This is a genomic window from Natrialba aegyptia DSM 13077 (assembly GCF_000337535.1).
Classification (GTDB): domain Archaea; phylum Halobacteriota; class Halobacteria; order Halobacteriales; family Natrialbaceae; genus Natrialba; species Natrialba aegyptia.
The window spans coordinates 57,672-115,342 of record NZ_AOIP01000040.1; the positions used below are offsets into that span (position 1 = coordinate 57,672).

Consider the following 57,671-nt stretch of genomic DNA (forward strand, 5'->3'; position numbering starts at 1 on the left):
CCCGATCCTTGCTCATGCCTGCTACAACGCGATCTTGTTCCTCACAGCGTACGTTACTGGGTTTTGAGACAATCTACTCCGGAGGCCGACATAGTGTTCACACGACCGACAGCACGCGCGTAAATTGATTCTCTCCGACGGTCACGAAGAGAAATGACGGAGTACCAGTGGACTTCGTGGGAAGTGTCCCCTCAATCTCTGGATAATCGCTCAGGCAGGCCGTATCTCGTACTGGAGTTTGACGGTTCCGTTCCCGTATCTGATGTGAGATGTTCGAACGAAGGTAAAGTCACTACGAGACTGAGGGTACCGAGATTGGACTCGCACTCTGGAACGGATTATCGAACGCCACAAAAACGAGACGACGATCCTATCTGCCCGGTCCTTGACAGTCGACGGATCGATCGTGTTTACGTCCCGTTCAATTGTTCCCATCAGTCGTTGGCCTCCGCTACGCTCAAGTCAGGATTTCTGCCGACACAGGGACGCCGGACTTGAGCCAATCTTCTACGTCCAGCGCGGCCATGCTGCCCATACCGGCAGCAGTAACAGCTTGCTGGTAGTCGGGGCTCCACTGTTCGAATCCCACGTTCAGCGCATATGCATCGTCGTCGGTCTGGTAGACGATCTCTCGATGCTGGAGTGGATCGAGGGCGCGATGCACGGTACTCCTGTGGTCGGCGCGGCGTGCGAGATCCGTTGCGGCACGTGAGATCTCGAGATAGTAGAGGACGCGAAGCGTCGCGCCCGATAAAACGTCCGAGAGTTCATTCATGACCTCGCTGAAGACACTCGCCAGATCCAGATAGCGGACCTACATAAACAATCATTCTTTTGAGGTGTTGCATAAAATTGTGTAAACATGGGCACTGGTGAATCACGAGACGGCGACAACCCGGGGTGAGAAACTACGTCGACCAGATGTCTCTCTGGAGAGTGCACTAAAACTCGCCTTCCGGTAGCACAGAATGATTCAAGAAGATTCGTCACCTACCCTTCCTATCACCAGCTAATGGCGTCCAAAAATTCTTCTGAAATTCCTGAGGACACGTACGTAGAGCTCATCGAAGCGACGATTTCAGCAGTATACGAGACCGGGTATGCCGACCTCGGTGTGCGGGACATCGACGCTAAATTCAGCAAGAGCCGCCAACTCATCCACCATTATTTCGACGGGAAAGACGAACTGATCACCGAATTGCTAGTATACCTTCTTAGCGATGAACACGAGGAGATCGCGAGTTCGATGGACGCCGATCCATTGACGAAGCTCAACGCTGAACTCGACAATATTTTGCTGAGTACGTACATGGACGACGACGAGTTCTGGAAGGTCTTCACGGTCGTCTACGAAATCCAGTCCCAGGCCCACCACGACGCAGAGCACCAGCGGCTTCTCAACGAACTCACCGATGAGTACGTCGCCCACCTGAGCGAAATTCTTCAAGACGGAATCGATGAGGGAATCTTCGATGACGTAGACCCGCAACAGATAGCGATGCTGATTAACGATCTCATCGCCGGTGCTCACATTCGAAAGATCCACCTCGGGCAAGACGAGGCACCTGGCAATGCGCGCGAGACGATCGACCAACTCATCGTTTCTCGCTTGTTGGTCAATTCGCCGACGGACACCATGTCGGGAACGTGATCCGCTGTCCGTGTGGGTTTGCTACTCGTTTGACGGTATAACTCACGGCAACAACCGAGTAGCTGTTGTGATCGTACCGGTTCCGGCTAGCCGACATCGTGGGTGTCATAGACGTCTTCCTGCAGTGTTGATCTCACTCTCTTTTATGGTGTACCGGCCGCTGAGTAGGCCTGCGAGTACAACGACTGTTCAAGTTCGCGCGTGATAGTTCACTACGTTAGGCCCCACACCACACCGAGAAAGATACCGAGAACCATACCAAATGGAATCCCTATCGTGATATCACCCAGTGCGAGTCCAAGAGCGGCTCCTAGTAGCGGTCCGAACGCAATCCCCAGAGCCATCTTATTCGAATCTATTTGGTCGTCTTCTTCGTCAAACACGTGCTGTCTTTGGACTTTCGGTGAGATAAACCCAGAGATCTAGTGGCATGTGAGTTCCCTAGCAGTACCGCAGTCTCTCAAGATAATCCGCGGCGAGAAGCGGTCATTCGTTACCCGCGTGTGGGAATCGGATGGTGGAGATCGTACTGAAAACCGGTGTGAGAGTTCAAATCGAAGGGACACTCGGGACGCTTGGACAGCTAACAAGTCGCATTAACTATCAGACAGATCTCTAATTGCGACTGTTTCAAACGGTTGCATAGCAAAGAAGTCACGTTAATCACTCGATAGTGTTATGACTGGTATTTGTGCGTACTCGTGTAGTTATGTGGAAAAGACGTTCGGTGCTGGCGACTGGTGCAGCGCTATCGGCCGGGACCGGACTCGCTTCGGTGGGGGCTGGTGCCGCCGAGACTGATACCGACGAGCTTCCGGATCCCGATCGCGATCCGGGACCGAACGAGGACTGGTCGTCACACCGAGGCGACCCCGGTCACGCCAGATACATCGCGGACGGCCACGAGTTCAGCGGCGGTGAACTCGAGGCCGCGTGGTCCGTCNCGACCCCGGTCACGCCAGATACATCGCGGACGGCCACGAGTTCAGCGGCGGTGAACTCGAGGCCGCGTGGTCCGTCGAGGGTGCGGGCGCGGGTTCCGTTGCCGTCGACGACGAGACGGTCTACACGCCGACCGACGATGGCGTCGTCGCTCTCGATGCGACGGACGGCACCGTCGTCTGGGAGAATACGGATATCGACGCGGGAACGCCGTCGGTCGCCGGCGAGAGCGTCTATCTCAGCGGTACCGAGGTCGTCGCGCTCGACCGGACCGACGGGAGCGTTCGCTGGGAGAGCGAGTTCGATCCCGAAGAGGAGATCGTCTGGCAGACGGTCGCCTACGGCGGCGTGTACGCCGTCGCCGACGGGACGCTGTACGCACTCGAGGCCGACGACGGCTCGGTTCGGTGGGAGAAGGAGTCGATCACCGCTGCGCCGTTCGGTAACGAGGAGGACGAGTACGAGTTCGTGACGCCGCCTGCCGCGGCAAACGGCGTGATCTACAGCGTCACGGGTGCCGGTCCGATCGCTCTCGAGCCCGAGACAGGTACCGAAGTCTGGCAGGAAGGAACCTACATTGGCCCCCGTGTCAATACCATCTACGCAACGTCGGCAGCGGTCGGTTACGACGCCGGTGCCGAGGTGGGGTGGCCGTTGTACGATGCCCAAACTGGCGAGTCTATAGCCATAGGCGACGGGATGAGCGAAATGGCGTTCGGCGAGGAGATCCATGTCGGCAGCGCCACCAACAAGGGGTACTCCGGCGGTTCGATCCGCGGCGACGAATACAGTTGGGATCTCGACGTTACGTACACCTACGGGCAACCCGTCATCAGCGGAAAAACTGTGTACGCGTATCTCACTCAGGACACGCCCAATTCCGAGGAGCGGAACTACGATGAGGTCATCGTCGCCCTGAACAAGTACGACGGGTCCGAGAAGTGGGTGCTCTCGAAGGATGATATGCCGGTCGGATCGATTCGCGCGATCAGCGGCGAGACGATCTACGTCGACCACGACGGCGAACTCGTGGCGCTTCGCGACGAAAGCGGCGGGGACGACCAGCCCGACGANGCGATCAGCGGCGAGACGATCTACGTCGACCACGACGGCGAACTCGTGGCGCTTCGCGACGAAAGCGGCGGGGACGACCAGCCCGACGAGGGTGACGAGAACGACGAGAACGACGAGACGGACGGCGAAAACGACGAAGGAGACGGATCCGATGACAGTGGCGAGAACGACGACGCGGACGGCGGAAACGGCGAGCAGGATGGATCCGACGAGAGTGGCGGAAACAACGACACGGACGGCGGAAACGGCGAGGGAGACGGATCCGACGGAGGAGACGATCACCAAGACGGCGATGACGACAGCGACACGGTGGGAGATGACGGCGACGGCGACGACGGAGCGTCTGCCGACGGCAATGATAGCGATGCCGGAACCGGAAACGGCGGCATGGAGGACACTGGAAACGAGTCGAACGCTGAAAACGAGACGGACACCGGGAACGACACTGACGACACCGTGCCCGGCTTCACGACCGGTACCGGCCTTCTCGGCGGAGCGTTCGGCCTCGAGTGGCTGCGCCGGAAGGCCGGCGCTGACGAGTCGACCAGCGTGAACGAACCGTCTGAGTAAGGGGTTTTCGGGTCGGGCAAAGTAGGGTGAGAGCGCCGAACACGTATCTGAATCCTCGCCTTTCCGATTACGATTTCACCGTGTTCGAGGACTCAGATAGTCTGTCTGTGTTCGTGAAACGTTCTCAGTCGATCACGAGCCATTTCGTCACATCGGGCCCTGTACTGACCGTTTGTCGAGTCGTCACGGGGTGATATCGGAACTGTTCTATGAACTCTGGACACTAGCAATGTATTTACCGATCGGAAAACATGGGTGTGGTATGGATGCCATTACAACGAATTCGCTTAGTCGGCGGTTTGGCGATGTGAACGCCGTTGAGTCACTGGACCTCACGGTCCAGACAGGAGAGATCTACGGATTTCTCGGACCGAATGGGGCCGGAAAGTCGACGACAATCAATATGCTCCTCGGGTTTACCCCACCGTCGACGGGATCGGGAACAGTGCTCGGCTCCGATCTCGAGCACGAATCGGTGGCCGTTCGCCAATCAATTGGTGTCCTCCCGGAGGATTTCGGGGTATACGGTCGTCTGACCGCGCGAAAGCACGTTCGCTTTGCTATCGAGACGAAGGGCGCGAACGACGATCCGGACGACCTTCTAGCGCGTGTCGAACTCGCGGACGTAGCTGACCGGACCGCCGGCGGCTTTTCAACCGGGATGAAGCAACGTCTCGCGCTGGCGATGGCGCTGGCCGGAAGTCCGGACCTCCTTATTCTGGACGAACCCTCGTCCGGTCTCGATCCGAACGGAGCCAGGGAGATGCGCGCGATCATCCGTGAGGAGAACGAACGCGGGACGACCGTCTTCTTCTCGAGTCACGTCATGGAGCAAGTAGAGGCGATCTGCGACCGTGTCGGCATTATGCGTGACGGGCGCCTAATCGCCGAGGACGCCATCGACTCGCTCAAAGACAGATTCGACGCTGATTCTCGACTCGTAGTCACGCTCGATACCGTTGCAGACGATATTGTTCCCACCTTAGAAACGATGAACGGCGTCACCGACGTCAACGTCGATGGAAACGACGTGTCGGTCGTCGTGGCCGACGCCAGCCGGAAGGCACCTGTTATCGAGGCGGTCGGAGCAAGCGGCGTGACCATCGAGGACATCCGGATTGATGATTCCTCGCTCGAGGATCTCTTCGCGACGCTCACTACCGGCGAGCGTCCGACTTCACGGCATGCAGAAGAGAACGCCGCCAATACCACTCAACTGATCAGAGAGGCGGACCAATGAGCTGGATACACGTCGCCCGGAAGGACTTTGCGGACGCGCTTCGGTCGAAGTTACTCTGGGTTCTGTCGGCCCTCATGATTTTAGTCGTCGCAGGCATTTCTGCGATTCCTCAACTGTTGTATATTCCCGGCGAGGGGCCTGCTCCGGGCTTCGACGATGGGATGAGCTTCATGTTTACATGGATGACCATGATGATCTCGCTCATCGGATTGGTCGTCGGGTATCGAGCGATCGTTGGAGAGCGCGAATCCGGCAGTATTCGATTTCTCCTCGGACTGCCGAACTCTCGACGCGACGTCGTCGTCGGTAAGGTGCTCGGCCGTGCCACTGTCGTCGCGGTGCCAACAGTGATCGGCTTTCTCGTGGGTGCGGTCGTGATCCTCGCCCTCTACGACGGCTTTGCCGTGACCGACTACATCGGCTTGCTGGTGTTCGCGCTCATCATCGGACTGGTATACGTCTCGGTTGCCGTCGCCGTCTCCGCTAGCGTCAACACACGAGCGAAAGCCGTCGGCGGCGTACTCGGAATCTACCTCATCTTTGATTTACTCTGGTGGGCGGTCCCGATGGCAATTTACTGGCTCCTTGAGCGCGAGTTACCCGGTTCGACGGATTTACCGGCGTGGTACGTCCTGGTCGAACGCCTCGGGATCTGGGAACCACTCGGGATACTTTCGGGGACGCTCGTCGACATCGCCGGCGTGGAAACCGTCTCCACGGCCGACCGACTCGCGGGCGATGTCCCGTTCTTCCTCGAGACGTGGTTCGCCTGGGTGATCGTTGTCGCATGGATCGTGATTCCACTCGGTATTGGCTACTATCGGTTCAATCGAGCGGTGATGAGCTAACTTCTCGAAAACCGTTGGAAGCCGCGCAAACTGAACGGAGAACGATCGAGAACTGGACGGAACCGACCACGTTGCTCGCCACCGCCTGTGTCACGCAGTGTCCGTCATCGGGGTACTCTGGTAGCCATCACGAGATGTGCGGCACCGTCGAGAAGGTGAGCTTCGAGACCACCAACATACCGGCTTTACAACCGTGCGCACAGAAGCAGCAGTTCAACATTCTGGTCTGTTGACGCTCCTCCAACTCTCCGCTGACCGTTACGTTTTCGGAAACGTCCGAGTGAACTGCGCTCGTTCAATCATCATCGAGTGTCTGCCGGAGCGAACTCCGTGCACAAAACTGTTGTGCGTAGGATGTGAGATCGGCCATATGGGCACTACTACTGCAACGAAGCGCCTTCCGTCACGGGTAGCATGGGTGTTGGGAAGTATTTCCCTCGTACTGGGAGTCACCGCTGCCGAGTATCTCGAAACGGGTCATGTCGGGGCAGTTGTCGGAACTGGTGTTCTGATGTTACTACTAGCGCTCGTGTATGAATCTGTGTCCTCCTGAGATACCGTCTATTTCTGGTAGAAGAGTCGTAGGAGGAGAAGTGGGCCAGTTGTTCACTCCGCGAGGCAATAGCTATTCTCGCTGAATCAGGCGTTGAACGCTCTCACGGACCCGTTTGTAAGACTCTGTTGAAATCAGCAGCGGCTAACAAATTTTGAGCGGAAGTACAGAGCACTCACCTACCGTCGCGCAGTGATAGCTACGTTGCCGTCACCAAAGTTCATTTCATGATACGTAACCAAGGGAGCGTATGGATACTCTCGAGCTTGTCTGTTCTTCGTGTGGGCGGACCTATACCGATCAGTGGCGGTGTGAGTGTGGCGGCGTCCTTGACTTCACTCACCAACCACTTCCGGCGTCCGACCGGCCAGATCCCGGTCAGTTCGATACGCGAGACGGACTCTGGTCGTTCGATATGTTCCTCCCCGTCGAGAAAGGCCCCTCTTTAGGTGAAGGGATGACGCCGCTTGTCTCGTCAACAACGTGGGATGCCGAGTACAAACTCGAATACATCTCCCCGACGGGCAGCTTCAAAGATCGAGGTGCAACCACGACGATCAGCCATGCAATCCAGTGTGGCGCAGATCGAGCCGTCGAAGATTCATCGGGGAATGCTGGGGCTGCCATCGCGACCTATGCGGCTCACGCTGGACTCGACGCGGAGATCTACGTTCCAGCATCGGTGAAAGACGCGAAACTCCAAGCAATCGAACGGGCCGGTGCAACGCCTGTTCGAATCGAAGGTGGACGCCAAGCCGTGACTAATGCATGCATCGAGGCTGTCGAATCGGGCGATGCATGGTACGCGAGTCACTCGTGGAGTCCAGCGTTCTTTGCTGGGACGGCGACGTTCGCATACGAAGTCGCACTCCAGCGTGACTGGAACGTCCCTGACGCGATCGTGATGCCACTCGGCCATGGAACGCTGTTCCTGGGCGTGTACCGTGGATTCAAGGCGTTGTCCGAAGCAGGGTGGATCGATACGGTACCACGTCTGCTCGGCGCGCAAGCCGCAGGATATGCCCCGATTGCGAGCGAACTCAACGTAGTCCCCGAGAGCGAGAACGATGTCGCAGATGGCATTCAGATCCGGGAGCCAACGCGAAAACAACAACTTCTGGATGCGATTGCTGAGACCGACGGTGATGCGATTGCGATTACGGAAGATGCGGTGCAAACGGAGTTAGATCGACTCCACGAGCACGGATTCTACACAGAACCGACATCAGCGATTGCGCCTGCGGCACTTGCGGCGTATCGAGAGCGTGGAACGCTTGAGCCAGATGCAGACGTGGTTATGCCACTCACGGAGCATGGATTAAAGACGTAACCGGACGGAACGCTCATCGATACGTTCGCATCTGTAGTGTGCGTGTGTTTCACGCTAAAATATGTCTGAGAGATATTATTTAAACAGAGACGTTTGTAATTAGGTATGGCGGCTGGCTGATAGCGACTCTGGCCTGCCGGTGCCTAGGAGAGCAGTGCTCTCGTGCGGTTCATCGGAACGCTCCGCGTTCTGAGGACGTTTCACCGTCGCGGGTCACTATTGGTGAAATCGCTGTCAAGATTAACGGTGAGTGGTCTTCCAAAGTTGAAGACGACAGTGAGTTGGACTCAGGTGTTTGTGAGAGGCGCCAGCGAAGAGTTAACACGGGACTTTTAAACACAGCACCGAGTTTCTGTGCGAAATCATGCCGATTCGGATCGAAGTCCGTATTGATGGCGACTCTTACAACCAACGATGGTGTCGAACTGTACTACGAAACACAGGGTGAGGGACCACCGCTCGTATTCGTCACTGCCTGGTCCAGCACGTTACGATTCTTCGAGAAAAACATCCCCGACCTCGCTGAAGACTACCAAGTAGTCGCATTCGATCATCGGGGCCACGGCGAATCGGAGAGACCCGGACACGGTTATCGCATCTCACGACTTGCGATGGATCTCAAAGAATTAGTAGATCACCTGGATCTCACTGATGTTACCGCAGTCGGATGGTCAATGGGAGCAGTCGTACTGTGGTCGCATCTGGAACTATTCGGCAGTGATCGCATTTCGAAACTGGTCTGTATCGATCAATCCCCAAAAGAAAATCTCGTCCCACAAGACTGGGACCAACAGCGGTGCTTCGATGTCGAAGCGTTCACGAAACTTGCGAAGGACATCGAATACGCCGAAGAAGACGTCTTCAGTCGGATGGCCGGTCGGTACGATTCCCTAACGCTCGGAGAATCAGGGTTTGTGGACGAGATGGTGAACTGCTCGAAGACGGCGAAAATCGAACTCATGCGGGATATTCTCAATCTTGATTGGCGAACATTCCTTTCCGAGATCGAAATCCCGACGCTGGTGTTCGTCGGCAGAGATAGCCGAGCAACGCCTCCGGAAGAGAGCGCGTACGTCGGCGACCAAATACCCAATGCTGAAACTGTGTTCTTCGACGACGCTGGCCATATGCTGTTCTGGGAGAACCCGGAGCAATTCAACGAAATAGTCCGAAACTTCACTAACTGAAGAGCAGGTACTTAGTCGTTATTTGTCTCCTATTGTGCTGCTTCTGCGACGAAATTCTTGATAACCCGACTCTCGGCTCGGTGGCGCAACCGACTTACCGCGGATTTGTGGATGTCAAGAACGTCCCCCAACTCGGCGAGCGTACAGTTCCGAGGAGTCTCGTAGAACCCCCGCTCGACTGCCTCGGTAATGAACTCCCATTGGCGGTCCGTGAGTATCTCACTTACAGTGTGTGATTGGACGAGCGACACAATCTCGTACGGAATGCCAGCCGCTGCTAACTCGTCGGTATACTTCGATAGCCGTTCGTGGGAGGCCGCTAGTTCGACGGAAAACCATCCATTGCGTAGGATCGTTGGGTAAATCGAGATATTCTTCGACTTGCGAAGCGGATCATACGACTTCGTTGCTGAGGTCTGAAACTGGAGCAACACCATCCGCTCATCGGTATGGTAAACATCAACTGCGTCTACTTCGGGTGTATTCTCGAATCGGCGAACGAGTTCATCTCCCTTGGGCGTCAGTACTTCGAGAATAACGAACGCACCGTCGTCCCGTAGCTGGGTCGCCAGCAATCTGAACTCGGCATCGGGGAACTCGCTCGAAATCGTTGCCAGCCAACCGTCCACCGCTGTCCCATCGAGTTTCACCTGAATTTGGGGCATGTCAGTAAAGAGTCTGCACTCGGTCTACTTAAAGGCGTAACCATGTTCCTCCACAAACTCACGCTTGTTTCCCACCAACTACCAGATGTGGTTGCAATGAATTCACAGACGGAGATCCGTGCTGCTACCGACGAAGAACGGTATCCATGACAGACTTACCATCAACTTCTCAAGTAGAAGCGAATAAGCGGCTTGTCCGCCGCATTCCCGAAGAGATTTTTGCGAAGGGCGACCTCGATCTGCTTGACGAACTGTACTCCGAAGACGCTGTCGAACGCAATGCGATGGGAACTCACCAGGGTCGACCGGAGATTCGAGAGTCCTATAACAGTTTTCTTACTGCGTTCCCCGATGTCTCGCAGACCGTCGAGAATATTGTTGCGGAAGGAGATCTGGTCGCGGTGCGTATCACGAGTCGTGGGACACACACGGGTGAGCTTGGAGGGATTGAACCAACCGGAAAGGAAATCGAGGTTCAACAGATGTTTTTTGCCCGCATAGAGGACGGGGTAATCGCTGAACGATGGTTCTTGCCGGATAACCTCAGTCTCTTGCAACAGCTTGGTGTCATCGACTTTCCACCGACGTGATACCCGAAGACGCACCGCGTTACTGAGCAGGAGTCGAAGTATCAGTACCTCACAAAGCATCGCCAGTTAGCCTAACCTAAGCCACCTGTTCTGTTGTGATGAGTCGTCAGTAACGGTCGAGCAACGCTGATCGAAGATGGAGCTGTCGGCGGCGGTCAGCCGCCGACGCGACAGCATTGTCACTTGCGAAGACGCTTGCTCGGTCAATGACTACCGGTAGAACCGGTCATCAGGTGGTCGGTTCGCGGGGACGGCCCTCGTGGTGCGTCGGGCCATCCACACGGCCCGTCGAACCATATTTACGAACTCTTTGTATGGCCACTACGTGGATTTCACTGTCTGCTTGTTGGGTCTTGAACACACCTTCAGCAAGCAGACGTTCTAACTAACCGGCTTTGTGAAGTACTGAGATTGTCACAACTTGCCTTATATGGGAGCGGATTTTAGCAGAACCGTCAATTCTGTTCCTGTCACGGCAGAACGGACGAGTGAACCTGGTCTACTATCTCGCCTGCTCTCGCCGCTCTACTGGCAGTATTGTGCTCTTTATGCGAATACTTTTGAGCGCCGCGACCCTAGTACGGATAACAGATGGCTGACTCAATGAGCGAAATGCTCCGTCAGGACATGCAGTGTGAGGGGCTGCTGGAGTGTTTCCACGACCTCAAGGAGATCGACAAAGAGGTATTCCAATTGCTCAGCGACGAAGCGGAGCCGCTGACGGTCGACGAAATCGGTGACCACATCGATCGCGAACGCTCGACGGCCTATCGCTCCGTCAACCGCCTGCTGCAGGCTGGCTTCCTCCAGAAGAAACAGATCAACTACGACCAGGGCGGATACTATCACGTCTATCACCCGCGAGATGCCGAGGATATCTCCCAGGAGATGCAACGGCTGCTCAACGACTGGTACGCGAAAATGGGCCAGTTGATCGCCGAGTTCAGCGAGACGTACGCCGTTGAACCGGAACCGGAATCAGAATCGGAATCGGAATCGGAGTCAGGGTCGGACTCGGACTCGGAATCTAAGCCGGTTGCGTCTCCCGACCAGTAGTTGTCGTGCTCGCTGTCGTCACTACTATCTCCCGGTACTCTCTATCTCCGCGATATCCGTACAGCGGTCACCGAATGCTGTCCTCTCCGCGGATGATCGCTTGTGAAATCGAGACGGTCACGGTCACAGTCACGGTCATCGGTAGCCGCCACGAGTAACACTACTCACGGTCGACGCTACTCGCCCTGATCGGATCGGTCGGACGGCTCGGACCGGCCGAGTCCGCCGCCAGTCCCCGGTAACGTCGTCTGCGTGCCCCGCTGGAAGCGTCCCGTCTCCTCAATCTCGTAATTCATCACCAGTCGCTCCGTCGCCGCCGTCGACCGACTCGCGTCGTCGTGTTGCTTGTTCATAAACTGCGAGCGGTCCTGTTCGACGACCGTATACTCATCCAGATGCTCCGGTAACCGCTGATACGACACTGCCCACCGCCCTTCGAGTTCACGGAGCGTCTCGACGAATCGTTCGTGATCGAACTCGCCGTGGCGATACAGGATATCGCCCTCGTCGACGTACGGCGGATCGGCGTAGAAGAACGTCTGTTCCCCGTCGTACTGGGCCATGAGATCGGCGTAATCGAGGTTCTCGATCTGCACGTTCTGAAAGCGCCCGGCGAACTCGTGGAGGTGCTCGGTCGCGTTGCGGAACTTGCGGGCCTTGTTTCGCTGGTTGGCGGCGGCGAAGCCGGACGCGGTTCGGTACTTGGCGGCGTATTGGGAGTATCGGAGATAGAAGAAGCGCCCGGCGCGTTCGATGGGGTCGTCAGGTCGCTCGCCGTCGTAAAACGCCCGTTTCCAGGCTTCGTGTTGTTCGCGGGCGTAGGGCGTTTGCTGGAGCCACTCGACGAGTTCGTCCTCGCGCTCGCGGAGGGTGGTAAAGAACTGGACCAGATCGCCGTCACGGTCGTTGTAGACTTCGATGTGGCTCTCGTCTTTGGTGACGAGAACGGCTGCGCTGCCGCCGAAGACCTCGACGTAGCACCTGTGGGACGGAATGTGGTCGATAATCCACGGGGCGAGGTAGGATTTGCCGCCGGGATACGGGAATACCGACGTAGTCACAGCGGTTTGTTTCGGCCCTGCCGTTATAATCCCTCTCTTCGACTTTTCGTCCGTCTTCGGTAACGTCTCCCGATGCGCCTCGTGTTCGATGTCGTGTTCGGGACTCTCGTTCGATGTCGTATTCGAGGGACTCTCGTTCGGATCCGGGACGATGATCGGAAGACGCGGGTTGACGCTTGCAAGGAATACCACTATTCCGAGAGGGAGAATACGGTTCCGTACGTGTCCGTCTTCTGGACGGACCCATCTTCGACGCCGCTTGATGTGAGATTTGCTCGCATGCAAGACCTCAACATCGCGCTCGTCACGATCGGTGGACTCACGTTGCTACTGAGCCTCGTCGCCGGGCTGATGCGAAACAAGATTTACGTTCTCTCGGAACCCATGGCGGCGGTGATTCTGGGGGTCGTGATCGGTCCCTTCGGAGCGGATCTACTCGCGCTTGCGGAGTGGGGTGACCCGTTTCTGATCGTAGAACAGTTTGCCCGCCTCACGGTCGGGTTGGCCGTTATGGCCGCGGCGCTTCGGCTTCCCCGGCGATACTTCAGCGAGCGCGTCCGTTCGATGGCGATCGTCCTCCTCCCCGGAATGATCGTGATGTGGCTCGTGAGCGGACTCCTCGTCTTTTTCTTTCTGGGGGTTTCACTCTGGACTGCACTGCTTATCGGGGCGATCATTACGCCGACGGATCCGGTCCTCGCCGGAACGATCGTGATTGGATCCCTCGCGGAGCGGGATATCCCGGCGTCGGTCCGAAATCTCCTCAGCGGCGAAGCGGGCGCGAACGACGGGCTCGCGTATCCGATCGTCTTTCTTCCGATTCTCGTCCTTCAGCATTCCTCCGAGCGGGCGGTCACCGAGTGGCTGCTCTCGACGGTACTCTGGGAAATCGGGACGGCAGTGGTGATCGGGGCTGCCGTCGGGGCGGCCGCCGGCTGGGTCGAACGCAAATCCCACGAACACGATTTTCTCGAGGAGACCTCGTTGCTCAGCGTAACCGTCGCCTTCACGTTCGCCGTGTTGGGCGGAGTCAAACTGCTCGGTAGCGACGGCATCCTCGCGGCGTTCGTGGCCGGATTGCTGTTCAATCGGTTCGCAGACGCCAGCGACGAGGCTGACGAGCAGAAAGTCCAGGAGACGGTGCTTCGACTGTTCACGTTCCCGGTTTTCGTCTTCTTCGGCATGGTGATCCCGATATCCGAGTGGTTCGCGCTGGGGTGGGCTGGGATCGCCCTCACGGCGAGCGTCTTGCTCCTGCGCCGACTGCCGATGATGCTCCTGTTCCACCGGTTCATCCGGCCGATCAACGACGGTCGAGATGCGCTCTTTGCGGGCTGGTTCGGCCCGATCGGCATCGCGGCGCTCTTTTACGCGACGGTGACCCACCGAATCCTGGGCACTGAACTCGTCTGGAGCGTGTCGACTCTCATTATCGCGAGTTCGGTGCTGGTTCACGGCGTTACGGCGACGCCGTTTACGAAATTGTACGGGAAGGTGATCGACCGCGATCATCCGCAGGCGGCCGACCACGACCAATCGTCGGCGTTCGTGGAGGGATAATGCACTTGGGAGAACGGATATGGATATCAACGATTCTCAGAGACGGTGGTACGATCCGATCGTGTGAACTCTCGGTGTGGTTCTACCCAGGTTCGCCGTCGTCGTTTTGAGTCTCGTTGTGGTCTCAGTCATCAGGGACGAGTACTACGCGATTCTGGCCGAGTTGCTCTCAGCGACGGTCGTCTTCGGCGTCGGCAGGGTACTCCGCTACGGTACGTCAGGCACTGAGGAGACGTCCCCCGCGCAAGCGTTTGCGTCCACGGCACTCGTCTGGTGCCGTGGGGTTGCTCAGTTCACTCCCGTTCGCGCTTATCGCCCTCACCATCGCTCTCGACCCGGGTGGCGTCACACCGCCCCCGATGAATCCGACGATGCGCGCGTTTCTCTCTCCGACTAACGCGTTGTTCGAGGGTTTCAACGGGATCACGGGACCGGGACTGTCGGTGACGCGGAGTGCGATCGACTGCCGGCAACGCTGCAGTGGTGGCGGTCGCTCACTGAATGGCTCGGCGGAATTGGCATCACCGTCCTGATCCTCACGGTCGTTCGACGGTCCGACGGCGGGGTGCTCGACCAGTACTACGAGGAGCGCTCACCCTGGGCCGATCCGGGGACGAAATCCCCGATCTGACGGCGATGGTGGAGCGCTTACCGTCTTCACGCTACTCGCAATTATTCTTCTCCGGGTAGCAGGAATGCCGCCGTGGGACGCCATCAACCACGGAATGATCGGCCTATCGACCGGCGGGTTCGCCGTCACCGATAACAGTATCGCAACGTACGGGAGCCGCAGAATTCAGGTCGCTCTTTTACCGATCTACTACCTCTTGCTTCGGGGTCGCCTCGAAGGATTCGCGAGGGACCGGCAGACGCAGTGGCTGCTGCTCGTTATCGCGTGCGGGACGACGCTGGCCCCTCTCATTATGTTTACGACGGATTCTCTTCGCTCGACGGCTCACGACGCGATTACGGTGACGTTCCAATTCGTTTCCGCGATCACCTGCACCGGCTTCTCGACGACGAATCTGGATTCGATGTGGTCCCCGGGGACGGTGCTGTTGCTAACTGTCGCGATGATCGTGGGCGGTTCGGAGGGATCGACCGTCAGCGGCGTCAAGATCGTCCGCGTCGTGATTTTCGAAGCGGGAGTAGTCGAACGCATCGGAGAACCGTTTCCGGGGATCGATTCGTCCAGAGATATCGAGATCAGTGGCGAACACGTCTCGGCGAATTTCCACAACGCGTCGGTCGTTCTGGTGCTCTGGTTGCTATTCCTGCTCGGTGGGATGGTTGCTCTGTTCGTGTTGCTTCCGCCCGAAAACGAATCATTTCAGCACGTCGTCTTCGAGGTTGCAAGCGCACAGAGGAACGTCGGTCTCTCGAGCGATCTTACTTCCCCGGGTCGATCTCGGGCCGTGAAATCAGTTCTCATCGGGAATATGTGGGTCGGACGGCTGACGGTCCTTCCCGTTCTCGTATTGCTCCGGGGTTCGGTATGATTTGAAACCCTCGTGTTCGGATACGGACCGAAACAGAATGACAGATGGCTAACCTGAGGTGTTCTTTCGGACGGTTGAGTGAGAATGAGTGAACGAACCTCTCTCCGGGTACAGCCAGTACTCTGTTGACTTCGCCGTTTCCCGCCGAGATGATCGACGTCCTTACCCGCAAGTGCGAAGTCGTCAAGCGTGATCGGAGAATCGATCTTCGAATGCTAATCTAGACGCGTGGGCTATGCCAAAGAGCAAGGCGACGACCACACGCTCTCGAAAGAACGCTGGAAGAGACGCCCTTCCGGTCGTACGCCCAGTTGGTTCTCACGAAACTGGCTGAACTCTACGAGTATTCTCCGTCAAATACCCTTGAATTTCTGGATGAAGACGCTATGCAACCTCCCCGGCGGGAATGGCACTCTTAGAGGTGGTGTCTCGACCTCTATTGCTGTTCTGAAGCTTAACCGGTGGTATATCGCCATTATTTGATGGACATAATTTACATCGATTTGTAATGGTGATGTTTACTAACTATATCGCCACGGTTGACTTTCGCGGAATGGCAGATATGATCAGTACTGAACTCGACCGACGAAGATTCCTTCGTGGGACGGCTGTGGCGGGTCTCACGGGTGCAGTAGGGGTGAGTGGTATCACAAGCGGAGCCGAGGATGGAACTTCGATAACTGCGACCACGGACTTCGATTCAGGCGGTGGCGTCGAGATCGATCAAGAAAACGGTCGCATAGAATTAACCAATATCGACGACGCGGGGTATAGTTTCCTCGGGTATATGCATTTCAGACTCGAAGGAGCAGCGAATACGGATGTTTCGTTTAACATCACAAACCTCGACGAGTCGAGAATGCCTGCGAACTACAGGCTTCTGTATACATCGAGCCTCGAATCCGGAGACTGGACCCGGATGGACGATGAAGTCGAGGACGGCTTTTCCCAGACGTTCGACTCCGATGAGGTGTATATCTCGGGCTACAGAGCCTATCCGTATCAACAGACGGTGCAGCGAGTGACTGAACTCGAGCGTAGCTATCCGAGATTTGTCGAAACGGATGTGATCGGCCAGAGTGCAAATGGACGGGATATGCACGCGATTCGTATCACTAATCCGGCCGTCCCCGACGAAGAGAAGGAGGATATCATTTCTATCACGAGACAACACCCCGGAGAAGTGGAGGGCTCGTGGCATATGGATGCCGCGATCGACTACGTGCTCGAAACCCTCTGTGATTCGACGGTTGCATTCGAAGACGAGTTCTGTTTCCACTTCATTCCGAATGCGAATCCGGACGGGATGTACGAGGGACATCACAGACACACTCCACAAGGATACGATTTGAACCGTGAGTGGAATACGGAGTCACCGGTTGAAATCGAGAACATGATGTCTTACATGCGGGAGAATCTGGACGATGTCCATTGGGGATTCGACTTCCATTCGACAACGAACTCCAACTGGGACGCCGTAGTCTACGGCGAGGATGCTGTCGATGACGACGATCTCGATACGATCGACGCGATTGCGTCTCATTCACTCTCGTATCCAGACACGACACGGTCGAGCAACACAGATGGTACCGCGTACGCGTTCATCAACGACGAGTTCGATGCTGTGATGGTCGTGACCGAAGCGTGGACGTACCGCGAGTACGCGGCCGCAGAATTAGCGGCGGAAGGACGAAACTTCTTCAGCGAGGTCGCTCCACGGGAGGACTCCCCATCGGGTGGTCGTCGATCGCCGAAAAACACCTGTCCATCAGGTTCCTGTGGTGAGCATCCGTATCCGGTTGAACTGCCCAGTAGTCTTCCTTGGGGAAAGAATTTCGACCCGGTGGAGTATCTCCTCTGATATAAGAACTCGTGAAAACGCTACGCACTACGGATCAGGTGGGTAACAGAGTACTGTGTCTTGATTGGTCGTTCAATGCGGACCATTCGACCCAATCTCTCGGCTGAACGTGCGGGGATGACCGGTTCGCTCCCGAACTCTGTTGGATGATGTCTCACTATATCTATCTATGTGGAATAAGAGTCAACTATATGTGGGATGCGTGAGATCGTTTTGATATGCCTATCGGTCCAGCAATCGACGACCTACACTTCAGTGACGAACCCGCTGTCGACGACGTTCCCGGTCCTCGATCAACCGACCTGTTGGAGCGCCAGCGCGAGGTTGATAGCAATGCCGTTGCGTATCCGCGCCGGATTCCCATCGCGCTGGATGAAGCACGCGGTGCGACGGTTCGTGACGCCGACGGGAATACGTTTCTCGACTTCTTCGCCGGCATCGGCGTATTGAACGTCGGCCACTCCAACCCCTACGTTCTCGATGGCGTCAAAGACCAGTTGGACGCCGTTACGCACACGATCGACTTTCCAACGGAGCCACGGGTTGACCTCATCGATAAACTGCGCGAGATCGCCCCCGGTGGCCTTCAGGGGTCGAGCAATGTTGTCTTCGGCGGCCCGAGCGGGAGCGACGCCATCGAGGGTTCGATCAAACTCGCAAAACAGCACACCGGTCGCCACGGCCTGCTGGCGTTCGAAGGGGCCTACCACGGGACGACTGCCGGCGCGCTCAGCCTCACCGCCGCCAGGAAGTACAAGACCGACTACAGCCCGTTGCTCGCCGATGCCGTTCACGTGCCCTACCCGGACACGACTACCGGGACGGACGGCGATAGCGAAGCCGTCTCCTGTTCTCGGGCACTCGACGCCGTCAAACGGAAATTCGAGGACCCGTACGGCGGTCACGAATCCCCCGCCGGCATCTGGGTCGAACCGATCCAGGGCGAGGGCGGTATCAACGTCCCTCCGGCCGAGTTCTTGGGCGGCCTTCGGGATATCGCCGACGACAACGATGCGCTGTTGATCGTCGACGAAATCCAGACCGGACTCGGGCGCACCGGCGAGTGGTTCGCGTCCGACCACTTCGACGTCACCCCCGACGCGATCACGATGGCCAAGGCCCTCGGCGGCTCCGGACTCCCGATCGGTGCGATGCTCTATCACGAGGACTTCGACACGTGGGGGCCAGGCGGTCACGTCGGCACCTTCCGCGGAAACGCGCCCGCGATGGTCGGCGGTATTCGCGCCATCGAATACATTCAGGAACACGATCTCCTCTCGCACGCGACCGATCTCGGCGAGTTCATCCGCGGTCGATTCACGGAACTCGCCGAGACGACGCCCGAAATCGCCGACGTTCGCGGGAAGGGCCTGTTCATCGGCGTCGAACTCGTCGACGACGATGGCAGTCCCGCCGATGAACTCGTCAAAGCGGTCCAGACGGACTGTTACGAGAACGGCGTGTTGGTGTGGAGTGCGGGGCGTCACGGGAACGTCTTGCGGTTGATTCCGCCGCTGGTGCTTACCCGTCGACAGGCCGAGGTCGGAACGGAGATCATCTGTGAGGCGATCGAGGAGTGCACCCGGGGATAGCGTGCATTCATCACCACCGGTAGAATAGTTACCCCGGACGCGAAACGGACGGGATACAATTGTCTGAGAGTAATCGAGTCGTTGTCGTTACCGGTGCGAACGAGGGTATCGGCTATCACATGCTCACGTCGCTGGTCGCCGACGGCTACCGGGTCGCTGGGCTGGACAGTACCGTTGCAAATCTCGAATCGCTCCAGGAAACCGAACCGAAGCGCGTCCGGTATTACGAATGTGATGTGACGGATCCGGACGACGTACAGGACGCCGTTTCCGGCGTCATCGAGACGTGGGATCGGATCGACATTCTCGTCAACAACGCCGGGATCTCCACCGTCGCTCCGTTCGGCGAGCTGGCGATGGAGGAGATGCGCCGCGAATTCGAGGTGAACGTCTTCGGATACATGCAGATGATTCGGGCGGTACTCCCACATATGCGGGATCGCGGTGACGGTATCATCCACAACATGGGGTCCGGGACGGGCGATGTCGGTCATCCCGGACTGTCCGGATATGCCGCCACGAAGGGAGCAATTAAGGCGTTCGTTCGTTCACTACGACTCGAACTGCACCACACCGGCGTCTCGTGTACTCTGATGGTGCCACCGACGACGAATACGCAGATGGTGGCCGGGCTTGAATACCCGTCGTGGATGACATCCGACCCCGATGCGGTCGGTCGCAAGTTGGCCAGTCACGTCGAATCGACGCAACCGGTGATCACACCCGACCGAAAAACAAAGTTCGGCCTCGCGCTCATCGACTGGTTCCCATCACTCTGGCGAAAGATCACGGGCCGATTCGTTGAGCCCCCTGACTAGCTATTTTTCTGTCTCTTTCGGCCTGGTTTCCGCGCCAGAGGTGTGGCTCCGCTCTTCTCCTGGGTTGTGGGGTGTGTGGTTTTACCCTCCATCCGATCACGGAACGTCGATGATTGGGTATCAATGGTCATATCTAGACAAAATTGGCAATTCAAATGTCCGTTAATTATATCACTCCGTTCGTGATTCCCTCCGAGTGTGATCACGCAGTGTGAAATAACACAAGAAAATCAATAATATCCGAAGAGACGTGAGACCCGCGTTGTGTGGCAATTACTGGGGTTCAAGAGACACATCTACATGACAGACACACGAGAACGGTTCATGGCTGTGCTGCTCTCCGTGCTGCTGGTGCTTTCGCTCGTCGCGATCGCCGGTGCCGGACTGGCAGGCAGTGCAGTCGCAACAGAAGGAATCGAGACACAAGCAACCGATACATCGACCGGCCCCGCAACGGTCGATCCCGCACTCGACAATGCGGAGGGGACCGAGGAAGTCTACATCATCCTCGATCAGTACGACGGTGAACTCGGCGACGACCGCGAGCAGGCGATCGCCCGCCTCAAGGAGTTCGCGGCGGAGTCACAGGCCACCGTGACGGCGGATTTAGACACTCTGTCCGGCGTCGAGGTGATAAACACCTACTGGATCACGAACGCCGTCCGCGCCGAAGTCGACACAACCGCCGTCGACACGGCTGAACTCGCGTCGATCGAGGGCGTGCGGACGATCCAGCTCAAGCCGGAGTACCAGGTGCCGGAGCCGGCTAGCCAGTCCGCCGCCGACGCAACTCCCGACGCGGACGAGTTCACCTACGGCCTCGAGCAGGTCAACGCGTCCGAGACGTGGAACGACTTCGGCACGCAGGGCGAGGACGTCAAGGTCGCAGTGCTCGACACCGGCTTCGACGTCAGTCATCCGGACCTCGATCTCTACACCGAGGATGCGGACGATCCGACGTATCCGGGCGGCTGGGTCGAGATCGGCCCGGACGGTGAGCCGGTCGAGGGCTCCGAACCGCACGATACGCACTATCACGGAACGCACGTCGGCGGCACGGTCGGTGCCGACGCGCCGACCGATGGCGAGACGCCCGCGTACGGCGTCGCACCGAACGTCGACTTGCAGCACGCACTCGTGTTGCCCGGCGGGTCGGGAGCCGACTCGGACACGCTCGCCGGCTTCGAGTACGTCATCGAAGAGATGGACACCGACGTCGTCAGCATGAGCTTCGGCGCGGGCTGTGGCCTCTTCGGTCCGGTCTACGACGACGCCTGGATTCCGGCGATTCAGAACGCTAACGACGCCGGCGTCGTGGCGGTTACCTCGGCCGGCAACTCCGGCGAGGGCTGTGTCGGTTCGCCGGCGAACATCTACGACTCGTTCGGCATCGGAGCCTCCGACGAGGACGGCAACATCGCCGACTTCTCGAGCGGCGACACGATCGCGGGCGACAACTGGGACGAACCGGATCCGGAGTGGCCCGACGAGTGGATCAAACCGGACGTCTCCGCACCGGGTGCGGACGTGCTGAGTGCCGCACCCGGCGGCGAGTACGACACGCTTTCGGGCACGTCGATGGCCGCCCCGCACACGTCGGGCGTCATCGCGCTCATGCTCGGGGCGAACGACGATCTCACCGCCGAGGAGGTCCAGTCGACGCTCGAAGAAACCGCCTGGAAACCCGACGACGCACCCGACGAGAAAGACGTTCGCTACGGCCACGGCATCATCGACGCCCACGCGGCCGTCGACGAGGTCGCCGCAGGCGCGCTCGAGTACGAACTCGGCGACGTCGACCAGGACGAATCACTCACCGTCCGCGACGTGCAGCTGACACAGCAGTACCTGCAGGATATGGAGCCCGAGCCGTTCGCCCAGGGACTCGCTGATCTGGACCGTGACGGCGAGGTCACCACGACCGACCTGAACCTGCTCCAGCAGAAGGTCCAGGGCACCCTCACGGAGGGCGAGATCACGATTTCCGACCTCGACGTTTCCGACGAGGTCGACCAGGGCGAGACACTCGAGGTCACCGTCGACCTCGAAAACCCCGGCGACGAAGGGGCAGTACAGGAACTCAACCTCTCCCTGAACGACACGAGTGATGAACCGGTCGCAACCGAAGTCGTCGACATGGCCGCACCCGGCGTCGACGATCCGATCGACCACCCGGCCGAGACGACGATCACGGTCGAACTCGACACCGCGGCCATGGACGGCGATACATACACCCTTACGGTCACGAGCGAGGACGACGACGCGTCTGCCGAGTTCACCGTCCGGGCTTCGAACTTCGAGGTCACGTCCCTCGACGCGCCGGCCGAAGCCGACCGCGGCGAGGAGATCACCGTCAACGCGACGGTCGAAAACACGGGGAACGTCGATGACACCCAGTCCGTCGAGTACCGATTCGACGACCTGGACGACGCGCTCCACGCACAGAACGTCACGCTCGCGTCCGGTGCCGACACGATGGTCTCCTTCGAAGCCGACACGGCGAACGTTTCGGCGGGGACCTACGAGCACGGCGTCTTCACTGACGACGACGCGGCGACGGACACGATCGATATCCACGAAGCGTTCTTCAGCGTCGACATCACCGACGCGCCGGCCGAACTCGCGCCTGGCGAGTCTTACAACGTCAGCGCCGTCGTCGAGAACACTGGCGGCGCACCGGGCGACCAGGAGGTCGTCTACGAACTCGGCGAGGGCGGTGGCGACATCGCCGTCGTCGACGTTGCTGCGGATACCTCGCAGGGCGAGGCCGTCGCTAGCGTGTTAGACGAACGGCTCAACAACGACACCTACACGGTCGACGTCGTCACTGCGGATACGCTGCTCGACGCGATGGACGACTACGATACGTTCGTCATCCAGCGCTTCGGCAACGACACGATCGCGTCGGATTTCCTCGACGAACTCGAAGAGACCCAGAACGCGGTCTACCTCGACTCACACCAAGGCGGCACGGCGGAGACCTACGCTGACGGCGTTTTCCGTCTCAACAACGTCCGCGAAGATCCCGCGGAGCGCGACTCCGAGGGACTCGGCACGTCGAGCGATCCCGTCACGATCGACATCGACCAGGATCACGCCATCTTCGCCGGCGTCGGCGAGCCTGGAGACGCGGTCGAGATGTACACCGGGACCACGACCTGGGGAAGCTGGTTCGACAACTACAGCGGCACGACGCTCGCGACCGCCGACTACGGCGGCGAGTACGCTGGTCCGTCGGTCGCCGTCAGCGACGACGGCAGCGAAGTCTTGCTCACCGCAACCGGTCGTGACTACTTCACCAACGAACCGGACTTCACCGACGAGGCGAACCAGTTGCTTGCAAACGCCGTCGAGTTCGCCACGACCGGCGGCGTGACGGCCGAGGCCGAGACGGTCGACAATACGACCCTCGTCTCCCTGGAGCCGGGAGAGGTCGAACAGCTGACGTTCTCGGATACCGTGCCCGCTGACGCCGAAGCGGGCGATGCGAGCCACATCGTGGCCAGCGAGGACGAACAGGACTTCGTCTCGGCCACGATCGACGACGGTCCGAACTGGTCCGTCAAGGGAACGGTCACCGACGCTGCGACCGACGAACCGATCGCAAACGCCAGCGTCGAACTCGACGCCGGAAACGAGACCTACGCGAACGTGACCGACGCCGACGGACAGTACGGGCTCGCGAACGTCCCCGCGGGCGAACACGAGCTCACGGTCACGGCCGAGAACTACGCGGAGCAGACCGTCTCCGTCGACGTACCGGCAAACGAGACAGTCACCAAAGACGTCGCCCTCGACACGCTGTCGGGGACGATCAGCGGCGAGGTCGCGGCGAGTGACGACGGCGAACCCGTCGAAAACGTCACGGTCGTCGCCGAGAACGGCGACGGCGAAGTCTACGAGACGACGACCGACGAGAACGGCACGTACGAACTCGACGGCGTCTCGGCCGGCACGTACGTCGTCGATGTCGCCGACACGCCGCCGGGCTTCGAACCTGAGGAAGTCATCACCGTTGCGCCCGGCGAGCACGTCGACGGCGTCGACTTCGAGATCGACCGTACCGCCGGTTCGATCGAGGGTTACGTCACGAACGCCGCCGGCGTTCCGATCGCAGACGCGAACGTCGTCGACGCCGACGACGGCGCGTTCAACGCGACCACGAACGAGAGCGGCTACTACGAAATTACGACCGTCACGCCAGGCACCAACGCGCTCCGGGCGACCGCCGACGGCTACGACGACTCGAACGTCGAGTTCGTCGAGGTCGAGACCGGCGAGACGACGACCGCGAACCTCACCCTCGGCACCTACTTCGAGGTCGGCGACCTCGCAGCACCCGACACCGCCGCGCCCGGTGAGAACATCACCGTCAACGCGACGGTCACCAACACCGGCGACCAGACGGACACCCGAACGGTGTTCTACTTCCCGCCGGGCACCGACTTCGGTCCCGACGTGATCGACACCCAGAACGGACTGTCCGAGACGGTCACGCTCGACGGCGGCGACTCGACGACGGTCGAGTTCACCTACGAGATCCCCGACGACGACGAGCCGGGCGAGTACGAACACGGCATCTCGGCCGACGAAGTCGCGTCGACGACGATCACGATCGAAGGGGACGACGGCGGCGACGCGACCTTCGACGTGAGTGAACTCGACGCGCCCGCGACGGCCGGTCCAGGTGAGACCGTGTCGGTCAACGCCACGGTCGAGAACACGGGCGACGCCGCCGGCACGCAGAACGTGACGTACGCGTTCGACAACGAGACCGTCGACGAGACGATCCTCTCGCTCGACGCGAACGAGACGGCGATGCTCGAGTTCACCGCCGACCTTCCGGACGTCGAGGGAACGTACGAGCACGTCGTCGCCTCGGCAAACGCGTCGGCGACCGCACAGACGACCATCGAGAACGACAGCGAGCCGGACCCGGCGTACTTCGAAGTCACCGAACTCGCCGGGCCGGATGTCGTCGACTCCGGCGACGAACTGACGGTCAACGCGACGATCACCAACACCGGCGACGTACTCGACGAACAGGACGTGTTCCTGTTCTGGGACACCACGGCGGCTGCGATCGATCTCGAAGACGGCGATCGCTCGGCCGACGAACGCCGCGAGGCCGGCGTCGACTCGATGGCGACGGTTGAACTCGACGGCGGCGAATCGGAGACGGTCTCGCTCACCTACGCGGTCGAGAACGATACCGAACCGGGTACCTACCAGTACACGGTCTCCACGCTGCAAGAGATGGTCGACGGCGAGGTTACCGTGGAAGCGTCCGATGACGTCTCGATTCTTCCGGTCCGCGGCGGGCACGGAATGCAGTCCGTCGGAACCGCGCTGCTCGGCTGAGCGGTTCTGACACACCACTCACGACGCCGATTTTTTCGAAGAGTATGGCGGATCGGTAGTCCATCCGGCTGTGAAACACCGTTCGTATGGGCGATTCCGTTTAAAATCTGCATACCGCAGCCGTGCATTCGTCTTTAGCTAAGAGAAGAACCGCAGTACAGCAGTAGCTCATCGCGTATTCTTCTCGAGAGAAATGGGGTGGGAATAGATGCGTCCAACAGTAATTCCATTTATGAATAATTAATAATAGGTTTGTAGGCAGTGTGGAACGGGTGTATACTGTGCCCAATCCTCTTGAGAGATCTTCTTCACCGTGAACTGTGTAGATTTCTTGTTAATTGTATAATTAGAGATATTCACTACATATAGTAATTAACTACTAGATGATAGTCGATATTTTTGTTATTTCACTATTTTAGGAGTATAATAATACATTTTGTTATAAAGATTTAAGTCTCATAGCAGTTGACCTATTCTTGGAATGAATCTCCGCCGATGCAGCAAATGCAGATTTTGGAAGGTGACCGAGTTATGATTGCTGCCGCATTAGTCATGATCGTTGGTCTCGCCATCGGGGCTGTCGTAACTCATATGACTGGACTTCGGTTAGGTGGTGTGATTGTAGCACCGCTACTCGCAGTCTACTCTCTTTACTCCTTTGTTGCACTCCCGATGTTTCTCATTAGCGGGGCCATCGCGTACTGTCTCGTTGGGATCATACGAGCACGCACGCTTATCTACGGGCGGCAGTTGCTACTCACAAGTCTTGTCGTTGGAGCAATCACACCAATCACTGCCCACGTGATCATTAGCTCGTGGTCTCTCGGAATTTCAGAGATGGCGTTCTTCGGCGCGGTTCTCCCCGGCATCACGGCCTACAACTACCATAAACTCGAGCCGGAAGACCGCTGGTCTGACCTGGCATTGAGCGGTGGATTGGTTGCCGGTCTCATCGTCTTCGGTGCGGCGATTGTGAATCCTACGGTCGCCACGCAATTGGGGTCGGGATTAACTTCTGTGCTGTTCACTCCTGGATCAGACATTGCAGCGTTCCGCGACGCTATCCAGGGAGTTCCGTCGTCAGGGGGCGTTGTCGGCCAGATATGGCTGATCGTTCTACTCGGGTTTGGCCTACTGATCTCCGAGGCAGCGCACTCTCGGTGGGGCGTTCGGCTGGGTGGGTTAGTTGCTGTCCCACTCCTCGCCACCATGGCGCTCACGAACGCGTGGACCGTCGGAGTGTACGTAATTGTGCTGTCAGCCACCTTTACAGCTATCACGGCCATCAACAGACTCACACTCATCTACGGCCGGGCGCTGTTGAACCTCGGACTCATCATTTCGATGATGTCAGGAATACTCATCGCGTCAGCCACAACTACGGTTTCAGGATTCACGTTATTCTTCGTGGTTCTGCTCTCCGGGGTTGGGGCCTATAATTTTCACCGAGTCGCACCTGCCGAACGATTCGAATCGCTCAGTCTGTCGGCAGGACTATTCGCGAGTCTACTGGTCGGTATTAGACTATTCATCGACCCGACAGCTGATGGCCTCTTAGCTGATCCATCAGTACCTGAAATCTCAGTAATCGTCAGCGTACTCGTGCTCGCAGCCTATTGCGTATGGACGCTTGAACAGCGCCGTATGACCGTTGCGAAACACCACGCGAGGGGGATATCTGCATGAGCGGAAAACGATACTCAACCCAAGACATCACTAACGGTGTCAGCAACTCTATCAAACACACCGCTCGAGCGCTCTTCCGTGGGATAACTCATAAACGTCGGCTCGACGGTATCGATGCCAAGATCGTTATCTCCGGCACCCGGGGGAAGTCGTCTCTCACGAAGTGGACACACGATATTCTCTATGACCGGGAGTACGACGTCATGGCGAAGATTACTGGCAATAACCCGATTACGGTCCACAACGCTGTCAAGAAGCCTATCTTACGCGGGTCCCAAGTCCGGTTATACGAAAACGCGAGAGAACTCTCGCAGCACACGCCGAAGGACGTGATGATTCTCGAGAACCAAGCGATTAGTTCCTACACCACGCGGATGTTCAACAGTGTGTTTTCCCATCCCGACGTGGTCGTCTTGAGTAACATCCGCGAAGACCATCTATCAACGTTGGGTACTGACAGATACAAAGTAGCTCGAGGATTGGTCAGAGCAATTCCAGAGGGGACCCATGTCGTCAACGCGGAACAGGATCCGAACTTACAGGAGTACATCGAGACTGAGATAGAGCGGCGTGGCGCGACCGTAAGCCACGTCTCTGTCCCCGATAAGTACGCCACCATCCCCGGTATCGAATCAGTTTATGCACTCAATGAGATACTTCGGGCGATCGGGCTGAATCCGCTATCAGACGATAAACTCGCAGTATACCGGAAGAAGATGTCCGTTGAGTGGACTCGTCTCACCAACGGAAGGATCCACAATGCGGCCGAGGTCAACGACGTCCAAAGTACCGAGATGATCCGAGAGGCACTGGTCTCAAAGGACCCCTCCATCGATAAGATTACACCGTTTGTCTATCTTCGAGGTGATCGACGTGGACGGACAGTGTCCTTCTTACACTATCTTACAGAACTCTATGAGGATGGTGCCATCGACGACGTCCACATCGCCGGTGAGACCACGAAAGCGTTCAGTCAAAAGGCTAATTTCCCAGTCATTATCCACGACGATACGAAGGATCCTGCGGACGAGGTACTTGGCTCGCTGCTCGCTGAGGAACGCCCTGTGATCATTATGGGCAACACAGTTGCTGACTGGATGCGCGACCTCGAGCGTGCGATCGACGCTCGAACAGTCGATACTGACCAATTGGTCGGCCTCACTCGCGAGGAAAAATCCGAGCAACAGCCGGTTGTGACCAGATAGCACACCCCCTCGAACCGGCGCCTTCCTCTTTATATATAGACATTTCTACACTAATATTTTTAGGACGGAAACGGTATTTTTAATAGGTATCGGTAATATGTAATACCATGGCTGAAAAACAGTCTGGTAATACAACACGGCGCGCATTGATGGGCGGACTAGTAAGTACCCCTCTTCTGGTCGGTGGGGCCGTTGCTGGATACGAGGCAACCTCACGAAGGAACACCATCGAATCTGTTAACCAGAAGGCAGTTGACCGAGACGGCGAACTCACGCAAACGACGCTCGGAAAGACCGACTCCGGATCAACCGGTGATGGTGACGCTTTCACGTATCTGAGCGCAACGTCTGACCTACTGAACAACGTTGGTCGAATGGTCGGCGAACAGGTCCGCGTCCAACGGAATGATAATGAGGTCGCCGTCTACACGATCCAGGGTGAACTCTCCGGGGACGGGCCGGGGGTTGCTGGTAACGCTCTCTCGCGGGCGCGCCTTGACCTCAATAATAGTAACTGGGAAGTCAACAATAGCGACCAGGAAAACCTCGGAGACTGCCGCCTGGCCTGTCCACGACCAGAGGCGTCGGTCCCGATCAACGATGACGACGAAGTCGATGTCGATGTTAATCCAATGGTCGTCAACCCGGATCTGAGCGTCGAGGAAGCTCAGGAATCGGACGATTACGTTGAGGTGAGCAAGCAAACAGACTCGGATGTTATCGTGCTCTCGCCCCACGGCGGAGACGTGCAGCCACATACTGGCGAGCAAGCCGAGACAGTTGTCGATGAACTGAACGGCGATGTCGATCACTGGGGCACCCGTGGATATCGTAACGGCAGTGGTGCGTTCGTCAGATGGTACGTCCCGTCCTACAATATGTCCGAGGCGTCGTATCCCGAACTTGCAGAGGTTAGCGAGAATGAATACGAGTACGCAATTGCGTTCCACGGTACCTGCGACCCCACGATCCAGATTGGGGGTCAGGCACCCCAGTCGTTCCGCGAAGAGGTTCGTGATGCAATTAACGATGCGCTCGAGGGAACGGACCTGAACGCAGTGCTGGGAACTGACGAGTACCGTGTCGATGGAGACAATACGCTAGTGAACCGTCTCGCCATGCGCTGTGCGATCTGGATCGGCCAAGACGAAGAGTCGCGAGAGCAGTACGGTATGGAGATTGCTGAAGCCGTCGCTGGCGTCCTTGAATCGCGCGTATAACTGAAGTACTGAATAGAAGAACAGACTCGCTCCTCGGTGACCGTCCAACAGAAACAGTACTCGGTCGCCGAATCGTGGGCGAACTCTACCACGTACTCCCTTCTATTGTGAGGCGCTGTCTAGTTACTTGACTTCGCACGTTATGCTGCTGAAGCGTGTAGAGAGCGTGTGAACCGAACATATTTCCGATTACGTCTTTCTTGTCGTCTACTGAGCCAATCGATCAGTTAGTGTCTTTCTCGAAGAGGCAGAAATATCACGCGAAAACGCGCGTCACGAGAAGCGGCTGGAGCGACGTTCCACCTACTCCACAACGTCACCGACCAGACGGTCGAACATTTCAGCGTCACAGACGAGAAAACGCACGACAGTATAGAGTTTGAGACAGGATTGGGGCTGGAAGGACGATTAGCGATCTTCGATCTCGCCTCCTTCAAGTATCGGCGGTTCGCGCCTTCCTTTAGAAAGCGAGAAAATCTTCGCCATCGTGGACGAACTCTCCCGCAAGTACATCGGCGTGGAAGTCGAGATTGAACTCGACCGGAGAGAGTATGCGGGACGCAGTCACGAGAAACGGTTCCGCGTCGTCGGCGTTATCGTTACGGACGCCGATGACTACCATCTGTACATCACGACCCTCTCTCGGGAGGAGTTTCGCCCGGCTAATCTAGCGACGATCTACCGGTGCCGGTGGGGTGGAGTTGCTGTTCTGGGAGCTCAAAATGCAGTACAAGCTGGATGAGTTCGATACGACAAAGAAGCACATTGTAGAGATTCTGCTGTACGCAGTGTTGTTATCTTTGGTCGTGAGTCGTGATTTACTCGGTCTGGTCATAGAACATGCTGATGGTGGGTCGTGTTGCGCCGGAACGCTGGGCAGCAACTTCCGGTTGCACGCCAAGCTCATCCTCCGCGAACTGAGGGAATATTTCGCCACCGCTAGAGCGACTGATCGAAGACGCTCAGAAGATCCACAAGCAACGACCGATCCTTCAAGAACAGCTCGCTACTACCATCCAACCGACTGCTGAGGCTTATCTAAAGACCAATGCTGCAGCCGTGTCGTGTGGAGTTGTGCACCGACCAATTTTATCTTCGCTCCCGTGAAAACCGCCTTCGTGAACTTCGAAGACAGAGAGCGAGTTTATGGGCGAGATGAGTATTATTGGGGCACTGAAGCAAACGAGATGGCGGTACAAACGCTCGAGTTCGCCCCGGAAACGACCGATTCGACAACGGCGATCGATCTCGGTGCCGGCGAAGGACGGGATGCCGTGTTCTTCGCCGAGCAGGGCTGGGATGTCTGTGCGGTGGACGTTTCCCCGAACGGCCTCCGGAAGGCTCAGCGACTCGCCGACCGGCGGGGCGTGACGGTTCAGCCGATCCAGGCCGATGCGAACGACGTTTCGATCTCGGGTCCGGTCGACGTGATCTATTCGGCGGGTGCGATCCAGTATATCGTCCCGGAAAATCGTCCCCAACAGTTCGCTCACCTCAAACGGAACACGGCCGAAAACGGAATCCACGCGATGTTCGCGTTCGTCGATCACCCCGACGTGCCGACGCCGCCGGACTGGACCGACAACGAGTTCTTCTACGCACCGGGCGAGTTGCTGGAGTACTACGATGGGTGGACCGTCCTCGAGACTGAGCGTCTCATCTTCGACGACGATTCCGGGGCCGAACCCCACCAACACGCGGCTGAACTCGTGTTTGCACGGAACTCGAACTGACCGGCCCTGTTGAACCCCTTGGGGAGTTACAAGTTAGACCAGTCGGTTAACCGAATACAGTCCCGGCCGGCAGATTCGTTATCTACGTCTGATGAAGGGAGTAATTCTGCTTCCTATCCGTCTATCAGCGCGTACAAATCTCCAGTAGCTGTAGCGATATACGCAACCCCGTCAAGAACGATCGGTTCGTGCGTGATACCGGATCGTGTATAGTCTCCGAAGTCGACGTTGCGAGTCTCGAACTGCCAGCGTTTCGTTCCATCCGCAACGTCAAATGCGAATACGTTCCCGCCGATGCTTCGTGGCGACTCTCCAACGTAGACTGTGTCGCCGGCGATGATCGGCGCACCGAGTTTGTACGCATCGGTCGTTTGTCGCCACTCGATCCGGCCAGTAGCAGCGTCGAGAGCAACAACCGTTCCTGCAGTGGTTCCGACAACAGTTCCGTCGGTAGCGGCGATCGCTTCGTCAATTTGATCGTCTTTCTCGCTGGCTTGTTCCCAGTCTACTGCGCCGTCTGCAGTATTCACGGCACGAATTGATCCGTCCATGGATCCGAGAAAGAGGTGGTCGTTCACGACGGCCGGAATCGATCGCCAACAGTCAACATTTTGGGATGCTCGCCAGCGTTCCTCACCGGTTTCGGCGGCGACTGCATAGAGCGTATTCGTCGTATCAACGACGTATATAACCCCGTCGTCGACCGCCGGTGTTGTTTCAATCCGACCAGCCGTGTCGAACTGCCATCGTTCAGTCCCAGTACTCGCGTCGACAGCGTACAGGGTTGCATCGGTCGCTGGTACGTAGACCGTTTCGGTTGTGATAGTCGGAATTGTTTGGATCGCCCCACGACCATCCGATTGAGGTTCCCACTGCCACTGTTCAACGCCAGTTTCAGCATCGCAGGCTATGAGTCCGTTTCCGATGACGTATATGGTCTCCTCGACAACAGTAGGGTTGCCGCTTAGATCGCTGCCGGTCTCGCCGATCCGTTCCCCAGTGTGGGCGTTTACGACTCCATCCCCGGCGTGGATCCGACCATTACTGCTAACGACCTGCCAGTCTGCTTCGGTACAGGCGCTGTACCGCCACGCTGTCTCGATGCTCGCCTTCGGACCGGTGGCATTCGGATTGTAGCCGGTGTTCGCCGTATCGTACCGGAACATCGGCCACGACGCGTTTTGATCGAGCGAAACGTCCGCTGTATGCGCTGATCGGCCGTCTGAACACGCCGATTCCGAACCGAGTTCAGCGAGACAGCCGGCCAGCGATAGTACCCCGGTACTGGCGAGAACGTGTCGTCGCGAGTGGAGGGTCATATATCCACACAATCACGTCAAACAATAATCAGTCCCATGTCGTTCGGCGTTACTATCCGATACTGACCAGTATTCTATTCGAAATACCGATGCCTGCCACAGGTTCAGAGCGAATATGGACGCGCTGCTCACGCTACAAAAACGAGGGGCGGGTCTCGGGGGGTTGACCCGAGCAGTTCACGCGCTAGATGTCCCGTCGCTGGAACAGTATCTGGCCGATGAGCAGTAACACGACAAAGGCCGCGAGCAACACGCCGGTATCAAGCAGTTCGTACGACCCATCGATGAGGATCGGCGTCGGATCGTAGTAATACGTCGGGCTTATATACTGAATCCACTCGAACTCGCTCGCCCCGCCGACGACCGATTCGACGAGGAAGAGCACGAATATGAGTCCGATGGCGGCCCGCTCTGCGATCGCCGCCCGATCGACGAGGACCGAGAGGACGACGCCGATCGCGATACAGACGAGTAGATACGGGATCGATAGTGCGTGAGCCAACACGAGGTACATCGGGTCGATCGACTCGCCGATCGCCTGCACCAGCACGTAGATGACGACTCCAACGACGACGTTGAGCGTGACGAGCGGGAGCAGCAACGAGAGCGTCTTCTCGACGAGCAGCCGCGATCGAGATACCGGAAACGAGAGCAACAGGTCCATGCGCTCGTGTTCGATATCACCCGCGATGAGCCCTCCTGCCGCGTACGCGAAGTACAGTCCTAGCCCGAGCAACCACACGAAGTTGTATATTTGCGTCCCGAGGAAGCCGCCGATCGTCGCTAGGGACTCGATTCCAAACGCCTCGATCATCGCCGGCGGCATCGACTCGAACACCGCCTCGTAATCGACGCCCTCCAGGATGGTGAAATACCAGACGATAAAGGCAGCATAGAGGCTGATCGCGATCGTGAGGATCGCCGTTCCTCGCACCCGCCGATTCGCCTCGTACCGAGTGGTTTCAAACATTGGATTCCACCTCTTGGTTGGCCCGTGTCGATTCATCGTCGCCGTAGTAGTGCATGAACACGTCCTCGAGCGGCGGTTCACTGATCTCGATTTCGCGGATATCGTGGGATGCGAGTTCACGAAGGAGTGTGTTGTACTCACCAGTGTAGATGAACTGCACGCCGTCGGCGAACGAGTTCACGTCGACGACGCCGTCGAGAGCCGGTAGCGACGACTCGAGGTCGTCGGTCGTCTCGACCTGGACCCGCTTGCCGCCCTGGTCGAGTAGCGTCTCGATATCCTCCAGTCCGACGAGTTCGCCGTCGCGGAGGATGCCGACGCGATCGCAGACGCGTCGCACTTCGCTCAGGACGTGCGACGAGAAGAAAATCGTCGTCCCGCGCTCGCGTTCGCCGCGAATGAACTCGTTGAACTCTTCTTGTTTGAGGGGGTCGAGCCCGGCGGTCGGCTCGTCCATGATCACGAGTTCGGGATCGTGCATGAACGCCTGGACGATGCCGAGCATTCGCTCGTTTCCGGTCGAGTACTCTCGAATCGGACGCTCGACGGGCGGCGTGAATATCTCGAGGAGTTCCTCGCGGCGACGATCGCCTTTGACCGACGCGTGGTAGTCGAGGACCTGCTCGCCGGTCACCTCCTCGTTGAATCCCAGCTGTGCCGGGAGGTACCCGATTCGTCGTTTTGCGTCGATGAACTCGCCGTCATCGCGAACGTCTGCGCCGAGTACCGTCGCGGTTCCGTCGGTCGGCGCGAGCAAGCCCAGAAGCGTTCGAATCGTCGTCGTCTTTCCCGCCCCGTTTGGCCCGAGAAAGCCGAATATCTCCCCCTGTTCGACGCTGAACGAGACGGAGTCGACGCCGAGAACGCTTCCGTAATCCTTCGTCAGGTCCGTCACTTCAATCGTCGCCATACGTGTTCAAAAGGCCTATAACTAAATACCGTTTTCGGTTATAGAGTAATAACTGAAAACCGATTTGGTTATGAGTTTGTAGAGCGGTTGTATAGACATGCGTACATTCAGTGACGAAGAGCGAGAGCAAATACGGGAACAGCTCATCCAGACCGGACAGGAACTGGTGCTTACGTACGGCCCGACGAAAACGACCGTCAAAGATATCACTGACCCGGTCGGAATCGCCAAACCGACCTTCTACCAGTTCTTCGACGCCAAAGCGGACCTCTATCTCGTCATCCTCGAGCGAGAGAGTCGGACGTTTCTCGAAAACGTGCGCGATGCTCTGGACGGGGTCGAGGACCCGCAGGAGGGGCTCGAACGACTGTTCTGGTGTTACGTCGAGTTCGGCGAGGAAAACCCGTTTATCCAGCAACTAGTCATCGAAGGGAACTACCAGGATATCATCGGCGACGGCTCGTGGGACACGCTCGACGAGATTCAACGGGAGATGTGGTCGGAGTTAATCCCGCTGATCGAAGACCTCCAAGAACGGTGTGACGGCCCGCTTACCGAGATGGATCTGCTCACGATCTCCGGGCTCATGTCCGCCTCGCTCGGCTGGTTGATGGTTCACAAAGCGGAGTACGAGCAGTACGAGGCTGAACTCGAAATGATAGACGAGGGCTATTACGACCACATTCAGGAGACGATGATTTCCGTTCTGGCAAACGGGCTTACATCTCCTGCGTAGCGATCGGCCTTCAATTTCGATCGAGCACTCGCCTGATTCCCGCTTCGATTCGATCCGCGTCGGGGAGGTACGCATCCTCGCGGGCGAACAGCGGGACGGGGACGTCGTAGCCGGTGATTCGTTCGACCGGTGTTTCGAGATAGTAAAACGCGTCCTCGGTGATGCGCGCGATGATCTCGCCGGCCATTCCGGACGTTCGCGGGGCTTCGTGGACGACGACGCAGCGGCCGGTCTTTCGAACTGACTCGACGATCGTTTCGGTGTCCAGCGGGGAGATCGTCCGCGGATCGATCACTTCGATATCGGCGTCGAGTTCAGCGGTGGCCTCGAGTGTTTCGCGAAGCATCGACCCCCAGGCGACGACGGTGAGATCCTCGCCGGAGTCGACGATCCGCGCCTCGCCCAGCGGGAGTTCGTGATCGGCCGGCACTTCCTCGCGGAACGACCGGTACAGTCGCGTCGGCTCCAGGAAGACGACTGGATCGGGGGAGCGAACGCTGGCGGTGAGTAAGCCAGCGGTTTCGGCCGGCGAGGCGGGCACGACGACCGTGAGGCCGGGAACGTGCGCGAATCCGGCTTCGAAGCTCTCGGAGTGCAGTTCCAAAGCGTGGATGCCGCCACCGTAGGGCGTCCGAATCGTCATCGGACAGGTGACCGTACCCCGCGTTCGGCTTCGGATTCGGGCGACGTGTTGGGCGAGCTGGTGAAACCCCTGATAGAGAAAACTTTGGAACTGAATTTCGGCGACCGGCCGGAGTCCCGTGGCGGCGAGTCCGACGCCGACGCCGACGATGCCCGCCTCCGCGACGGGCGAGTCGAAGACGCGGTCCGGGTACGCGTCCAGCAGTCCCTCGGTCGCTCGGAAGACGCCGCCGGCGCGACCGACGTCCTCCCCGTAGACGACGACGCTGTCGTCGCGTTCGAGTTCGGCGCGGAGGGTTTCGCGGACGGCTTCGACCATCCGGAGTCGATCAGCCATCGCGATCACCCTTCCTCTCGAACGCCGCGGCCTGTCGCTCGAGTTCGGGCGGTTGTTCGGCGTAGACGTGACGGAACATGTCCGCGGGATCGAGTTCGTCGCGGGCCGCGTTCACCCGGTCGATCGCATCGGCGATTTCCGATTCCACCCGTTCGTCTATCGTCGCCTTGGTCTCCTCGTCTAGCAGGCCCCGGTTCTCTAAGTACACCTGAAAGCGCACGATCGGGTCACGCGCCTCCCACTCGTCCTCCTCGGCAGCCTCGCGGTAGACAGATGGATCGTCGGAAGTCGTGTGCATCGACCGGCGGTAGGTCAGCGCCTCGACGAGGGTCGGGTCGCCGTCTCGCGCCCGCTCGATCGCCTCGGAGACGACGCGATAGACGCCCAGGACGTCGTTGCCGTCGACTCGAACGCCGTCGATACCCGCCGCGATCGCCTTCTGTGCGAGCGTCTCCGCCGCGGTCTGATCCTCGAGTCTGGTCGAGATCGCGTACCGGTTGTTCTGACAGAGAAAGACCGTCTGGGCGTCGTACACGCCGGCGAAGTTGAGCGCCTCGTAGACGTCTCCCTCGCTGGTCGCGCCGTCGCCGAAGTACGTGAGTGCGACGTTCGGGCTTTCCTGGATCGCCTCGCCCCAGCCGACGCCGGCGGCGTGAAGCGGCTGGGTTCCGACGGGAATCGCCGGCGGAAGCGCGTGCTCGTCGACTGGAATCTCGGCTCCTTCTTCCATCCCCATCGCGTACTCGAGGATCTGCTGCGGTGGCGTTTCACGAACCATGAGCGCCGATTGCTCGCGAAACGAGGGGACGATCCAGTCGTCTTCGTCCATCGCGAACGCGCTGCCAACCTGCGCCGCTTCCTGGCCGATCGCGGGGGCGTACGTCCCGAGTTCACCGCGGCGTTGCAACGAAATCGCGCGCTCGTCGAGTCGGCGGGCGCGTTTCATCGCTTCGTAACAGTCGAGCAGTTCGTCGTCGGACAGCGATGGAGCCAGGTCCTCGTCGACCGTCCCGTCCTCGGCGAGCACCTGTACGGACCGGATCGTAAACTGTGCGATGTCCTCGCGTGGCATAGTCCGGATACGCCGCCGAGCGAGTTAATGCGACCCCCGGTGCACGACGGCCCCGTCGTTCTATCAACAATGACCATCACTGTTGGCAATACAGTCCGCTGTCCCGACATTGAATAGCGGGGATGGGGTACGGCGGATATGAACGACTCACTCAGTCCCTCTCCAGAAGCGTACGAACAACCGGTCTACGCCGTCTTTCGCGTCCTCGTCGGACTCCTCTTTTTCCAGCACGGTGCACAGAAACTGCTCGGGCTGTTCGGCGGCGTCGACGGCAGCGGCGCGACCGCCTCGCTAACCAGCATGTACGGTGTCGCCGGCGTCGTCGAACTGCTCGGCGGCCTGCTCATCGCCTTCGGTGTCCTCACTCGAGTCGTCGCCGTCGTGACGGCCGGACAGATGGCCGTCGCTCAGGTCCTCGAACACCTCCCGGAAGGGGTCGTTCCCATCCAGAACGGCGGCGAACTCGGCTTGCTTTACATCGCAGCGTTTCTCGCCCTCATCGCGTACGGCAGCGGGCGGTACAGCCTCGACGCCCTCCTGTTCGACCGCGACTCCGCGACCGAGAGCCGGGCGTCGGTTAGCTCATAAACAGCCGTCTGCCGGCCCGTTCGTGGCGCATACCCATGATCTCGGCCATCGGTGCGAACGCGGCCATCGTCGTCACGTCGTCGTCGACGTGGTGCTCGCAAACGTCGGTAATCACCGGTTCTAGCGATTCGAGCACCGACTGTATCTCGGTGTGACTGAACCGACCGAGTCGCTGTGCCGCCCCGAGCAGTCCCGTAACAAACGAATATGCGTGCGCGAGGCAGGCCGACAGTTGCGGGAGACCGCGGGCCGCGGCGACGACGCCGAAGACGATCGGATAGTGCCCCGGCGTCGCGTCGCTGTGGATTGCGTCGGCGAACGGAGCCACGAGTTCGCCGCCGTCGGCGACCGACGACCCCGTTCCGGCTGACGGATCCTCGCGCCCATCTGCAGCTGAACTAGTCGCGGTCGCCGGCCCGAGGAGTTCACAGAGCTTCGCCCCTGCCTTCGTCGAACTCTCGCGGAACTCGCGCGGCATCGTCACCGCGTGCAGACGCTCGTCGACCGCGAACAGCCGCTCGATATCGCCCGCAGCAGCTCCAGCGTGGGCGTTCGCCAGCGCGACGGTTTCGCAGGGTCCGACCACGCGCCGAAGGTAAGCCGCGAGCAACGCTTGGAGGTCCTCGCCGTCTTCGAGCCGATCCTCGTTGAGATACTGCTCTACCCCGTAGGAGGCCGTGTACCCGCCGACCGGAAGAAACGAGTCCGAGAGCCGGAGTGCAGTCAAAAACGAACTGGAGTCTGATGTCATTCGTGTCGGTGTTCCCGTCGTGAACTCGTGTCGTGGTCGTGCCTGGTGCCGTGCTGGTGGTCTCCGGTATGACTGTGCTGGTGATCGGTATTGTGACTGGTGTGGCCAAGCCCGCGCGTATGCTGGTGGTCTCCATCGTGAGTATGCTCGTGCTCACGCTCGCGTTCGCCGCCGTGAGCGTGACCGTCGTTTCCTTCTTTGCGGTCTGTCACGAACAGATCAGCATCGACCGTCGTCTTCCGGATCTCCGCAGCGGGAGCAACATCGGTGATGACGCGCTCGATGATGTGCTGATCCGCCTCCAGCGGGACGTAGGCTACTCCGTCCGTGACGGCAAGATCCCAATGGTGGTTTCCGAGCCGATGCCCGAGTTCGATCGCCGTCGGTAGCGCCTCCGGAGTGGCTTCGGGAAGCGAAATCGCGATCGCCTCGCGGGGCTCGAACGCGACGACGATCATTCGGTCGTCTTCGACGAGCAGCACGTCTCCAGCCGACACTGCCGGAGCGTCGACGATGACGCCGAGTTCGGTCCCGTCGTCAGTCGTTGCCCGGAACCGCGATCGACGGCGGTTCTCGGCGTCGATGACGACCCGTTCGAGGGTCCCGTTCTCCTCATGGGTTGCACGAAGCGCCGCGAGTTCGTCGTCGGCGTGGACGTTGCCGACGATGGTGTCGATGCGCTCCATCAGTATCGCCGGTCGGCGGGCGCGCCGACCCCGAGTGTTCGGTGTCTGAGTTCGTCCCACGCATCGCGGAGGAGTTCGGTGACGTCCGCCTCCCGGTGGCCGAGGAGGCGAACGATTGCACCGGCGTCCGCTGGCAGCCGAGACACGCCGGCCCGAACGCGCTCGTCGGCTCCAATTCGGTCGTGAATGGCGTCAGCGAGCGGTTCGAGGGCCGGTCGATGCGTATCGGCAGTCGCTTTGGCCGCCTGATCGGAGACAGGCCCGTCCTTGCCCGGCGCGAAAACGTACAGCGAGCCGACGACACTGAACTCGCCGATACTGGCCGGATCCCGCGGATCGCGCTCGTCCGGCCGAAGATCGACGGCGTCGGCGCAAACCAGGCGGCCGTCGTATTCGGCCTCGACGCGCGCGTGGTAGTGATCGAAGCCGAACGGTTCGTGATCGGTCAAGCCGTCCGGAACGAGCACGTCCGCGACGACGACCACCGCCTCGTCGGCGAGATCGACCGTCACCGTCTGGAGACAGCGGGCGTCTTCGTTGACGATCGTCGGTCCCGGGATGTACTCGAGGTAACTTCCCTCCGCCGCTCGGAGCGAGGCGTCGAGGTGGGCGTAGTTTGCCGCCATGCTGTGGACTTTCGTCGCACTCTGGGTCGTCACGTGCACACGAGCACCGGAGTGTGCGTCGATAGCCATTCGGTGGCGGTCCCCCTGTGCGACGCCGCCGGTTGGCTCCTGCGCGACCAGCGTTGCGAGCCCCCGTGCCGGATCGGTGTCGAGGGTGCCGGTCAGATGATACGGCACCGTCACGCGGTCCCGAATTAGCCGCGTTGGCCCGTCGCCAGCGCGGGCGACCGTCGCCTCGAGCAGACCGTTCTTTCCCGTCCCGCCGGCGGGTGCCTGCGCGAGGGATTCGTCGGCGTAGTCCTCGAACGCGGGGGGGAGCCGCGCCGAGTCGACCGTCCCCGCGCTCACGCGAACAACACCTCCCGCTCGACGTGTTCGAGCACCGCATCGACCCCCTCCCCGTCCTTGCAGTTCGTGAAGACGAACGGGTCCTCACCCCGGACCGTTGCGGCGTCCTCGTCGATCACGTCCAGATCGGCATCGACGTGGGGCGCAAGATCCGTCTTGTTAACGACCAGCAGATCGGCCTGCGTGACGCCCGGCCCCCGCTTTCGCGGAATGTCCTCTCCCTCTGCAACCGAGATGACGAACAGGAAGTAATCGGCCAGTTCCGGATTAAAGGTCGCGGCCAGGTTGTCGCCGCCGCTCTCGATCAGCACCACGTCCAACTCCGGATGGCGCTCGGTGAACTCGTCGATCGTCGCCAGGTTCATCGACGGATCCTCGCGGATACCCGTGTGCGGGCAGGCACCGGTTTCGACGCCCTCGACGAGTTCGTCCGGGATCAGTCCGTCGAAGGACTCCCGGAACACGTCGGCGTCCTCCTGGGTCATGATGTCGTTGGCGATGACGCCGACCTCGTAATCGCGCTCGACGAGTTCAGGGACGAGTCGGCGAACCATCGCCGTTTTGCCCGAGCCGACGGGGCCACCGAGGCCGACTTTTGCGACGTCGCGGTAGCCCATCAGCGGTCCCCCCGCGGCGTGTCAGTGCCACCGGTTTCCGGCGTCTCTCGGTCACTCCTCGCGGTGCCGTCGTCCTCGACTGGCGCTCGTTCAGCATCCGGCCTCGGATCGGCCGTCTCGAGTTGTTCCGGACTATCGGCCCGGATCGGATCGTGAACGGTGACGAGCTTGGTGCCGTCCGGGAAGACCGGTTCGACCTGAATCATATCGATCAGTTCGGGAACGCCGTCCATGACGTCCTCGCGTGTGAGCAGCCGGGCCGCCTCAGTGCGAATCTGTGAGACGGACTTGCCGTCGCGGGCGGCCTCGCAGGCCCAGTCCGAAATGTAGGCGACCGACTCCGGATGGTTGAGCTTCACGCCGCGGTCCTTTCGCCGCCGGGCGAGTTCGGCAGCCATGAAGACCGTCAGACGCTCCATCTCCTTCGGCGAGAGGTTCATCGGCGTCGACGCACCTCCGCCTGGGCCGGCGACTGAACTCGTCGGGTCGCGGGCTCCGATCGCGTTGCGGGTTCCGGTCGTGTCGCGGGGACTGGTTGCGTCGTCGATGCGGTCGTGATTGGCGTCGGTGCCGGTGAAATCGTCGGTGTCAGTGTGTGGGTGGCAATCATTGATTCAGAGAAGGTACCGCTGTGCGAGGGGAATTCCCTCGGCGGGGTCGCAGGTGACGTGTTCGCCGTCGACCGCTACTTCGAAGGTTTGGGCGTCGATGTCGATGTCGTCGGGGCAGCGGTCGTTGTGAAGCATGTCCGATTTCTCGACGGAACGTGTACCGCTAACGGGTCGGACCGGCGTTTTGAGATCGTACGTGTCGCCGACGTCGTTCTCGGACGCGGCCTGGCTCACGAAGGTGAGTGAGAGGCCGTGTTTCGCTCGGCCCTGTGCACCGGCGCGTTCGCGGCCCATGACGGGTTCGCAGGTCATCAGCGAGCCGTTGGCTTCGCCCATCTGGGACCAGACCGGGAAGCCGCCCTTGATCACGGTCTCGGGTTTGATGCCGAAGAAGGCCGGATCCCACAGGGCGATGTCAGCCAGTTTGCCCGGTTCGAGCGAGCCGACGTAATCGTCGATCCCCGCGGTGATCGCGGGGTTGATCGTGTACTTGGCGACGTACCGTTTGATGCGAGCGTTGTCGGCGTCGGTCCCTTCGTCCGCCTCGAGCGGTCCACGCTGGGCTTTCATCTTGTGGGCGGTCTGCCAGGTGCGACAGATCAGTTCGGCCATCCGACCCATCGCCTGGGAGTCCGTGGTCATCATCGAGATCGCGCCGGTGTCGTGGAGCACGTCCTCCGCGCCGATCGTCTCCGCGCGGATGCGCGATTCGGCGAAGGCGACGTCTTCGGGAACGTCGGGATTGAGGTGATGACAGACCATCACCATGTCCAGGTGTTCGTCGAACGTGTTCTCGGTGTAGGGCATCGAGGGGTTCGTCGACGACGGGAGCATGTGCTCGTGGCCGATCAACTCGAGCACGTCGGGCGCGTGGCCGCCGCCGGCCCCCTCGATGTGGAAGGTGTGGATCGCGCGACCGTCGATGGCCGCGAAGGTGTCTTCGACGAACCCCGACTCGTTTAACGTGTCCGTGTGGATACAGACCTGCACGTCTTCCTCGTCGGCGACTTCGAGACAGGTGTCGATCGCGGCGGGGGTCGACCCCCAATCCTCGTGGAGTTTGAGCCCGGCCGCACCGGCCTCGATCTGTTCGAAGAGCGCCTCGGGTTCGCTACTGTTCCCCTTTCCGTAGAAGCCGACGTTGACCGGCCAGTCCTCGGCGGCCTGCAGAAACCGCTGCACGTTTTGCGGCCCGGGCGTACAGGTCGTCGCGCCGCCGCCGAAGCCTCCGCCGAGCATGGTCGTGATTCCCGACGCGAGCGCGTGCTCGACCAGTTGCGGACTGTTGAAGTGAACGTGAATGTCGAGTGCCCCCGGCGTTGCAATTAACCCGTCCGCCGGGATCGTGTCCGTGCTCGGACCGATAACCATGTCGACGCCGTCCATCGTATCGGGGTTGCCGGCCTTCCCGACGCCGGCGATTTCCCCGTTTCGGACGCCGATGTCGCCCTTTCGGATTCCCAGGACGGGATCGATGATCACGACGTTCGTAAAGACCCAGTCGAGAGTTCCGTCGGCCTGCGTCGTTCCCGATTGCATCCCCATCCCGTCGCGCATCGTCTTTCCGCCGCCAAAGACCGCTTCTTCGCCGGGGACGGCGTGATCGGTTTCGATCTTTGCCAACAGGTTCGTATCGCCGAGTCGAACTCGATCGCCTTCGGTCGGTCCGAACAGTTCCGTGTACTCCGCCCGCGGGAGTTCTCGACTCATGGTGTATCCTTCACGGACAGATATCCCCGTTTTCGGGCGCGCTCGAGCGCCGTTTCTTTCACGTCCTCGTCGTCGAGTTCGCCGTCGACCAGGCCGCCCATGCCGCGGACGATTCGATCACCGCCGATGTCGACGAGGTCGACGTCGCGTTCGCAGCCCGGTTCGAATCTGATGGCCGTACCCGCCGGGATGTCGAGTCGCATTCCGTAGGCGGTCTCGCGGTCGAACGCGAGGCCCGGGTTGACCTCGAAGAAGTGAAAGTGCGAGCCGACCTGGACGGGTCGGTCGCCGGTATTTTCGACCGTAACGGTCGCCGTCGGGCGTCCCTCGTTTATCGTCACCGGGTCGTCCGCCGGGAGCAGTTCGCCCGGCGTGAACTCGCTCATTTTACGACCGCCCCGATTTCGGGACCGGAACGTTCGGCAAAACTGTTTTCTATCACATGGGTGATTATGAGTGTGAACAACGTAAATACAAGCGGGGACAACAATATTTGCGAAAAGATGTTCGGCTATACATCTGTATAGGGAAACAAGCAGAGAGTTCCACCGCCCGGTCGAACTGCACTCCGGTGAGCGGTCGGTTCGAGATTCCAGAGCGGATCAGCACCGAGTGCGGATCGGACTGCGAGTAAACATCGAACCAGGATGTTTTCGGCCGTCATTTATCTATTTCATATCATCAGTTAGAAGTGAGCTCTCATAGTATACAGACAGCATGAAGAAGTCGGGTACGGAGTCCGCAAACGAGTGGAACACCGATAGCTACGACGAGGGTCACTCCTTCGTCTTCGAATACGGTGAAGGCGTGGTGGATCTTTTGGATCCGGACACCGGGGAGCGAATACTCGATCTCGGTTGTGGGACCGGCCACCTCACAGCGCAGATTTCCGAGTCGGGAGCAGCTACTGTCGGCCTTGACGCCTCGGAGGAGATGATTACGACGGCCAGCGATACCCACCCTGAGTGCGAATTCGTTCACGAGGACGCCCGCGACTTTTCGTTCGACGAGCCGTTCGACGCGGTGTTTTCCAACGCAGCACTCCACTGGATTCCGGACCAGGACGCCGTTCTCGATTCGGTCGCCGAAGCACTCGTCCCCGGTGGCCGATTCGTTGCCGAACTCGGCGGCACCGGAAATGTCGCCGCCATCGTCGACGCAGTTCGTACAGAAGCAACCGAGCGCGGCTACGATGTCCAGAGCCCGTGGTACTTCCCAAGTATCGGCGAATACGCTTCGAAGCTGGAGTCACACGGTTTCGAGACGCACTACGCGACGCTTTTTGACCGGCCAACAGAACTCGAGAACGGAACGGACGGACTTGCAGAGTGGCTCGGAATGTTCGGTGACAGTCTCCTGTCTGCGATCCCGGCTGAAGAACGGTCATCGGTCATCTCTGCCGTTGAAGACCGACTCCGCGAAGACTATCTCCAGGACGGAACGTGGACCGCGGACTATCGACGCCTTCGCATCGTGGCCGTGAAGGGCCACGAGTAGGGGACTAGCTCGTCGATCGGAGTCGAGGTTCCTTTTCGATCCGGACCCCAAGTGGCACAAGGTACGTCGGGTACGCAGACTCCCTCCGGCCACAGCTATCCAATACACCTCGGACGGATCAATTTTTGAGATCCTTCCGTCCCTGATCGATATCGGTGCTTCGTCGCGCGCAGACGAGTTCAAGCGGCGTAAGCGATGGACGCGGTCGGAACTGGGATCAGTCGTTCGATGCGGTCTGACTCTGATCGAAAACGTTGCGCAATCGTCCGGAGGTCGCTCCGATACCGAGGCCCGCGGCGAACGAGAGGAGGCTCGGAAGGAGCACCCAGACGAGATTCGGGTGGTGTGAACCGGTATGCAGTACTGTGTCGATCATCCAGCCGTATATTGTCGGATGATAGCCCTTACTATCATGATGACGGCCATATTTACCCTGCTTTCGACGGGTTCCTACCACTTGTCCGCTCTATTCGGCTATTACTTGAATTTCTAGTGTCTTTCCGGAGAAATCCACTCAAACAGGAGACGGCTCTCATCCACGGATAGCCGCGGTATTTCACCGGAAACCCGGTGTGGGGCCGCGTCGAAGTGACGTCTGTAACCGAGGTATTCGATTTCGCTCTCCGTAACTACCGGTCAGCTTCACGAGAGCGATTTCGATACCCGTCGCGACCGGCATAGCCGCATTCAGGCTGGCAAGGCCGAGTACGCGATCATCTTGTCTTGAGCGCTCTCCACGTCGCGTGCCTGCCGGCAGCGCCGGGATTTATGTCGCCTACGGTAAATACAGTACTTATTCATGACGTTTTATGACAGGGAGTTCATGGAAGGTACTCGTGGCACGCAGGCTGTCGACTGGGAACAGCGCATCGACACGCAGCGACTCCGCGAGGAGCGCATGGAAAAGGCGCTCGAGCGCCTTCGGGACACTGAACTCGGCGCGATGTTGCTCGTCTCGGACCCGAACATTCGGTACGTCACGGGGCTCGCGATGACCGGCGGCAGCGGTGCGGACCACTACACGCTACTCACCGAGAACGGCGATATCGTCCACTGGGACACCGCGGATCACGCGAGCAACCAGCGATTCAACTGCCCCTGGCTCCACGATATCCGCTATGCCTGTCCGGGTCTCGGGAACGTGCCGCGAGCCTCCGGGAGCGCCTCCGCCCGCGAGTTCTTGCGCTCGAAAATGGCCGAGACCGTCTTCGAGGCCATGGACGACTACGGCGTCGCCGACGAGACGCTCGGGATCGACATCGGCAACGGAAACCTGGTTTCGGCGTTCGAGGACCGCGGCGTCTCCGTCGACATCTCCACTGCACAGGCGGTGATGGAAGACGCTCGGAAGACCAAGACCGACGACGAGATCGAGTGTTTGCGGATGGTCGCCGCGATCTGTGAGGCGGGTTTCCAGACGATTACGGACACTGCGAAGCCGGGGATGCGCGAGACCGAAGTCTGGGGCGAAGCCGTCCGTGAACTCTGGCGTCACGGCGCGTTCGTCGGCGGCGGCTACGTCACGTCGGGGCCGAACACGTGGCCCAAACACCAGGCCAACACCACCGATCGGATGATCCGCCCCGGTGACCTCGTCTATGCCGACTTCTACAACATCGGCTACCTCGGCTACCGGTCGTGTTACTACCGGACCTTCTCGATGGGCGAGCCGACGCAGGCCCAGCAGGAAGCCTACGAGAAAGCGCGGAACGATCTCTACGACGTGCTCGAACGCATCGAACCCGGGGCGACGACCGACGAGATCTGCCGGGGATTCCCGGACGAGGAAGGCGAGCACATGGACTGGTACGACGCCGACGAGTTCTGGCAGATGACGACGAACCACTGGGCGCACGGCCTCGGATTACAGCTCTATGAGGTGCCGTTGATCTGGCGCGGCCTCTCGCCCGACCACCCGATCGAGATCGAGGAGGGGATGACGATGGCCGTCGAGACGATGCAACCGGCCGACAGACAGGGCGTTCGCGTCGAGGAGATGGTCGTCGTCCGCGAGAACGGCGTCGAAATCTTGAGCCAGTGGCCCGTCGAGGAGATCACGGTGATCGATCACTGACGGGACCGTCGAACGGCTCTTTGTAGCGGCGCTGACTGGTGGGTTCCATCGAGTTGCAGACGAGCGGCCATCCTCTCGCGTTCGGACGATTGCTCGGTTCACCCTTGTATTGCAGTTTCCACCGGTCGCTGAACTCATCAGATAATCATTCTTATGTACTATCGGAATAATTCGGATCTGTGAGTAATTCTGGAATCGGGCGGCGGACCGTCCTTATCGCCGTTTCCGGGGGATACGGTGCGATCGCGGGATGTTCGAGCGGCGACGTATCGGAGTCGGCTGAACGTGCCAGTCGATCCGGATACGGAACGGCGTACGGGCAGGAATACGGGGCGACATAATATGGGTGAGCAAACGCCGCGTCTCGGACTCGGGACGTACGAAGCGGGGGAATCGTGGGATCACACCGATACGGTCGAGGCGGTCGACGAACACGCGATCGTGCGCGGTCCGATCGCCGACCGCCCGGCGACGGGCGAGTACGACGACGAACTCTTCCACGCGACCGACCAGGGGATCACCTGGCGCTGGGACGCCGCGAGCGACGACTGGGTCTATTTCAGCGGCCAGGGGTGTGCCGAGCAACCGGTCCCTGGAACGAGTCACTTCGAGGCGGCGAATATCGTCGACGCCCGGACCGAGGAAACTCCCGTGTGGAACGTCGAAGCCCACGGAATCGAGGGAGATGGAACAACCTACGTCGGACGGGCCGTCCACGAACTCCTCGGGACGGTCGCCCGGGCCGGCGGCGGCATCGTGTACTTCCCGCCCGGTCGATATCTTTTCGAGCGGACGCCGCTGATCGGCGACGATACGATCCTCCTCGGTGCGGGTCGCTCGACCGTCTTCGAGGGACCGCGTCCCGACGGTACCGAGGGTCGAGCGCTCCTCTCTAACCGGGGGTACGACGCGACCGGCTACGACGGCGCGTCGAACTGGGGCGTTTGCAACGTTCGCATCGACGCCCCGGAGTCGACCGGGATCATGCCCGCTCACGCGGCAAACGTCAGAGTGGAGAATATCTACGGCGACGCGATCTACTATCACCACATCGACATCGTCTCATCCAAAAACGTCGTCGTAGACGGCTACTGGGCGACTCGCGGCGGCGAGGGCGACTCGAACGCGCCGATACAGTTCGACAGCCAACAGTCGGGAACCGGCTGGAATAGCATCTGGACCGGCAGCGACGATGAACTCGTCACCGACGACGATACGCCGTCCAGGAATTGCACTCTCACGAACTTCCAGATCGACCCGGCGAACGGCCCCGAGTACGGTATCCACCTGCACCGCGGGCCGAACGAATCGATCACGATCAAAGACGGCTATATCGCGGGGTGTCAATATACGGCAATCAGAGCCGATCCCAGCGAGGAAGTCGAAAATTTGACCATCGACGACGTTTCCTGCATCGACAACGCGAGGGGAATCACGCTGGGTCACAGCAAGCGTGGACGGCGCGACCTGACGATCAACAACACTACGGTCAGAACCGATGACAGTGAGGTAGCTGGCGGGTCTGGGCTGTACGCAAGTGGGTTTGACGGAGCCGCGATATCGAACGTCACCGTCGACGGTCCGTTCACGAACGCGATCATTTTCGACGACATGGTCGACCTGAAGATGAACACAGTAACTGCGACCGGGGCAGACGACCAGTCGTTCCGATTCCGGGAAAACGTCGATGTCACACTCACAACCGCTCGCGCGGCGAACTGTGGCAGTACTGCCGTCTACGCCGGTCCCGAAAGCAGTGTCTCCTACGGCGGTGTCACGTTCGACGATGTGGGCCAGCGGGTCGAAGTCGATGCAGCTGGGGAACTTCGGGAATGGGCTACCTCGTGAGTATCTATACCCTGTAATCAGTCACTTTTCAGTAATCTGTCTGCTTTAGAACTTCCACTGGAAATTGTTTATCGAGTGATTTGTGCTGTTGTTGTCTGTTATGAGAATCCATGAATAGAACAATACTCTCTCTAACACTCACCCAACTACCCGCCCACGAGTTCTGGTAGCGGCAGTGACTATCTTGAATATAAGAACCCAATTTTCGATCCCGTTCCGATGAATATGACAAAACAGCCGGTATTAATCTGAAAGCCCAATTAATTTGCTGTATGCATCGGATACAGGGCCCTATAATCCACGGTCGATTCATTGATGCGGAACCACAGTTGTTGGGTCTGAAACGGTCCGCCTGGACCGTTTCCCGTTGGAAACTACTTACCTATAGTGTTGTACAAATCACACAATATAAATGACCATCTTTCTTATCGAAATTAGTACTACTGGATTCTCGAGTCACCACCTTGCTGTTTATATCTGTATTTTCTGACATATACCAGTTCCAATTTGAGGCTGTTCGATCCAGAACGAGTTCACAAGGGAAAACCGTAGCCCGATCACCGACTGTGTGGTTCTGAACCGGGTGTGTCTCGAACGGTCAGAGACGTTCTCAGGGTGTTGACGAGGACTGCATCTTGAGAGGGAGTACTGACCATCAGGCGGAACACAACAATCTTGAACAGAGAATTCATGGTGGTAATAATTCTGGACATCGGTGGCCGAGAACAATTATTCCCGGCTGCGAATCGCGTGTAACCGCGCAATCGTCCCGAAGATACTGATAGTACAGACCGTTAGATTACAACTGTATGTGTGTAAAGAACGCGGGTTGGTATTGATGAGCGAAGCAGTGGCTGGGAACGCGTTCAGCATCATTGAACGGCCAATCCGATCACGCATCTCAGATAACGATGACGGAACTCGAGTTCAGTAGTGCGAGTAGCGAAGTTCGATCACGTTCGCCGCCTTCTTGACTGCTGCCACGAGTTCGTCGAACCGATCGTGGTCGTCCAGGTGATTCTTCGGTCCGGATACCGATACCGAACTGATGACCTCGTCCGATTGCCGATCCACGATCGGGGCGGCGATCGTGAGCACGCCGTGTCTTCGATCCTGATCCTCCACGGAGTAGCCGCGTTCGCGGATGTCCTCGAGTTCTGTAACGAGTTCGTCGGCGTCCGTGATGGTGTGCTCGTTCGCACGCGGCAACCCGTGGGTGTCGATGATCGACTCGACGCGGCTCGTCGGGTAGTGGGCCAACATCGCCTTTCCGAGGGCCGTCCAGTGCATGTGCGCGTACTCTCCGATCGGGGCGTTGTCGTGGATCGCCTCGGGCCCCTCCGACTTGTAGAGGAGAACTCGAAGGCCGTTCTCTTCGATACCGAGGTTTGCCACCTCGCCGGTTTCGGACGCGAGTTTGTCTACTTCCGGTCGCGCGACTTCGTACAGCCGCGATCGATTCCTGTGCTCGCCGCCGTACTCCAGAAACCGGTAGCTCAACGCGTACTCGCCGTCGTCCTGGACGACGAAGTCCTGCTTCCGTAGCGTCTGTAGGTAGATGTGAATCGTGCTTTTGGGGATCTCGAGTGCCGTCGCCAGCTCGGAGACTCCGATCGTCCCCGATCGTCTGAGTTGTTCGAGGATGGTGAAGGCTTTCTCGACCGATCCGAGCGTGTTGTTCGCCGTCGATTCGGATGCGTTGTCGAACATATCTCCGTCATCGACTCGCACGCCTTTAACGATGCCTCTCGACGAGGAGCGCGACGGTGTTTTGGGCATTCGAACCGGGACCTCGCCTTTGCCGTCAATCGTCGGCTCGCGGTGTCGATCAGACGAGATTCGTGAGGGTCTCCGTGTCGCCGGTTTCGGACAGTTCCGTTACGTTTCCGGCGACGATATCGGCCAGTCGATCCCAGTGTTTCGGACTGTGACCGGCGTTGTGCGGGGTGATGATGACGTTCTCGAAGTCCCACAGCGGGTGATCCGCGGGCAGCGGTTCGGGGTCGGTCACGTCGAGTGCGGCCCCGTCGATCTGATTCGTCCGAATCGCGGATACGAGCGCGTCGGTGTCGACGATCTTCCCGCGACCGACATTGATCAGCTTCGCGTCCGGCGGCAGCGTCTCGAACTCGGCGCTTGCGAGCAATCCGCGCGTCGTCTCCGTCAGCGGCGCGGCGACGATCAGGTATTCGGTTCGCGCCAGCGCGTCGTGTACGGCCTCTCGGTCGAATCCGACGACTTCGTCCGTCGGGCCGCCCTTCTCGGGCGTGTATCGAATGCCGATCGTTTCGACGTCGAATCCGGAGAGTCGTTCGACGACGGCCGTCCCGATCGCGCCGAGGCCGACGACGGTGACCGTACTTCCCATCAGTTCGTGGCCCTGATAGTGGCGCCATTCGTGGCGATTCTGCCGCCGTCGCCCCTCCTGTAGCCGCCGCGAGAAGGTCAGTACGTATCCGACGACCTGCTCCGCGATATTCGGCGCGTGGATCCCGGAGGCGTTGGTGACGGCGACGTCCATCTCGCGCAGGGTATCGAGCGGCAGATGGTTGTAGCCCGCGGCGATGCCCGCGAACAGTTCGAGATTTTCCGCCCGCTCTAGCAGCGACTCGTTGATGTCGACGCCGGAGACGACGGTGGCGTGTTCGATGTATTCGCGCTCTTCGGCCGGCGTCCGGGCGAGCCGTACGTCGTGATCCGGGAGTTGTTCGTCGAGCAGGTCGGCGTACTCGCGCGCTGGCAGTCCGTGCGTGTCGGAGCGTAGGACGAGAACGTCCGGTGTATCGTTGCTCATAGTAGACTCCGCCGCCGGGAGATCGAGTGTACCCCGCGACAGCGTCCTACCAAACTTGCGGTGGGGTTATTAATTCTGGCCAATCGGCACGCGCTGTGAGCGATCGGTCCGCTATAATTGATAATGATCTAATCCAAATGTTTATTGGAGTCGATACTGCATGTGCCTGTATGGCAAGCCAGATGCCGAGACGCCAGTTTGTCGTAACTGCTGGTAGCGTCGGGGCTGCAGGCTCAGCCGGCTGCCTCAGCGATATCGTCGACAGATCGACCGGCGCGGGAAATACCAACGAGTACTGGGAGTACTTTCACTCGCAATCGGAAGTCGCCGCGGAGTTGATGGAAACGTCCGTCGAGGAGTTCCAGCGCGAGCAGGACGCGCAACTCGAGATGAACTGGTCGACCTGGGACGACATCAACGGCGGCAAGTGGAAGAACAACATCCAGAACGGCAATCGGCCGCTTCTCTACGACTCGACGAACTCGCTCACCGGGCAGTTCATCGAACCCGGCTGGGTCAAGCCCGTCAGCGAGTACAGGGACAGGCTCGACGACAGGGCGCTCGAGAACGTCGAGTGGGCGCTGGAGATGGCCCGGAGTTGCTATCGCGGATTCGACGAGGAGTTGTACGAAATTCCGATCGGTCTCGAGGTCGGGGCACCGTTCATCGCCCGGGCGGATCACTTCGACGCGGCCGGTCTCTCGATCGAGGACGATTTTCCCCCCGAGAATTACGAGCACCTCGTCCAGGTGGCGACGCAGCTTCAGGAGGAGGGCCCGGGCGAGTACGGGTTCCAGATCTACGGCGAGCACGGAGACGTTACCGACGAGGCGCTCGTGACGTGGACCGCCTCCAAGGGCGGGTACGACGGGATGTACCTCGACGAAGAGTGGTCGGACGTCAACTACGACAACGACATCTGGAAGGAGGCGACCGAACAGTACGTCGACCTCTACCGGGAACACGGACTTTCCTCCGAGAAGGCGGCGACGGCATCGAACGAGGGTGCCGCCCAGATGCTGATTCAGGGAGAGGTGAGTATGTACCAGGGGAGCACGAAGGGTTTCGGGCAGTTCATGAGCCGAGCGGAGGAGATGATCAGGGACGGAACCATCGTATTCGGTCCGTCCTGGGAGGGCGATGCGGGCAATCGCGGCGACTTCTTCACGCAGTGTGTCGCGCTCATGCGAAAGCCCGACGGCGTCTCGGAAGACGCTTGGCAAGAGCGCGAGGAGATGGCGATCCAGTGGATCAACAAACTGCTCTCGGCGGACTTCCAGGCGGAGGTGCCGAAGTCACTGGCGACGCTTCCGGTTCGAAGGGACGTGTGGCCGGACCTCGAAGACGACGAGGCGCTCTCCCGGAGTAATTACATCTCGACGCTCGAAACGACCGTCGAGGGAATGGAACACGGCTGGTCGAGCCACCCCAAGATGAACGCGATCCAGTACAATATCGCCGGTCCGCGGTTCCAGGAGGCTATCCGTGGGAAGATCAGCGCCGAAGAGGCTTGCACTCTGACTGCCGAAGAAATACGTAATCAGGTGGATCTCTGAAATGTCGACACGACGTCTCTTCGACATCGACGGGAGAACCGAACGCTACCGATCGGTTCTCAGAGAGAACTGGTTCACCTATCTGTTGATCATGCCGGTGTTACTGTTCCTGATCGTGCTCATGTGGCTTCCCTTCCTGCAGGGTATCTACATGAGCTTCAACGAGTGGCCCTTCGGCGGCGACCCGACGTGGATCGGGGCAGCGAATTACGAGTTCCTGTTGAACTGGGAGCCGTTCTACACGTCCCTGAAGGCGACCGCGATCTTCTCGCTGACGACGGTGTTCCAGCTGGGTGTCGCACTCGCAGCGGCGCTCGCCGTGCGGGAACTTCGCCGCGGGAAGAGCTTCGTCAGTGCGGCGTTTCTGCTCTCCTACACGATGCCGCCGCTGGTCATCGGGACCATCTGGGCGTATCTGCTCGAACCGGACTTCGGGCCCGTCTTCGGCTATCTCACCGAGTTGAACGTTCTCGGGGAGACGATCTACTGGGGGAGCAGCGGTCCCATGTCGCTCGCGGTCGTGATGTTCGTGACGACCTGGACCTTCTGGCCGTTCATGTTTCTCATCATCTCGGCCAGCCTCGAGAGCATCCCGGAAGAACTGTACGAAAGCGCCCGTATGTACGGTGCAGGCCCGGTCCAGACGTTCCTTCGCGTGACGCTCCCCCAGCTCAAAAGCGCCATCCTGGTCGCACTGAGTATCCGAATCATCTGGAACATGACGAAGATTTCGCAGGTGCTCCAGCTTACGAACGGCGGGCCGGGATACGATACGTCCATCCTGGCGGTGTTACTGTACCAATTCGCCTACGAGCGAGGGCAGATGGGGATCTCGTATGCTATTGGGATCGTCTTGCTCGTGATGACCCTCGGCTTCGTCTTCGTGTTCATTCGCGAGTTCGAACGCGCGAGTGAGGGGGCGGGAGCATGAGCACGACCGGCTACGACGCGACCGGCGTGACGCTGAAAGCGACCGCGTACGGCGTCGTCGCGTTTCTCGTGCTCGCGAACCTCGTTCCGTTTCTGTTCATCCTCTCGGTGTCGTTCATGCCGCCGAGCGAGTTCTTTACCGATCCGCACCTCGTCCCGTACGAGCCGACGCTGGAAGCGTGGACGAGCGGGTTCGAGGAACTACGGGGCAATCTCGTCAACAGCTTCCTGATCGGTGCGGGCACCGCGTTGCTGGCGCTAGTCATCACGATTCCCGGCGCCTACGCGTTCGCCCGGAAGGAGTTCTACGGGAAAACGGCCGGGTTCTACGCGATCATCTCGGCGATGATGTTCCCGTACATCCTCCTAGTCATCCCAATCATGGACCTGTGGACTGCACTGGGAGTGTACAACACAATCTTCGGAATGATCCTGGCGTACCAGGTGTTCGTCACCCCGTTTTCCATCTGGATTCTCCGGGATTTCTTCGAAAACCTCCCGACGGACATCGAGGAGGCCGCACAGGTGTACGGGTGTACGCAGTTCACCGCATTCGTTCGCGTTATTCTGCCGCTGGCGGCACCCGGGATCGTCGCCGTCGGGTTCCTCGCGTTTCTCACGGGATGGAACGATTTCCTCTTCGCCAATCTCTTGACCACCGGCACGGGGCCGGTTCCAGCCGTGCCGGTACTGTACGGTACCATCGGCGGCGGGTCGGGTGAACGCGTCTACTGGGGGAAGCTGATGGCCGAAACGCTCATCATCGGCACCCCACCGACGATCATCTACCTCGTCGCGCGCAACTACCTGGAAAGTGCGTTCAGCGTATGAGTCGAGAACCCATGAAACAGACAGAAGACACCAGTTCGGATACCCGAACGGAACGATCGGGAGCATCGAGCGGGAACCAGAACGCCGTCGACGCGAGCGTCTCGGGCAACCGGATTCGTCTCGACGGCGTTCGAAAGACGTTCAACGAGGGGTCGGTCGTCGCCTGTGACGACGTGAACATCGAAATCGACGAGGGCGAGTTCGTCGTGCTCGTCGGTCCCTCCGGCTGCGGCAAGACGACGACGCTCCGGTGTATCGCCGGGCTCGAGGAGCCGGACCGGGGGTCGATCACCGTCGACGGCGAGGATATCACCGGGTTGAAATCCAAGGACCGGAACCTCGCGTTCGTCTTCCAGAGTATCGCGCTGTTCCCGCACATGAGCGTCCGAAAGAACATCCGCTTCGGACTGGACATGAATACCGACCTCTCGGGCGAGGAGAAGCGAGGCCGCGTCGAGGACGTCGCGGAGACGCTCGGGCTTTCCGACGCCCTCGACCGGAAGCCCTCGGAACTGTCGGGCGGCCAACAGCAACGCGTCTCGCTCGGGCGTGCGATGGTGATGGAGCCCGCGGCGTTCCTGCTCGACGAGCCGTTCTCGGCGCTGGATGCGAACCTCCGCGATCACATGCGCGTCGAGGTCAAAAAGATTCAGCGGGAGTTGCACACGGCGATGATCTTCGTAACCCACGATCAGGAGGAGGCGATGACGCTGGGAGACAAGATCGTCGTAATGAACAACGGATACGTCCAGCAGATCGGCACGCCCTACGAGATTTACAACGAACCAGCGAACCGCTTCGTCGCCGGATTTATCGGCTCTCCGTCCCCCAATCTCGTCGAATGCACCGTCGAACGGACGGCCGATGGAATCGCGCTCGCGTCCGACTTCTACACGATTCCGGCCACGGAGACGCAAGCCGAACACCTCGAGCCGTCCGTCGGAGAGACGGTCATCTACGGAATCCGCCCGGAGTACCTGGATCTCGAGACCGACCGCGGCGCGTTCGTCGCAGACCTCGATGTCGTCGAACCGCTCGGCGATCGGGACGCCGTCCACTTGTCCGCCGGTAGTACCGATCTGTCGGCGGTCACGCCACAGGGCCAAATCGCGAGGGATACCGATCGAGTTCACGTCGACATCCAGACCGAGGAGGCGTGGTTGTTCGAGGAGGACGGGACGCGAATCGTCTAACGCCTTCTCCGCAAACTCACCACCATTTAGAAACCAGACCACGAATACCGATCCGATTACGATGACACGACACGACACAGCGTACGAAGCGGCGATTGCGGGGTCCGAGATCGCACACGAGCGCTTTCGCACCGAGCTGGATGTCGCGACCAAGAACTCGAAGATGGACTTCGTTACCGAAGCCGACACTGAGACCCAACACCGCGTTATCGAGGTCGTTCGAGACGCGTACCCGGATGCGACGATCGTCGGCGAGGAAGAGGACGAACTGAAGTCCGTTCCCGAGGACGGCAACGCCTGGGTGATCGATCCAATTGATGGGACGACGAACTTCGTCCGCGGCGTTCCGCTGTGGACGACGACGGTCGCCGCCGTTCGCGACCACGAAACCGTCGCGGCGGTGACCGTCGTCCCGGCGCTCGGGGAGACGTTCGTGGCGGATTCCACCGATGCAACGCTGAACGACGAGCCCATCTCCGTCAGCGATCAAGCGGATCTCGAGCGGTTCGTCGTCGCGCCGATCCTTCGATACGGATCCGAACGCGACCGACAGTTCGGCAACCTCCTCCGGGAGTCGATACTCGAGTTCGGCGATCTGCGCCGATTTGGCTGCGCTCAAGTGACGCTTGCGATGGTCGCCCGCGGCACGCTCGATGCAGCCGTGTCGCCTCAACCGGAGCCGAACCCGTGGGACACGATCGCCGGTATCGCGCTGGTCGAACGGGCCGGTGGAGTGGTAACCGATCTCGAGGGAAACCCGTGGAAGCCGGGTTGTGAGGGTCTCGTGGCATCGAACGGGAGCGCCCACGACGAAATCGTCGAACGCGTGCGGGCTGCGGTAGCGTAAGCGAACCTTCGTTCGCTTGAGAGTTCAGCGCTCGTCGAGCCGGTGTCGTGCATTTATCGTCTCACCGGACCGCTATCGGATATTTCAGTACCGACACCACCACGTGCGGATCGCTGCCGCGACAGTTCTAGTGAGACCAGTTCGAATCGCCTTCGTGAAGTCGGTTGTTTCCTTCGTGTGATGCGAACGAGTCTTCGATTTCTCCCCGTAGATCTCTCTTAGAAAGCCATATACCACCGGAAAGACAACCATCTGATAACTCCTCAGATCCGGCACTGTCTAGTTAGCGCAGTTTGAGGAACGAGCAGGTCGTAGAGTTAGTTCGGATCCATGCTCGCAGACCTGCTCAGCAAGAGCTACGCGGCGGAATTTGATGAATGGTGGGAGCGTTCGCCGTCGGGCACCACGCGACCGGTTGTTCGCTTCGAGAAACACAAGCGATTCTTCGCTCACTCGGCGTTGAACCCTCTCATCAAGCGATCTGGCACTGGTACATCGCCTGGCTGACAGCGTCCCAGACCCGCCGACGTCCACGAGAGCGGCGCTCTCGTGCGGCCTCTTGGAGCGCAAAGCGCTCCAACGGTCGGCGAACCGAAGATTCGCTCGACAGCAGAACGCTTTGCGTTCTGCGGACGGCGCAGCCGTCGCGGGTCGCGGTTGATGAACCCGCTGTCAGGATTACTGGCATCCGATCTTGGGAGTACGCTGCAATAGACCTTGACACGAATCTCATTCTCGATGTAGTGCTCTTTGGACGGCGAGACACCGATCCAGCTGCTGCGTTTCTGCATGGACTTACCGAGAAACACGATCTCTCCGACGCTGAGTTTCTCGTCGATGGTGCTGGCTATCTGACTGCCCTCTCTCGAGTAGGAT

General features: G+C 59.3%; 45 protein-coding genes and 5 pseudogenes (2 of these 50 cut by a window edge). 32 read left to right on the forward strand and 18 right to left on the reverse strand.

Annotation, left to right across the window (positions count from 1 at the left end):
- Positions 1-67: the 3' portion of a CPBP family intramembrane glutamic endopeptidase gene (locus C480_RS17175; protein ID WP_241433856.1), read on the forward strand. 668 nt of this gene lie to the left of the window's left edge; 67 of the gene's 735 nt are visible here — the last part of the coding sequence; the start codon falls outside the window, past its left edge; the stop codon is at positions 65-67.
- 501 nt (positions 68-568) lie between these two features.
- On the opposite strand, the pseudogene C480_RS24780 reads toward C480_RS17175, so the two are convergent.
- Positions 569-760: pseudogene (locus tag C480_RS24780) on the reverse strand (transcriptional regulator TrmB); the annotation flags it as partial.
- Between the two features lie 252 nt (positions 761-1,012).
- On the opposite strand from C480_RS24780, the gene C480_RS17185 reads away from it, so the two are divergent.
- The gene (locus tag C480_RS17185; protein WP_006666893.1) at positions 1,013-1,651 is read left to right on the forward strand and encodes a TetR/AcrR family transcriptional regulator; all 639 of its coding nucleotides are present in this window, start codon (positions 1,013-1,015) and stop codon (positions 1,649-1,651) included.
- Positions 1,652-1,863: 212 nt separating this feature from the next.
- Here the strand turns inward: C480_RS17185 and C480_RS23900 are convergent, their stop codons facing one another.
- Positions 1,864-2,034, reverse strand: coding sequence for a hypothetical protein (locus tag C480_RS23900; RefSeq protein ID WP_006666894.1), 171 nt, complete (start codon positions 2,032-2,034; stop codon positions 1,864-1,866).
- 326 nt (positions 2,035-2,360) lie between these two features.
- Here C480_RS23900 and C480_RS17190 point away from each other — a divergent pair.
- The 5 genes and pseudogenes from C480_RS17190 (at position 2,361) to C480_RS17210 (ending at position 9,395) form a co-directional block, all read left to right on the forward strand.
- A pseudogene (locus tag C480_RS17190) lies at positions 2,361-4,237 on the forward strand (outer membrane protein assembly factor BamB family protein).
- 262 nt (positions 4,238-4,499) lie between these two features.
- Entirely contained in the window at positions 4,500-5,477 is a 978-nt protein-coding gene (locus C480_RS17195; protein ID WP_006666896.1) for an ABC transporter ATP-binding protein, read from the forward strand.
- Positions 5,474-6,325, forward strand: coding sequence for an ABC transporter permease subunit (locus tag C480_RS17200; RefSeq protein ID WP_006666897.1), 852 nt, complete (start codon positions 5,474-5,476; stop codon positions 6,323-6,325). Before C480_RS17195 ends, C480_RS17200 begins: the two co-directional genes overlap by 4 nt.
- 803 nt (positions 6,326-7,128) lie before the next feature.
- The gene (locus C480_RS17205) at positions 7,129-8,208 is read left to right on the forward strand and encodes a pyridoxal-phosphate dependent enzyme (protein WP_006666898.1); all 1,080 of its coding nucleotides are present in this window, start codon (positions 7,129-7,131) and stop codon (positions 8,206-8,208) included.
- 392 nt (positions 8,209-8,600) lie between these two features.
- The gene (locus C480_RS17210) at positions 8,601-9,395 is read left to right on the forward strand and encodes an alpha/beta fold hydrolase (protein WP_006666899.1); all 795 of its coding nucleotides are present in this window, start codon (positions 8,601-8,603) and stop codon (positions 9,393-9,395) included.
- A 29-nt stretch (positions 9,396-9,424) separates the two neighbouring features.
- On the opposite strand, the gene C480_RS17215 is transcribed toward C480_RS17210, so the two are convergent.
- A complete protein-coding gene (locus C480_RS17215; protein ID WP_006666900.1) occupies positions 9,425-10,060 on the reverse strand; it encodes a helix-turn-helix domain-containing protein in 636 nt (211 codons plus the stop codon).
- 146 nt (positions 10,061-10,206) lie between these two features.
- Here C480_RS17215 and C480_RS17220 point away from each other — a divergent pair, with 146 nt between their 5' ends.
- Together C480_RS17220 and C480_RS17225 are read left to right on the forward strand one after the other, a co-directional pair.
- On the forward strand, positions 10,207-10,650 hold the full coding sequence (locus tag C480_RS17220; RefSeq protein ID WP_006666901.1) for an ester cyclase: 444 nt from the start codon (positions 10,207-10,209) through the stop codon (positions 10,648-10,650).
- A gap of 591 nt (positions 10,651-11,241) precedes the next feature.
- On the forward strand, positions 11,242-11,706 hold the full coding sequence (locus C480_RS17225) for a helix-turn-helix domain-containing protein (protein ID WP_049903882.1): 465 nt from the start codon (positions 11,242-11,244) through the stop codon (positions 11,704-11,706).
- Positions 11,707-11,882: 176 nt separating this feature from the next.
- On the opposite strand, the gene C480_RS17230 is transcribed toward C480_RS17225, so the two are convergent.
- Complete coding sequence (locus tag C480_RS17230; RefSeq protein ID WP_049903902.1) at positions 11,883-12,767, reverse strand: DNA adenine methylase; 885 nt, start codon at positions 12,765-12,767, stop codon at positions 11,883-11,885.
- A 279-nt stretch (positions 12,768-13,046) separates the two neighbouring features.
- Between C480_RS17230 and C480_RS17235 the strand changes: the two genes are divergently transcribed.
- The 11 genes and pseudogenes from C480_RS17235 to C480_RS17295 all read left to right on the forward strand — a co-directional run bounded on the left by C480_RS17235 (position 13,047) and on the right by C480_RS17295 (position 31,302).
- Positions 13,047-14,327, forward strand: a complete 1,281-nt coding sequence (locus C480_RS17235) for a cation:proton antiporter domain-containing protein (protein ID WP_006666904.1) — start codon at positions 13,047-13,049, stop codon at positions 14,325-14,327.
- A gap of 695 nt (positions 14,328-15,022) precedes the next feature.
- Positions 15,023-15,826, forward strand: a complete 804-nt coding sequence (locus C480_RS17245) for a potassium transporter TrkG (protein WP_006666906.1) — start codon at positions 15,023-15,025, stop codon at positions 15,824-15,826.
- 553 nt (positions 15,827-16,379) lie between these two features.
- Positions 16,380-17,687 (forward strand): M14-type cytosolic carboxypeptidase, encoded by a 1,308-nt coding sequence (locus tag C480_RS17250; RefSeq protein WP_152424080.1) that lies wholly within the window; start codon positions 16,380-16,382, stop codon positions 17,685-17,687.
- Between the two features lie 218 nt (positions 17,688-17,905).
- Positions 17,906-19,279 (forward strand): aspartate aminotransferase family protein, encoded by a 1,374-nt coding sequence (locus C480_RS17255; protein ID WP_006666908.1) that lies wholly within the window; start codon positions 17,906-17,908, stop codon positions 19,277-19,279.
- A gap of 59 nt (positions 19,280-19,338) precedes the next feature.
- Positions 19,339-20,097 carry an SDR family NAD(P)-dependent oxidoreductase gene (locus C480_RS17260; RefSeq protein WP_006666909.1) on the forward strand — a complete coding sequence of 253 codons (759 nt, stop codon included), beginning with the start codon at positions 19,339-19,341 and terminating at the stop codon, positions 20,095-20,097.
- A 300-nt stretch (positions 20,098-20,397) separates the two neighbouring features.
- A complete protein-coding gene (locus C480_RS17265) occupies positions 20,398-25,458 on the forward strand; it encodes a S8 family serine peptidase (RefSeq protein ID WP_241433857.1) in 5,061 nt (1,686 codons plus the stop codon).
- Between the two features lie 531 nt (positions 25,459-25,989).
- A complete protein-coding gene (locus C480_RS17270) occupies positions 25,990-27,144 on the forward strand; it encodes a poly-gamma-glutamate biosynthesis protein PgsC/CapC (protein ID WP_049903904.1) in 1,155 nt (384 codons plus the stop codon).
- The gene (locus C480_RS17275) at positions 27,141-28,349 is read left to right on the forward strand and encodes a Mur ligase family protein (RefSeq protein WP_006666912.1); all 1,209 of its coding nucleotides are present in this window, start codon (positions 27,141-27,143) and stop codon (positions 28,347-28,349) included. The genes C480_RS17270 and C480_RS17275 overlap by 4 nt, the downstream gene beginning before the upstream one ends.
- 374 nt (positions 28,350-28,723) lie before the next feature.
- Complete coding sequence (locus C480_RS22350) at positions 28,724-29,569, forward strand: poly-gamma-glutamate hydrolase family protein (protein ID WP_161607015.1); 846 nt, start codon at positions 28,724-28,726, stop codon at positions 29,567-29,569.
- Between the two features lie 279 nt (positions 29,570-29,848).
- Positions 29,849-30,604, forward strand: a pseudogene (locus C480_RS22355) (transposase); the annotation flags it as partial.
- Between the two features lie 83 nt (positions 30,605-30,687).
- Positions 30,688-31,302 carry a methyltransferase domain-containing protein gene (locus tag C480_RS17295; RefSeq protein ID WP_049903906.1) on the forward strand — a complete coding sequence of 205 codons (615 nt, stop codon included), beginning with the start codon at positions 30,688-30,690 and terminating at the stop codon, positions 31,300-31,302.
- A 113-nt stretch (positions 31,303-31,415) separates the two neighbouring features.
- Here the strand turns inward: C480_RS17295 and C480_RS17300 are convergent, their stop codons facing one another.
- The 3 genes from C480_RS17300 to C480_RS17310 form a co-directional block, all read right to left on the reverse strand.
- Positions 31,416-32,621, reverse strand: a complete 1,206-nt coding sequence (locus C480_RS17300; protein ID WP_006666918.1) for an outer membrane protein assembly factor BamB family protein — start codon at positions 32,619-32,621, stop codon at positions 31,416-31,418.
- A gap of 184 nt (positions 32,622-32,805) precedes the next feature.
- Positions 32,806-33,591 carry an ABC transporter permease subunit gene (locus tag C480_RS17305; RefSeq protein WP_006666919.1) on the reverse strand — a complete coding sequence of 262 codons (786 nt, stop codon included), beginning with the start codon at positions 33,589-33,591 and terminating at the stop codon, positions 32,806-32,808.
- Positions 33,584-34,501 carry an ABC transporter ATP-binding protein gene (locus tag C480_RS17310; protein ID WP_006666920.1) on the reverse strand — a complete coding sequence of 306 codons (918 nt, stop codon included), beginning with the start codon at positions 34,499-34,501 and terminating at the stop codon, positions 33,584-33,586. Before C480_RS17310 ends, C480_RS17305 begins: the two co-directional genes overlap by 8 nt.
- Positions 34,502-34,598: 97 nt before the next feature.
- On the opposite strand from C480_RS17310, the gene C480_RS17315 reads away from it, so the two are divergent.
- On the forward strand, positions 34,599-35,237 hold the full coding sequence (locus tag C480_RS17315; RefSeq protein WP_006666921.1) for a TetR/AcrR family transcriptional regulator: 639 nt from the start codon (positions 34,599-34,601) through the stop codon (positions 35,235-35,237).
- A 10-nt stretch (positions 35,238-35,247) separates the two neighbouring features.
- Here C480_RS17315 and C480_RS17320 read toward each other — a convergent pair whose 3' ends face one another.
- Together C480_RS17320 and pdhA are read right to left on the reverse strand one after the other, a co-directional pair.
- Positions 35,248-36,216, reverse strand: a complete 969-nt coding sequence (locus C480_RS17320; RefSeq protein ID WP_006666922.1) for an alpha-ketoacid dehydrogenase subunit beta — start codon at positions 36,214-36,216, stop codon at positions 35,248-35,250.
- Positions 36,209-37,288, reverse strand: coding sequence for a pyruvate dehydrogenase (acetyl-transferring) E1 component subunit alpha (gene pdhA, locus C480_RS17325; protein ID WP_006666923.1), 1,080 nt, complete (start codon positions 37,286-37,288; stop codon positions 36,209-36,211). The genes C480_RS17320 and pdhA overlap by 8 nt, the downstream gene beginning before the upstream one ends.
- Positions 37,289-37,426: 138 nt before the next feature.
- Here pdhA and C480_RS17330 point away from each other — a divergent pair, with 138 nt between their 5' ends.
- Positions 37,427-37,876 (forward strand): DoxX family protein, encoded by a 450-nt coding sequence (locus C480_RS17330; RefSeq protein WP_006666924.1) that lies wholly within the window; start codon positions 37,427-37,429, stop codon positions 37,874-37,876.
- On the opposite strand, the gene C480_RS17335 is transcribed toward C480_RS17330, so the two are convergent.
- From C480_RS17335 to C480_RS17365, 7 genes are all read right to left on the reverse strand, one after another.
- Positions 37,866-38,627 (reverse strand): urease accessory protein UreF, encoded by a 762-nt coding sequence (locus C480_RS17335; RefSeq protein WP_006666925.1) that lies wholly within the window; start codon positions 38,625-38,627, stop codon positions 37,866-37,868. The genes C480_RS17330 and C480_RS17335 overlap by 11 nt on opposite strands.
- A complete protein-coding gene (gene ureE, locus C480_RS17340) occupies positions 38,624-39,313 on the reverse strand; it encodes an urease accessory protein UreE (protein WP_006666926.1) in 690 nt (229 codons plus the stop codon). The genes C480_RS17335 and ureE overlap by 4 nt, the downstream gene beginning before the upstream one ends.
- Positions 39,313-40,287, reverse strand: coding sequence for an urease accessory protein UreD (locus tag C480_RS17345; protein WP_006666927.1), 975 nt, complete (start codon positions 40,285-40,287; stop codon positions 39,313-39,315). Before C480_RS17345 ends, ureE begins: the two co-directional genes overlap by 1 nt.
- Positions 40,284-40,904, reverse strand: a complete 621-nt coding sequence (ureG, locus tag C480_RS17350; RefSeq protein WP_006666928.1) for an urease accessory protein UreG — start codon at positions 40,902-40,904, stop codon at positions 40,284-40,286. The genes C480_RS17345 and ureG overlap by 4 nt, the downstream gene beginning before the upstream one ends.
- Positions 40,904-41,344 (reverse strand): urease subunit gamma, encoded by a 441-nt coding sequence (locus C480_RS17355; RefSeq protein ID WP_006666929.1) that lies wholly within the window; start codon positions 41,342-41,344, stop codon positions 40,904-40,906. Before C480_RS17355 ends, ureG begins: the two co-directional genes overlap by 1 nt.
- A gap of 174 nt (positions 41,345-41,518) precedes the next feature.
- Complete coding sequence (gene ureC / locus C480_RS17360) at positions 41,519-43,225, reverse strand: urease subunit alpha (RefSeq protein ID WP_006666930.1); 1,707 nt, start codon at positions 43,223-43,225, stop codon at positions 41,519-41,521.
- Positions 43,222-43,611: an urease subunit beta gene (locus C480_RS17365; RefSeq protein ID WP_006666931.1), complete on the reverse strand. Its 390-nt coding sequence runs from the start codon at positions 43,609-43,611 to the stop codon at positions 43,222-43,224. The genes ureC and C480_RS17365 overlap by 4 nt, the downstream gene beginning before the upstream one ends.
- Positions 43,612-43,942: 331 nt before the next feature.
- Here C480_RS17365 and C480_RS17370 point away from each other — a divergent pair, with 331 nt between their 5' ends.
- The 3 genes from C480_RS17370 (at position 43,943) to C480_RS17380 (ending at position 48,644) form a co-directional block, all read left to right on the forward strand.
- Positions 43,943-44,722, forward strand: coding sequence for a class I SAM-dependent methyltransferase (locus tag C480_RS17370; RefSeq protein ID WP_006666932.1), 780 nt, complete (start codon positions 43,943-43,945; stop codon positions 44,720-44,722).
- Positions 44,723-45,521: 799 nt separating this feature from the next.
- Positions 45,522-46,796 (forward strand): M24 family metallopeptidase, encoded by a 1,275-nt coding sequence (locus C480_RS17375; protein ID WP_049903888.1) that lies wholly within the window; start codon positions 45,522-45,524, stop codon positions 46,794-46,796.
- A gap of 342 nt (positions 46,797-47,138) precedes the next feature.
- Positions 47,139-48,644 carry a glycosyl hydrolase family 28-related protein gene (locus C480_RS17380; protein WP_006666935.1) on the forward strand — a complete coding sequence of 502 codons (1,506 nt, stop codon included), beginning with the start codon at positions 47,139-47,141 and terminating at the stop codon, positions 48,642-48,644.
- 927 nt (positions 48,645-49,571) lie between these two features.
- Here the strand turns inward: C480_RS17380 and C480_RS17385 are convergent.
- Together C480_RS17385 and C480_RS17390 are read right to left on the reverse strand one after the other, a co-directional pair.
- On the reverse strand, positions 49,572-50,354 hold the full coding sequence (locus tag C480_RS17385; protein WP_006666936.1) for an IclR family transcriptional regulator: 783 nt from the start codon (positions 50,352-50,354) through the stop codon (positions 49,572-49,574).
- Between the two features lie 118 nt (positions 50,355-50,472).
- The gene (locus tag C480_RS17390; protein WP_006666937.1) at positions 50,473-51,438 is read right to left on the reverse strand and encodes a D-2-hydroxyacid dehydrogenase; all 966 of its coding nucleotides are present in this window, start codon (positions 51,436-51,438) and stop codon (positions 50,473-50,475) included.
- Between the two features lie 170 nt (positions 51,439-51,608).
- On the opposite strand from C480_RS17390, the gene C480_RS17395 reads away from it, so the two are divergent.
- The 7 genes and pseudogenes from C480_RS17395 to C480_RS22360 all read left to right on the forward strand — a co-directional run.
- Entirely contained in the window at positions 51,609-52,994 is a 1,386-nt protein-coding gene (locus tag C480_RS17395) for an ABC transporter substrate-binding protein (RefSeq protein ID WP_006666938.1), read from the forward strand.
- A gap of 1 nt (position 52,995) precedes the next feature.
- Positions 52,996-53,925: a carbohydrate ABC transporter permease gene (locus tag C480_RS17400; protein WP_006666939.1), complete on the forward strand. Its 930-nt coding sequence runs from the start codon at positions 52,996-52,998 to the stop codon at positions 53,923-53,925.
- Positions 53,922-54,755: a carbohydrate ABC transporter permease gene (locus C480_RS17405; protein WP_006666940.1), complete on the forward strand. Its 834-nt coding sequence runs from the start codon at positions 53,922-53,924 to the stop codon at positions 54,753-54,755. Before C480_RS17400 ends, C480_RS17405 begins: the two co-directional genes overlap by 4 nt.
- A gap of 11 nt (positions 54,756-54,766) precedes the next feature.
- Complete coding sequence (locus C480_RS17410; protein ID WP_006666941.1) at positions 54,767-55,948, forward strand: ABC transporter ATP-binding protein; 1,182 nt, start codon at positions 54,767-54,769, stop codon at positions 55,946-55,948.
- Positions 55,949-56,009: 61 nt separating this feature from the next.
- Positions 56,010-56,795: an inositol monophosphatase family protein gene (locus tag C480_RS17415; protein WP_006666942.1), complete on the forward strand. Its 786-nt coding sequence runs from the start codon at positions 56,010-56,012 to the stop codon at positions 56,793-56,795.
- Between the two features lie 330 nt (positions 56,796-57,125).
- Positions 57,126-57,321 (forward strand): annotated as a pseudogene (locus C480_RS23135) (IS6 family transposase); the annotation flags it as partial.
- Between the two features lie 106 nt (positions 57,322-57,427).
- Positions 57,428-57,671 (forward strand): annotated as a pseudogene (locus C480_RS22360) (DDE-type integrase/transposase/recombinase) (its annotated part continues 167 nt past the right edge of the window); the annotation flags it as partial.

Bases quoted from the DNA above. Each gene is read 5' to 3' on its own strand.
- C480_RS17380 (WP_006666935.1), top strand. From the start codon at position 47,139: ATGGGTGAGCAAACGCCGCGTCTCGGACTCGGGACGTACGAAGCGGGG.
- C480_RS17245 (WP_006666906.1), top strand. From the start codon at position 15,023: ATGCCGCCGTGGGACGCCATCAACCACGGAATGATCGGCCTATCGACC.
- C480_RS17330 (WP_006666924.1), top strand. From the start codon at position 37,427: ATGAACGACTCACTCAGTCCCTCTCCAGAAGCGTACGAACAACCGGTC.
- C480_RS17375 (WP_049903888.1), top strand. From the start codon at position 45,522: ATGACGTTTTATGACAGGGAGTTCATGGAAGGTACTCGTGGCACGCAG.
- pdhA (WP_006666923.1), bottom strand. From the start codon at position 37,288: ATGCCACGCGAGGACATCGCACAGTTTACGATCCGGTCCGTACAGGTG.
- C480_RS17275 (WP_006666912.1), top strand. From the start codon at position 27,141: ATGAGCGGAAAACGATACTCAACCCAAGACATCACTAACGGTGTCAGC.
- C480_RS17255 (WP_006666908.1), top strand. From the start codon at position 17,906: ATGCCTATCGGTCCAGCAATCGACGACCTACACTTCAGTGACGAACCC.
- C480_RS17185 (WP_006666893.1), top strand. From the start codon at position 1,013: ATGGCGTCCAAAAATTCTTCTGAAATTCCTGAGGACACGTACGTAGAG.
- C480_RS17390 (WP_006666937.1), bottom strand. From the start codon at position 51,438: ATGAGCAACGATACACCGGACGTTCTCGTCCTACGCTCCGACACGCAC.
- C480_RS17300 (WP_006666918.1), bottom strand. From the start codon at position 32,621: ATGACCCTCCACTCGCGACGACACGTTCTCGCCAGTACCGGGGTACTA.
- C480_RS17365 (WP_006666931.1), bottom strand. From the start codon at position 43,611: ATGAGCGAGTTCACGCCGGGCGAACTGCTCCCGGCGGACGACCCGGTG.
- C480_RS17270 (WP_049903904.1), top strand. From the start codon at position 25,990: ATGATTGCTGCCGCATTAGTCATGATCGTTGGTCTCGCCATCGGGGCT.
- C480_RS17215 (WP_006666900.1), bottom strand. From the start codon at position 10,060: ATGCCCCAAATTCAGGTGAAACTCGATGGGACAGCGGTGGACGGTTGG.
- C480_RS17250 (WP_152424080.1), top strand. From the start codon at position 16,380: ATGGCAGATATGATCAGTACTGAACTCGACCGACGAAGATTCCTTCGT.
- C480_RS17195 (WP_006666896.1), top strand. From the start codon at position 4,500: ATGGATGCCATTACAACGAATTCGCTTAGTCGGCGGTTTGGCGATGTG.
- C480_RS17400 (WP_006666939.1), top strand. From the start codon at position 52,996: ATGTCGACACGACGTCTCTTCGACATCGACGGGAGAACCGAACGCTAC.
- C480_RS17210 (WP_006666899.1), top strand. From the start codon at position 8,601: ATGGCGACTCTTACAACCAACGATGGTGTCGAACTGTACTACGAAACA.
- C480_RS17235 (WP_006666904.1), top strand. From the start codon at position 13,047: ATGCAAGACCTCAACATCGCGCTCGTCACGATCGGTGGACTCACGTTG.
- C480_RS17305 (WP_006666919.1), bottom strand. From the start codon at position 33,591: ATGTTTGAAACCACTCGGTACGAGGCGAATCGGCGGGTGCGAGGAACG.
- C480_RS17200 (WP_006666897.1), top strand. From the start codon at position 5,474: ATGAGCTGGATACACGTCGCCCGGAAGGACTTTGCGGACGCGCTTCGG.
- C480_RS17410 (WP_006666941.1), top strand. From the start codon at position 54,767: ATGAAACAGACAGAAGACACCAGTTCGGATACCCGAACGGAACGATCG.
- C480_RS17415 (WP_006666942.1), top strand. From the start codon at position 56,010: ATGACACGACACGACACAGCGTACGAAGCGGCGATTGCGGGGTCCGAG.
- C480_RS22350 (WP_161607015.1), top strand. From the start codon at position 28,724: ATGGTCGGCGAACAGGTCCGCGTCCAACGGAATGATAATGAGGTCGCC.
- ureC (WP_006666930.1), bottom strand. From the start codon at position 43,225: ATGAGTCGAGAACTCCCGCGGGCGGAGTACACGGAACTGTTCGGACCG.
- C480_RS17370 (WP_006666932.1), top strand. From the start codon at position 43,943: ATGAAGAAGTCGGGTACGGAGTCCGCAAACGAGTGGAACACCGATAGC.
- ureE (WP_006666926.1), bottom strand. From the start codon at position 39,313: ATGGAGCGCATCGACACCATCGTCGGCAACGTCCACGCCGACGACGAA.
- C480_RS17335 (WP_006666925.1), bottom strand. From the start codon at position 38,627: ATGACATCAGACTCCAGTTCGTTTTTGACTGCACTCCGGCTCTCGGAC.
- C480_RS17265 (WP_241433857.1), top strand. From the start codon at position 20,398: ATGACAGACACACGAGAACGGTTCATGGCTGTGCTGCTCTCCGTGCTG.
- C480_RS17320 (WP_006666922.1), bottom strand. From the start codon at position 36,216: ATGGCTGATCGACTCCGGATGGTCGAAGCCGTCCGCGAAACCCTCCGC.
- C480_RS17225 (WP_049903882.1), top strand. From the start codon at position 11,242: ATGGCTGACTCAATGAGCGAAATGCTCCGTCAGGACATGCAGTGTGAG.
- ureG (WP_006666928.1), bottom strand. From the start codon at position 40,904: ATGGGCTACCGCGACGTCGCAAAAGTCGGCCTCGGTGGCCCCGTCGGC.
- C480_RS17205 (WP_006666898.1), top strand. From the start codon at position 7,129: ATGGATACTCTCGAGCTTGTCTGTTCTTCGTGTGGGCGGACCTATACC.
- C480_RS17385 (WP_006666936.1), bottom strand. From the start codon at position 50,354: ATGTTCGACAACGCATCCGAATCGACGGCGAACAACACGCTCGGATCG.
- C480_RS17395 (WP_006666938.1), top strand. From the start codon at position 51,609: ATGGCAAGCCAGATGCCGAGACGCCAGTTTGTCGTAACTGCTGGTAGC.
- C480_RS17405 (WP_006666940.1), top strand. From the start codon at position 53,922: ATGAGCACGACCGGCTACGACGCGACCGGCGTGACGCTGAAAGCGACC.
- C480_RS17310 (WP_006666920.1), bottom strand. From the start codon at position 34,501: ATGGCGACGATTGAAGTGACGGACCTGACGAAGGATTACGGAAGCGTT.
- C480_RS17220 (WP_006666901.1), top strand. From the start codon at position 10,207: ATGACAGACTTACCATCAACTTCTCAAGTAGAAGCGAATAAGCGGCTT.
- C480_RS17315 (WP_006666921.1), top strand. From the start codon at position 34,599: ATGCGTACATTCAGTGACGAAGAGCGAGAGCAAATACGGGAACAGCTC.
- C480_RS17355 (WP_006666929.1), bottom strand. From the start codon at position 41,344: ATGAACCTCTCGCCGAAGGAGATGGAGCGTCTGACGGTCTTCATGGCT.